This is a genomic window from Devosia sp. P1_H9 (assembly GCF_056405135.1).
Genome location: NZ_JBFUCQ010000005.1, coordinates 222166 through 276516, shown reverse-complemented (window position 1 = coordinate 276516; position 54351 = coordinate 222166). Strand labels below are relative to the sequence as shown.

Sequence of the window (54351 nt, the reverse complement as noted above, 5' to 3'; positions counted from 1 at the left end):
CCAGATGTGGCCGATCTGGAACGGGTCCATGCCGATGAGGATTTCGGTGTAGTGCTCGAGCGCGCCGACCACGGCCTTCTCGCGCCCCGACAGCCCGCTTTCGCCCCAGCCGAAAATGCCCTCGTCGGTCTCGATCTTGACGACGAGCTGGTTACGGATGCCCACCCAGACGGCGTAGGGCTTGATGGCGGTGATCTTCAATTGAGTGCGCTCCTCAGCGGCGGGGTTGTCCCGCTCGATTGGACGAGAAGGGGCACTGATTGATCGGGCGGAGTCAATTGGACGAGCGGATGAACCGGTCGCCTCGCGGTTCCGGGTGTTCAGTAGTCGGGCGGTTCCGGCGTGGCTTCGACCACGCGGGTAGTCCGCAGATGAAAGGCCGTCGCCACGCCGGAACTGTTCGGAGTTTTTGCGGGGACCATGAGGAAGCGTTCGCACGCCGGGTGCTAGCCCGGACGGTGGATGGGTGCCCATAGCCGCGGCCGCCAGAGGACGGCTCCCCCAGCACCGAAATCGCCCCACCGACCGTCCGTACGCGACCGCGCCCGTGTGGGTGACGGGGGCATATTCGCATGGGGCGGAAACGGGGGGATTAGTTCGGACAGATTTCTCTCAGTGCATTGAAAACATTGGCGTTGGCTGTGACCACCCTCACCCAGCTTCGCTACGGCTTCGCCTAGCTGCGCTACCCTCCCCACAAGGGGGAGGGAGGTGCGACAGCCGACACCTCAGTCGTCTCCCTCCCCCTTGTGGGGAGGGACCAAGGGTGGGGGTGGCCAGACGCTCGGGGGCCGGGAGAGAGGTTTGGAGAGATCGCGCGTGCAACGTCCTCCCTCTTGGAACTTCTAAGGCTTAGCCAAGAAGCTAAGCCCAAGAAATTCCATTCTCCCCCGCAAGGGGGGAGATGGGATCGAGTTTGTGGAGGCTATAGCGTCCCCGCCAGATAGCGCTTCAGAGTCTCACGCGTGCCCACCTTCCACAGCGTCGAGAGCGCGTGGGTGAAGGCGGCGACGTAGACCGGGTCGGTAGCGAGGTCCCCGAAGATGTCGGTCATCGACAGCCAGGCCTTGGGGTCGGCTTTCGCCTGTTTGGCAAGTGCAGTGAGCCGGTCCCAGTTGGGGTCGTTCGGCGGGATCGGCTTGCCGCTGTCGGTTTCGCCGTAGCAGTAGCGGGCCCAGAGGGCCGAGACGAGGGCGAGGCCGGTGATGGATTTGCCTTGGGCGAGACGATCGGTGACCGAAGGGAGGATGAATTTGGGCTGGCGATTGCTGCCATCGAGGCAGAGGCGCTGGATGGTGTCGCCGATCTTGGGGTTGGAGAAGCGCCGGTCGATCAGCTTGTAGTAGTCGTTGAGATTGGTGTCAGGGACGGGGGGGACGATGGGGATGATCTCGTCACGCTCGACCTTTTCGAGGAACTCGCGGATCAGCGGCTCTTCCATCGCCTCGTGGACGAAGTGGATGTCCATCAAACCGCCGGGATAGGCGATGGTGGCATGGCCACCGTTGAGGATGCGGATCTTCATCAGCTCGAACGGCGCGACATCCTTGACGAACTGTACGCCGACTTTTTCGAGCGCCGGGCGGCCGAGCGGGAAGTTGTCCTCCAGCACCCATTGCTTGAAGGCTTCGCAGAACACCGGCCAGCGATCCGCAATGCCGAACTCATCGGCGATCAGCCGCTTCTCGCGCTCGCCGGTGGCGGGGGTGATGCGATCGACCATGCCGTTGGGGAAGGCGACGGAGCTTTCGACCCATTGCGCCAATGCGGGGTCGATCAGCCTGGCCAATCCAACGACCGCGTTCTGCGCCACGTGACCGTTGCCGGGGATGTTGTCGCAGCTCATCACCGTGAATGGCGCGACACCAGCTGCGTGGCGGCGCTTCAGGCCGGCGAGGATCAGGCCGAAGACGGTGCGCGGGGTGTCGAAATGCTCGGCGTCGTTGCGGATATCGGGGTGCGTTGGGTCGAAGCGCTGGCTCGCCGGATCGATGTAGTAGCCGCCCTCGGTGATGGTGAGCGAGACGATGCGGATCGCCGGGTCAGCCAGCTTGGCGATGATGGCGCTGGTGTCGCCAGGCTTCAGGAAATCGACCATCGGAGCGGTGATGCGCACGTGGCTTTCGTGCGCTTCCTGCTCGACGACGCTGGTGAGCCAGTCCTGCGCCCCGAGGGTCGAGCGCATCGCCGCATCGGTGTCGCGCACGCCGGCGCCGACCAGGGCCCAGTCGTGGTCGAGGCCGAGGTTGAACAATGCATCGAGGTAGACCGCCTGGTGGGCGCGGTGGAAATTGCCGACGCCGAAATGCAGGATCCCCGCCTTGAGGTCGGATTGCCGGTAGTGCGGAACCGCGGCGAGCTCGGAGATCTCGGGAAGCTGGTCGGCGGCGAGTTCGATCGGCATGGCAACCTCGTCAAGATGAGGCCGCACCCATCACGTGCGGCCCGGACAGTATTCAGCGCAGCGCCAGACCGGAGTGGTCGAAGCGGTAGATGCGTTCGGGGTCGGGGGTGAGCCAGACCGGATCGCCATGCGAGAAGCTGGTGTCACCCTCGGTGCGAACGGTCTGGAGGCCGGCGCCATCCACATGCACGTGGAGGAAGGTATCCGAGCCCAGGTGTTCGGCAACCCCTACATGGCCGGCCCAATCGCCGGAATCCTTGGAAATCCGCAGGTGCTCGGGGCGGATGCCGATCGAGGCGGCGCCGTATTTTTCGGCGGCGGCGCCCTCGAAGAAGTTCATCTTGGGCGAGCCGATGAAGCCGGCGACGAACTTGTTGGCCGGCCGTTTGTAGAGGTCCATCGGCGTGCCGTACTGCTCGACCCGGCCGGCGTTCAGCACCACGATCTTGTCGGCCATGGTCATGGCTTCGACCTGGTCGTGGGTGACGTAGACCATGGTGGTCTTCAGCTGCTGGTGCAGCTCGGTGATCTCGAGCCGCATGTTGACGCGCAGGGCCGCGTCGAGGTTCGAAAGCGGCTCGTCGAACAGGAACGCCTTGGGCTCACGCACGATGGCGCGGCCGATGGCGACGCGCTGGCGCTGGCCGCCGGAGAGGGCGCGGGGCTTGCGGTCGAGGTAGTCGGTGAGGTTGAGAACGCGCGCCGCGTCATCGACTTTGCGGTCGGCGACGGCTTTGTCGATGTTGGCCATCTTGAGCGGGAAGTTGATGTTCTGGCGCACCGTCATGTGCGGGTAGAGCGCATAGGACTGGAACACCATGGCGAGGCCGCGATGCGCCGGACCCTTGTCGGTGACGTCGACGCCATCGAGCTTGATCAGGCCGCCGGTCGTGTCCTCGAGGCCGGCAATCAATCTGAGGAGAGTAGATTTGCCGCACCCCGAGGGCCCGACGAAGACGACGAAGGCGCCGTCTTCAATCTCCAAGGAAACATCGGGGATCACCTGGTGGCCGCCGAAGGTCTTGTTGACGTGTTCGAGAGTGATGGAGCCCATTTGAAATCCCCTATTTCACGGCGCCGAAGGTGAGACCGCGCACCAGCTGCTTCTGGCTGATCCAGCCCAGAACCAGGATCGGCGCGATGGCGAGGGTCGAAGCTGCACTCAGCTTGGCCCAGAACAGCCCCTCGGGGCTCGAGAAGGACGAGATGAAGGCGGTCAGGGGCGCGGCCTTGGACGCCGTCAGGTTGATGGTCCAGAACGCTTCGTTCCAGGCGAGAATGATGTTGAGCAGGAGCGTCGAGGCGATGCCGGGAACGGCCATCGGCACGAGGATATAGACCAGCTCTTTCCAGAGGATGGCGCCATCCATCCTGGCGGCCTCGAGGATGTCGACCGGGATTTCCTTGAAGTAGGTGTAGAGCATCCAGATGACGATCGGCAGGTTGATCAGGGTCAGCACCGTGGTCAGCCCCCAGACCGTGTCGAGCAGGCCGAGATCGCGGAAGATCAGGTACATCGGCACCAGCACGCCGACCGCCGGCATCATCTTGGTCGACAGCATCCACATCAGCACGTCCTTGGTCTTGGGCGTGGGAGTGAAGGCCATGGCCCAGGCGGCGGGGATGGCGATGAGCAGCGCGATCAGCGTGGAGCCGACCGAGATCCAGACCGAGTTGAAGAAGTGCCGGAAGTAGTCCGAGCGCGACTGCACCTCAAAGTAGTTCTCGAGCGTCCAGGTTGGGATGATGGTCGGCGGCGAGGCGATGGCCTCGGCCTCGGTCTTGAAGCTGGTGAGGATGGTCCACAGGATCGGGAAGAACAGGAGGAAGGCCACCAGCCAAGCGAGGGCGGTGAAGGTGAGCTTCCGTTGCATGGTAACTTCGCGTGCCATCTCGAGCTCCTCAAGCGTCCAGGTTCTTGCCGACGGCGCGCATCAGGAAGATGGCGACGATGTTGGCGAGGATGACGGCGATGACGCCGCCGGCGGAGGCGCCGCCCACATCGAAGCTGAGGAGCGCGGTGCGGTAAACGAGGAAGGCGAGGTTGGTCGAGTTGTAGCCGGGCCCGCCATTGGTGGTGACCAGCACTTCGGCGAACACCGCGAGGAGGAAGATGGTCTGGATCAGGATCACCACGGTGATCGCCCGGGCCATGTGCGGCAGGATGATGTGGATGAAGCGCCGGACAGCGTTGGCGCCGTCCATCTCGGCCGCTTCCTTCTGCTCCTCGCTCAGCGATTGCAGCGCGGTGAGGAGGATCAACGTCGCGAAGGGCAGCCACTGCCAGGCGACGATGATGATGATCGAGAACAGCGGGAACTGGGCGAACCAATCGACCGGCTGCTGGCCGAAGGCCCGGGCGATATCGGCGAAGAGGCCGTATTCCGGGTTCATCAGCATGTTCTTCCAGACCAGCGCGGCGACTGGCGGCATGACGAAGAACGGCGAGATGACGAGGATGCGCACGATCCCCTGGCCGAACATCGGCTGATCGAGCAGCAGCGCCAGGAAGATGCCGCCGATGACGGTGATGGCGAGGACGCCGATCACGAGGATCAGGGTGTTGCCGATGGCCTGCAGGAACGCCGGGTCGGTGAGGAAGTAGTAGTAGTTGGTCCAGCCGGCGAAGCTCGTGACCGGGTTCAGCAGATTGTAGTTCTGGAAACTGAACCAGAGCGTGAGCACCAGCGGCACGATCATCCAGACAAGCAGGACGAGGACCGAAGGCGCCATCATGATGCGCGCGAGCGTGCGCGACTGTCGCGTGGCCATTGGCGTTCTCTCCCCTTAACGCCGGTTCAATCTCAGGCCCGGGATGCCCGGGCCGTTGTGGTTCGAATGCTCTTCAACTGGTGTCATTCCCGCGAAGGCGGGAACCTAGTGGGATGCTGCAACACGAGTGGAGGCTGTTACATCCCACCGGGTCCCCGCCTTCGCGGGGATGACGCGGTGCGTGAGGTAGAAAGTGGACCGCCGGCAGCTAGAGGACTGGCCGGCGGCCCCAAGTCGCCTCGGGAGGCTACTTGATGTACCCGCCCTTGGTCATTTCGCGGGTCGTAACGTCCTGGGCCTGCTTCAGCGCATCGTCGACGCTGGACTGGCCGGCGAGCGCCGCCGAGAACAGCTGGCCGACGGTGGTGCCGATGCCCTGGAACTCGGGGATGGCGACGAACTGCACGCCGACATAGGGGACCGGCTTGACGGTCGGCTTGGTCGGATCGGCGGCATTGATCGAGTCGAGCGTCATCTTGGCGAAGGGAGCGGCCGCCTGGTACTCGGGGTTGGCGTAGAGCGAGCTGCGCGTGCCCGGCGGCACGTTGGCCCAGCCTTCCTTGCTGGCAACCAGATCGAGATAGCCCTTCGAGGTTGCCCAGGCGACGAACTTCTGGGCGGCTTCCGCCTTCTGGGTGCCGGCGGGAATGCCGAGCGACCAAGCCCAGAGCCAGTTGCCGCGCTTGCCGAGGCCCTTGTCGGGAGCGAGCGCGAAGCCGACCTTGTCGGCAACGGTCGAGTCCTTGCCGGTAACGAACGAGGCGGCGACGGTGGCGTCGATCCACATGCCGCACTTGCCCTGCTGGAACAGCGCCAGGTTCTCGTTGAAGCCGTTGGACGAAGCGCCCTGCGGGCCATCGGCCTTCATCAGGTCGACGTAGAACTGCAGCGTGTCCTTCCACTCGGGCTGGTCGAACTGCGGCTTCCAGTTCTCATCGAACCAGCGGGCGCCGAAGGAATTCGACATAGCGGTGAGGAAGGCCATGTTCTCGCCCCAGCCGGCCTTGCCGCGGAGGCAGATGCCGTTGATGCCGGCGGCGCGGTCGGTCATCTTGTCGGCGGCTTCCTTGATGAAGTCCCAGGTGGGGGCGTCGGGCATGGTGAGCCCGGCCTTCTCCATCAGGTCCTTGCGATACATGACCATCGAGCTCTCGCCGTAGAACGGCGCGGCATAAAGCTTGCCGTCCAGCGACAGGCCGCCACGGATGGCGGGGAGCAGGTCATCGACGTCGTAGTCGGTGCCGAGATTGTCCAGCGGTACCAGCCAGCCCTGCTTGGCCCAGATCGGAACTTCGTAGGTGCCAATGGTCACAACGTCGTACTGGCCGCCCTTGGTGGCGATGTCGGTGGTGACCTTCTGGCGCAGCGCGTTCTCCTCGAGGGTAACCCACTCGAGCTGGATGTCCGGGTTCTTGGCCGTGAAATCGTCCGTCAGCTTCTGCATGCGGATCATGTCGCCATTGTTCACCGTGGCGATGGTGATGGTTTCGGCGGAAGCCGAGCCGGCAAGCGCAACAAGCATGGCGCCCGCGAGAAGCGGTAGCAGTTTCATCGATATCCTCCCTTTCCGATACGAGCATTTGTATCGGTGATGGGCAAATACTCATACTTCGGTCGATAAAGTCAAGCGGTTGATTTATCCACAGGGCGGCGCGACAGCGCGTCCTGTGAGGGTGCTTTGGCGGTATCGCTATGAATTCAGTGGGTTAGGGTTAGGCCAGCAGGCCTTCAGCCGTGGCTTCGTCTGTAAGCAAACCGTTTACCAACCGGCGGTTGAGCGCGGCGCGGATGCCGGGCAATTTTTGCTTGCCCATGGCGATTGCCACGACCAGCGACGACTCTCGCGAGGGCAGGGGGGCGCTGGCCACCCGGTCATTGGTCAGCCCATCGATCAGCTTGCCGTTGGTGTCAAAGGCCCAGCCCAGGATCTCGGCGATGGCGCCGGCCTTCTGCAACGCCTTCAGCTCCGGCTCGGAGATGAAGCCATCGAGATAGAGCGGCGCGTCCGGGCCGAGGTCGCCCAGCCCGAGAAAGGTCACGTCGGCCTGAGCGGCCAATGACAGGGTATCGCGGACCATGGGCTGGCTATGCAGCGCCTCGCGCTCCGCCGCCGACGAGGCGATGACCGGCAGCGGCATGGGGAAGCTGCGGGCCTTCACCGCGTCGGCCATGGAGAAGATGACGTTGTAGAAGGCGGCGGAGCCGTCGGGCGCGATGTTGCCGGTGAGCGAGACGATCTTGTGCTGCGGCGCCTCGATGGGCGACAGCTGGTCGATCGCGGCCTTCAGCGTGCGCCCGGTGCCCAGTCCGAGGACGATCGGCTTGTCACCCTTAAGCCGGCGCTCGATCTCGGCGGCGGCCGCCTGGGCGAGGCCGAGCACGGTGGAGGTGGAACCGGGATCGGAGGGGACGACTTCGACGAGATCCAGCGCGTAGCGGGTGCGGAGCTTTTCGGCGAGCTCCATGCAGCGGCCGATCGGGTGATCGAGGCGGACCTTGATCAGGCCTTCCGAGATCGACAGCGAAACGAGGCGCTGGGCGGTCTGGCGCGACACACCGAGCTTTTTGGCGATCTCTTCCTGGTTGTTGCCGGCAACGTAGTAGAGCCAGCCGGCGCGGGCAGCGTCGTCGAGCCGGTTGCCCGAAGTGTCCTGTCGTGGCGCCATGGCCGGAAAATCCTGTCCGAAACGGGCGGATACTCACGCAATGGGCTTTTGCCCGCAAGGGGATTGTTCGGCTTTAGCGGCGCACTGCGACGAAAGGCGAAAGCTTGATGCCGGCGGCGTCGAGGATCGGCTTGCCCCCCGGGGCGAAGAGGATCAGGCCGTCGATGGGGGCGAGGACATCGTCCGGTCCGAGATGCAGGAGCACGCGGCGGGCGGCACGGCTGTTGAGGCCATAGATCGCCCCGCGATCGAACCTGCCATCGCGCAGCGCCGCTTCGCCGACCGCTGCAGCATTGGCCAGCGCTGTGGGGTCGACGCGCCCGAGATAGACTGCGTCGGTGGGCAGCTTGTGAGTCACGGCGAACCAGCTGAGCTCGCGCCAGTTGGTGCCCTCGTTCTCCACCGGGATGGCGCGGACACGCTGGTAGTGCGGCGCGAGCGCCTCCCAGGCGGGCGAGGTGAGCATGGTGCGCCAGGTTGTGCCGGTGCGATCGGGCCCGACTTTGAGCGCCCGGATACCCAGTTGCAGGTCAGTCAGTTGCAGCGCCAGCGCCAGGCAGGTGACGATCAGCGCTGGAGTGCTGCGCAGCTGGCGCGACAGCAGGGTCAGGAGCGCGAAGACCAGCAGGTAGCCGAGCGGCCAGAACATGCGGCCAGAACTGCGAAAGGTGGTGAGGAACTTTTCGAGCTGCGCCGGCAGCGGCAACTCGAACAGCTCGATGCTGCCGAAGGCGACGCGGTGGCTCAGCGAGAAGATCGCGAGGCCGACCGCGACCAACACCAGCGGCAGGAAGCGCGGCCCGAACAGCGGCGCGAGATTGGCGGGTCGGAAGGTGACGGCGACCACGGCGATGAGGGCGAAAATGCCGAGCCCGACATAGTTCACGCCCTCCCATTCGAAGCGGTTGATGGGCACGCCGGGGACGATGAACTGGAAGAAGGCGGGGTTGAGCGGGCCGAGCAGGTTCATGCGGAAGAGGCCGAAACCGTAACTCTCCATCGAGCCGACGGTGAAGATGCCGGCGGCCCAGAGCACGACGGCGATGCCGAGGCCGGCGAACAACAGCTCGGCAACGGTGGCCAGCGGACGCAACTCGCCGCGCCACAGCCGTGCCGCGAGCGAGGCGCCCCAGATGGCGAAGACCATCACCAGCAGGTAGCCGTGAATGGCCGACACGGTCGCCAGCAGCAGCGGCCAGGCCCAGAGCGGCATGGGCCGGCGGAGGTAAAGCCAGACGGCGGCGAGGATGGTCCAGTGGCCGGCCAGCGCCATATGCACGTCGAGCCGCATCAGAAAGGCCGGCTGGAACACGCAGAACATCGCGGCGATCAATGCCATCGGCCGGCTGAGCTTCAGCTGATGGGCGATCAACACGGCGAACAGCGACTGCAGGACGAAGCAGAGCAGCTCCCAATAGCCCCAGTACTGGGAGCGCACAGGTAGCCAGTTGGCGATCAGCTTGAACGGGAAGGCAAAGAGCGGCAGGGAATCGGACAGTCCGACGCTGTTGGCGAGCTCGAGCCCATTGAGCGGACTGGCGCCGGGTGGCCAGCCCCAAGGCGCCATGGAGAACCACCACCAGCCGAGCGTGTGCATGGCGCGATCACGCTCATCGAGCCAGAGGATGTTGGTGGGATCGAGCGGGGCGATGCCGCGCACGATGACGAACGCGATGATGCCGATGAGGATGGCGGGGACGATGGCCGGCGTTTCGAGGCTCGCAGCGACGTTCGCCGGGCGCAGGCGCGCTGGCTCGTGAAGCTCTGCTGCCCCCGTTGCGCTCATTCGGTTCCCGGCAATCCACCTAGCCTGGCGCGCAGCCGCCATCCACTCTCAGTACCGCGCCGGTGGTGAAGGAAGCGTTTTGGCGCGTCCATCGTCACTTGGCGATATAGCGCTCTTTTCTTTTTCGCCCGATCCGCCTAGAGGTGTCGGGCGAGTGAAGGGAAGCCTGATGCCGAAGACGGATATTGCCCGGCGGGTCTACAATCATACCTGGAAGCTCGATCCGATCGTGCGCAGCCTGCTCGATACGGACTTCTATAAGCTATTGATGCTGCAGATGATCTGGGGGCTTTACCCCAAGGTCGACGCGACTTTCTCGCTGATTAACCGCAAGACCTCGGTCCGCCTCGCCGACGATATCGACGAGGGCGAGCTGCGGGCGCAGCTCGACCATGCGCGGACGCTCCGCTTCGGCAAGAAGGAGATGATCTGGCTGGCGGGTAACAGTTTTTATGGCTCCAAGCAGATTTTCTCGCCGGAGTTCCTGCGCTGGCTGGCCGGGTTCCGGCTGCCGGACTACCACCTCGAAAAGCGCGATGGGCAGTACGAGCTCACCTTCCACGGCAAGTGGGTAGAGACCACGATGTGGGAGATCCCGGCGCTGGCGATCATCAACGAGCTGCGCAGCCGATCGGCGCTGAAGGCTTACGGGCCGTTCGCGCTCGACGTGGTCTATGCGCGAGCCAAGGCCAAGATGTGGGAGAAGGTGGAGCGGCTAAAGAAGCTGCCGGAGCTTCGCATCTCGGATTTCGGCACCCGGCGTCGGCATTCGTTCCTGTGGCAGCGCTGGTGCGTCGAGGCGCTGAAGGAAGGGCTGGGGCTCGAGGTGTTCACCGGCACCTCGAACGTGCTGCTGGCGATGGACAACGATCTCGAAGCGCTGGGCACCAATGCGCATGAGCTGCCGATGGTGCTGGCGGCGATCGCGCCGAACGAGCAGGCGCTGAAAGAGGCGCCGTACCAGGTGCTGCAGGACTGGGAGAGCTATTACGGCGGCAATCTCAAGATCGTCCTGCCCGATGCATTCGGCACCGACGCGTTCCTCCGCGATGCGCCCGACTGGGTGGCCGACTGGACCGGCTTCCGGCCGGACAGCGCTCCCGCGATCGAGGGCGGCGAGAAGATCATCGAGTGGTGGAAGGCGCGCGGGCGCGACCCTCGCGACAAGCTGCTGATCTTCTCCGATGGGCTCGATGTCGACATGATCGAAGAGGCCTATCGTCACTTCCATGGACGGGTGCGCATGGCCTTTGGCTGGGGCACCAACCTCACCAACGATTTCTCAGGTTGCTCGCCGTGGCCTAATCCGCAGCTTGAGCCGATCTCGCTGGTGTGCAAGGTCAGCGAGGCCGATGGCCATCCAGCCGTGAAGCTCTCGGACAATCCCGAGAAGGCCACCGGCGACGCGGCGGAGATTCGCCGCTACATCAGGATCTTCGGCGACAAGGGCCGGGTCTCCCACAAAGTTACCGTCTAGCCGACGAACTATTTTCTGAGGTCTCATGCGTTATTCCGCCTGCATCGAGTGGCTGTTCGCCACCGAAGAGCCTGACGTTGCCAACCGGGTCCGTGCGGCCAAGGCCGCGGGGCTCGACGCCGTCGAGTTCTGGCGTTTCTCCAACAAGGATTGCGACGCCATCAAGCAGGCGCTCGACGAAACCGGACTGACGCTGGCGGGGATTCTGTGCGAACCGATCGCGCCGCTGACCAATCCGGAATCGCACCAGTGGTTCCTCGAGGGGGTGCGCACCTCGCTAGCGGCGGCGCTGCAACTTGGGGCCAGGGTGATCATTGCGCAGGCCGGCGATAACCAGCCGGGCGTGGCGCGCGCGGCGCAGCATGCGGCGATCGTCAAGGTGCTCAAGGAAGCGGCGAAGCTGCTCGAAGGTTCGGGCGTGGTGCTGGCGCTGGAGCCGCTCAACGACCGGGTGGACCATCCGGGCTACTACCTCACCTCGACCGAGGAGGGGCTCGATATCGTCGACGAGGTGGCGCGGCCCGAGATCAAGCTGCTCTACGATATCTACCACGCGGCGGTGATGGGCGAAGAGATCGAAGTGCTCGCCGGCCGGCTCGACCGGGTGGTGCATGTGCACCTCGCCGATACGCCGGGCCGCGGCGAGCCGGGCAGCGGCCGCATGGATTATGCCGAGCGGCTCGAGTGGTTGGTGGCGCAGGGGTATGACGGGCTGATCGGGCTCGAGTACAAGCCGAGCGGGCCGACTGTGGAGACACTGAAGTTTCGCGAGCTGGCGTAGCGGCGGGAGATGAACGGAACGGAGACAGCGGGCTCAGCCTGAGTTAAGCTCGCGCGTGGCAGCGTCGAGGCCGATCCAGGAGGAGGTCCAGATGCGCTCTCCCACTCGACTCCATCTTGTCCGCAGCCTTGCATTTTGCGCCGGCGCGCTTGTCGCCGGCACCTCTCTTGCCGCTCCCAAGGACGACGCAGCAAAGTCCGATTGCCTGCAAAAGGCGCTGGTACAGTTCAACATCGACGATGCGGGTTGTGCGATCTACCCACTCACATCGGTCCTCTATGGCGAGTGCAAGGTTCGCGTGATGCGCGCCTACCAGACGGCGATGGCCAACTGCGTGCTCGACACGCCGTCATTAAGCACCCGGCCGCAACTGCGAAACCCCGGCAGGCTGACCATCAAGCAGTAGCCAGTCAGTCCCCGGCTTCGCCCCTTAGCCAATAGCCGGCGGCGCGGATGTAGTCGTTGTTGAAGCCGCGGGCGACGAGGTGGTGGCGGAGCGACTTGGCCATCTGGGCCTCGCCGGCGACGAAGGCGAAGCCTTCGCCCGCGGGGAAGCCGATCTCGGCGACTGCGGGCAGGATCAGGTTTTCGGCGCCGGCCTCGCGGCCATTGCGGTGGATCCAGTGGATCTGGACCGGTGAACTGGTTTCGAAGCGCTGTTCGTCGGCGGCTTCCGGGACCTCGATGATGGCGATCGCCGGCTTATCCGCCTGCAGTTCCTCGATGCGGCGGCCGATTGCGGGGAGCGCCGTTTCGTCGCCGGCGATGAAGTACAGTCGAAGGTTTCGGGGACGCGGATGGTGCCGCGCGGGCCGCCGATCATCAATTGGTCGCCGGGTTTCGCCTGCGCGGCCCACTCGGAGGCGGGGCCGTCGCCGTGCAGCACGAAATCGAGGTCGAGGGTCAGGGCCACCGGATCGAAGTAGCGCGGGGTGTAATCGCGGAGGAACGGCTTCGACACCTCGTCAGGCCAGGCGAGCCCGTCGGGATGGCGCTCAGGGCGCGGCAGCGGCTTGCCGTCCGAGGGCAGGAACACCTTGACGTGGTCGGCGTGACCCGGGGACTGGAAACCTTCCAGTTCGGGTCCGGTGAGCCGGATACGGCGCATGTGCGGAGTGATGTCGACGACCGAGGCGACGTCGAGGATGCGGATGCGGGTTTCGAGCCGGATGCGCTTGAGCGATCTATTTATGACGTCCATAGTCAAGATTTAGCTGGGCTAGGCTGCAGCGGTCAAGTTAACTCGGTGCAAGGTGGGATTGTTCGATTGAATCAAACAATCCCTTGCGCAGTCGGTGCGCTATTCGAGGGAATGCCGGTCGCCTATTTCTAGTGCCGAAGCGACCGGCAAGGGCCGGCACAAAGACAGCGATCGGCAGGGGCCGACGCATGGAGGTTAGCGATGATCACCCAGATCAAGGGCCTGCACCACGTTACGTCGATGGCGCGCGATGCGGCCGAGAACAACCACTTCTTCTCCAAGACGCTCGGCCTGCGCCGGGTGAAGCAGACCGTCAACTTCGACGCGCCCGACGTCTATCACCTCTACTACGGTGATGAGGTCGGCACGCCCGGCACGGTCATGACGCACTTCCCGTTCCCGCACATTGCTCGCGGCCGGCCTGGCGTCGGCGAAGTCGGCACCACGGTCTTCTCAGTGCCCGAGGGCTCGCTCGGCTACTGGCAGGAGCGGCTGGCACAGGACCGCGTCGGTGACCTCGCGCTCTCCGAGAGCTTTGGCGAGAAGCGCCTGAGCTTCCGGGCTCCGGAAGGCGATGCGTTGGCGCTGGTCGAGAACGCGGCCGATACCCGGCTGCCGTGGACCGGCAACGGCGTAGACGCCGAGCACGCGATCCGGGGCTTCCATTCGGCTTCGATGCGGCTCCGCGACGGCGGCGCCACGGAGGAGCTGCTGAAGTTCATGGGCTACCAGAACGCCGAGAGTTCGGGGAACATCCACCGACTGATCCGGCCGGATGGCAACCCGGCCAACACCGTCGATATCGAGGTGCTGCCCGATGCCAACCGGGCCGATCTCGGCGCGGGTTCGGTGCATCACATCGCGTTCGCTGTGGAGAACCGGGCGGCGCAGCTCGAAGTCCGGAAGGCCCTGCTCGACACGGGCTACCGGGTGACGCCGGTGATCGACCGGGACTATTTCTGGGCGATCTATTTCCGGACGCCGGGCGGCGTGTTGTTCGAGATCGCGACGAACGAGCCCGGGTTCGATCGGGACGAGGACACTGCGCACCTCGGCGAGTCGCTGAAGCTGCCGACGCAGCATGAACACCTGAGGAGCCAGCTGGAGCAGACGCTGCAGCCGCTCGAGGACAAGGAACTGGCATGATGGCCGAAGTACTCGACAGTTACGTCAACGTGGATATCCCCGGCGCATCCCAGGATGCGCCGGCCTTCTACCTGTTGCACGGCACCGGCGGCGACGAGCATCAGTTCACCGACCTCGCCGCGGAGCTGAAGCCCGGGGCGCGGCGGATCGGTGTGCGGGGCGACGTCTCCGAAGGCGGGGCGCTGCGCTACTTCAAGCGCGTTGGCGAGGGCCGCTATGATATGGCGGACCTAGCCCGGGCGACCAAGAAGCTCGCGGGCTTCGTCGGGGCGAGCAAGGGCAGGGCCAAAGAGGTGCTGGGGCTTGGCTACTCGAACGGGGCGAACATCCTTGCCTCGGTGTTGTTCGAGGCGCCGCAGCAGTTCGACGTGGCGGTGCTGATGCATCCGCTGATCCCCTTCACGCCCAAGCCGCAGCCGGGGTTGAAGGGCAAGCGGATCATCATCACCGCGGGCCGCCGCGATCCGATCGCGCCGGTGCATTCGGCGGAGCTGCTCTCGACCTATTTCAAGGAGCAGGGCGCCGAGGTGACGCTGTTCTGGCACGAAGGCGGGCACGAAATCCGCCGCGAGGAACTGCTCGCGGTGCGGGACTTCCTCGCCGAGTAAGTACGAAGGCCGCCTCTCGGGGCGGCCTTTTCATGTCAGCCAACGAACGCCACCGGCACGCCGGGCTTCACCATTTTGGCGAGTTCATTCGCGTCCCAGTTGGTCAGGCGCACGCAGCCATGCGAGGCGGTCTTATCGATCAGCGACGGCTCGGGGGTACCGTGGATGCCGAAGGTCGGTTCGCTCAGGTCGATCCACATCGAGCCGACCGGGCCATTGGGACCGGGCGGGATGGTGAGCACTTCGGTGTTCTTGCCCTGCTGGAAATTGACCTTGGGGTTGTAGGTGTATTCGGGCATGGGGGCGACGCCTTCGACCACATGGGTGCCGGTGGGCGACGGGTTTTCCTCGGAACCGATGGTGGCCGGATAGGCAGCGATCAGCCGATCGCCCTCGCCATAGGCGCGCACTTGGCGCAGCGACTTGTCGGCCTCGATGCGCAGCACCTCGCCCTTGAGGTCCGGGCCGTATGCTGCGACCTGGATCGTTTCGCCGGTGGTGAAGCCGGCACCGGGGTTGAGCGCTTTCAGCAGGTCCACATCCATGTGGAAGCGCTCGCCCAGCTCTTCCGCGATAGAGGTGTAGCCGAGGAACTTGCGCTTGGCCTGTTCGGCGTAGTCCTTGGGGATCGGCTCGCCGATGGCGTTGAGGTCGTCGGCGATGATCTTGTATTCGCCGATCACCGGGTCGCCGGTTTCGAGCGCTGTGAGCATGTCGGAATCCAGCGCGCCGTCGGGAGGCAGGCCGCGCATCAGTTCGAAGGCGAACACGGCCTTGCGCACATTGTCGCCGTCGAAGCCGTCGATGACCCCCGGCGAGGCGCCGGCGCGATCGAGCAGCACCTGTAGGCGGATGATGGCGGGATCGGGCTGGCGCTCGACTTTGGCGTCTCCTTCAGCCGGCGGAGCGTATTGCACCGGGATGGTCGAGAGGTCGGCGGCGTTCACTGCCTCAGCGGTGAGCGGTACAGCCGGCAGCGTCGCCACCTCCTGCGCGTTGGCAAGAACGGTGGCGAGGACGAAAGCGAGGGTAGCGAGCGCGAGGCGCATGGTTTCCAGTTCCTTTGGGGAAAAGGAAACAACGCCGGCGGCTCACGGGTTGCCTCAATCTGTCGTGCGCAGCATCGGCATGGTTAGCATTTGGCTAAAATGCCGCGGATCAGGCTTGCAGGTCGGCCCATTCCGGATGGCGGCGGAACTGGGCGACGACATAGGAGCAGACCGGCACGATCTTGCTGCCGGTGGCGCGAGCATCGGCGATGCCGCGTTCGACCAGCTTCAGCGCAAGGCCGAGGTTGCGGTGCTGTGGCGGCACGCCCGTGTGGTCGACGATGATGGTCTTGGCATCGCGGCGCTGGTAGGTCATTTCAGCTTCGCTGCCGTCGGGGAGATAGACCACGTAGCGGCCGCGGCCGTCGGCCTCTTCGTGCTCGACGGGAAGTTCGTCAGACATCGCAAAACCTTTCACAGTCGGAACGGCGTCAGCTTTGGCGCCGGGCATGATGCACATATGGGGTGGAAGCGGGCAGGCGGAAGGGGCGGCGGGCGCGGGTCAGATCTGCGTCATCGGCTCACCAAGTTCGGGAAACAGCCGTCGCTCGTTGAGGAACGGGTGAATGGCGAGGGCGGCGGCCATGTCTCTCAGGGCCAGGGCGCGCTTGCCCAGTTGCAGGTACATCAGCGAGCGCCCGGAAAGGGCGCCGAAATGGCGGGGCTCGAGGGCCAGCACCTTCTCGCAATCGGCGATCGAGGCATCAAAGTTGCCGATCGCGTAATACATGGTGGCGCGCTGGTTCCAACCCTCGGCGTAGTCGGGGTAATCGGCAATCAGCTTGTCGAGCAGGCGGATCGCTCCCGGCACGTCGCCCATGTTGCGGGCGGTCAGCGCCTCGCGCATGCGGCCGGCGAGGATCGGGTCGGATGGGGTGGTCCAGTAGATCCAGATCTTCTGGTCGATGGCGTGTGCGGTCTCGGCGTCGGGGGCGACGCGCAACTGGGCGAACAGCTTGTCGAGGGCCAGACGGTCCGCCGCGTCGTCGGCCAGGGCCGGGCTCAGCGCCAACAGCAACAGCAGCCCCAGGAGGAGGCGCGGAAGGATCGAGGCGAGACGAACCAGGTTGCGCATGGCTCCAATATTCGACCCCGGGCCGCGGCGGCGCAAGTGATCAGTTGGTGATCGGCGCCGGCTAGTGCCCCGCCTCGGGCTTCTGCCAGCGGGCCTGGAGCGAGCGGCCGAAATTGCCGAGAAATGGCGTTGCGGCGAGGAGGATCGCTCGCCAGTAGTGGAGCAAGAGGAACAGCACCACGAGGATCAGCGCACCAACGATGATCACCAGTTCGAGCCTGAGGCCCATCGACTTGAGCCAGGCCGAGAGCAGCATGCCGGGGAGGATATGCGCGGCGGCCCAGACGAAGGCGGAGGTGACGTTGATGATCGAGAAGCGCCGATAGTCCATGCCGAACATGCCGGCGATGCCGGGCACCACGGCCTTCACCCCTGGGATGAAGCGGCCGATGAACACCGACTTGCCGCCGTGCTTGGCGAAGAACGCCTCGCCGCGGGCGATCAGCGGCAGGTGGTTGCGGAACGGCCAGATGGTCTTGATCCGGTCCTTCAGCCAGAAGCCCACGGTGTAGGAGATGGCGTCGCCGACCACCGCGCCGACCACCGCCGCGAGATAGATCTCCCAGAACGGGAGCTTGCCGTCAGCGATCAGGCCGCCGGCGAGCAGCAATACCGGCGTCGACGGGATGAACAGCCCGAGGATGAATACGGCCTCTGTGGCAGCGATCAGGAAGATGAACCAGAGACTGAGCCAGAAATTGCCCGAGATGGCCTCGAGCAGCATTTCCAGCCAGCCGGTGAGTGCGTTGAAAACCTCAAGCATCGGCCAAGCCTAGCGGGCCGAAATGAGGATTGCGTGACAGGAGCGACGGATCTTCGTTTGTTGCGCTTTCGAACCGGAAAGGTCTGCAACTTTTCCTGCACGCGCTCCTTAGTGGCCGGTCTCGGGCTTCTGCCAGCGCGCCTGCAGCGAGCGACCGAACTCGCCCATGAACGGGGCCAAGGACAGGAGGATACGCTTCCAGAAGTGGACGATGAGGAAGAGGACGGTGAGCACGATGGCGCCGACGATGATGACCAGCTCGAGGCTCAGTCCAATCGACTTCAGCCAGCCGGTGAGCAGCACGCCGGGCAGGATGTGCACGGCGGCCCAGACGAAAGCCGAGACGACATTGATGACCGAGAAGTGGCGGTACGACATGCCCATCATGCCGGCGACGCCGGGGATCACGGCTTTCACGCCGGTGATGAAGCGGCCGATGAAGATGGCCTTGCCGCCGTGGCGGGCGAAGAACACCTCGCCCTGCTCGATGAGCTTGAGGTGGTTCTTGAACGGCCAAACCGTCCGGATGCGGTCCTTCAGCGCCCAGCCGACGGTGTAGGAGATGGCGTCGCCGATGATCGCGCCGAGCACGGCTGCGAAGTAGATCGGCCAGAACGGCAGGCTGCCCTGAGCGATAAGGCCACCGGTCAGTAGCAGGATCGGAAGCGAGGGCACCAGCAGGCCGACGATGAAGACCGCTTCACCGATGCAGACCAGGAAGATGAAAAGCAGCGAGAGCCAGAAATTGTCGGAAATGCCTTGCAGGAACAGTTCGAGCCAAGTCGAAATTGAATGGAAGAACTCGATCATAGGCTACGGCTGCTCCCCTGTGCCCCCTAGGCGCGAGGCATGGCCTCGTGCTGTAACGTGTCACGATTGGCATGGCACCGCCAGTCGGTAGTGGCGCGCCCATTGCGGCTATTTGACGAGACGTGCATGAACTGTGCGTGAACGCGCTATGGTCGCGTCGACGCTGCACTCAGCCGTGGGGGCGATGAGGCAGCGGGCTGAACGGAGTTGTCGATGTCGCTGCCTATCCACCACATGATCTCCGGCGGACCGCAGCCGGTGGCGCCTTTCAGCCATGCGGTCGAGGCCGACGGCTTCGTGTTTGTCACCGGTCAGATGCCGACCGACCCCAACGCGCCGGACGCACCCCTGCCGGAGGGCATCGAGGCACAGACGCGGCGCGTGATCGAGAACCTGAAACTGATCCTCGCCGGCCTGGGCCTGGGGCTCGAGCACGTCACCATGGCGCGCATTTACCTCACCGAGTTTCATCGCGACTACGCGGAGCTCAATACGTTGTGGCCGAGCTTCTTCGAGGCCGGGAAGTTGCCGGCGCGGACCACGGTGGGTGTGACGGCGCTGGCGGTGGGCTCGCTCGTGGAGATCGACCTGATCGCTCGACGGCCCTGACTCACCTTCTCCCACAAGGGGGAGAAGCGCCAAGCCGATGGATCCCCGGTCTAGCTCGTCACCTTCGCCGTCCGTCCATAGACCAGCAGCATGACGATGATCACCAGGCCGTAGATGATCTGGCGGCCGGCTTCGGGCATCTGCATGATCGACAGCACCGAGTTCAGCAGCACGATCAGGATTACCCCGACCACGGTGCCGATGAAGCGGCCGCGGCCGCCGAGGATGTGGGTGCCGCCGATCACCACCGCAGCGATGGCCGGTAGCAGGTAGGCGTTGCCCATGCCCTGGTAGGCCTTGGCTGAGTAACCGGCGAGCAGCACGCCGGCCAGCGCCGCGCACAGCCCGGAGATGACGAAGGCGCCGACGATGACCCAGCGGGTGCGGATGCCGCTGAGGTAGGACGCGGCCTCGCGGTTGCCGGTGGCATAGATGGATTTGCCGAAGGCGGTGCGGCTGAGGATGGCAGCGATGACGACGGACACCGCGGCCCAGACGAAGATGGCGACGGGGATGCCGAGGATCTTGTCGGCGGCGAGGTAGCGCATCAGCGGGGTGGATTCGGTGACCGGCGAGAAGCCGCCGGTATGGGCGACCATCAGGCCGCGCATCACCGAGTCGACGCCGAGGGTAAAGATCATCGAGGGGATGCGGAGGTAGGCGACGCCGAAGCCGTTGAAGAGGCCGACCAACAGCCCGATGGCGAGGCCGGTGGGGATGGCGGCGGGGCCGCCGACGGTGGTCGCCATCATGGCGGCGGCGGTCATGGTCCAGGGCACGCTGAGATCGATGTGGCCGAGCAGGATCACCATCATCATCCCGGCGGCGACGATGCCGAGGAAGGCGCCGGTCTGCAGCTGGGTGAGCAGGTAATTGGGGCTCAGCAGCGGCATCGAGCCGAGCGTCGCCATGGTGTAGATCGAGCCGAGCGCCAGGATCACCAGCACGAAGCCGGCGGAGATGGCGATCGGCAGATCGTCGGGTTTCAGGCGGGGCAGGGTGAGGTCGTTGGCCATGGGTCCGGTCCTACCTGAACAGTTCGAGGCGGTTCTTCACCCGCAGCGTGCGGATGGCGCCGAGGCTGACGGCGGCAAGCAGCACGACGCCCTCGACCAGCGGTTGCAGCAGTGGGTCGATGGAGAGAATGCGGAAGTAGAACGAGATGGCGCGGAGGATCAGCGCGCCGACCAGCGCCCCGATCACCGTGCCGACGCCGCCGAGCAGCGAGATGCCGCCCAGCACCACGGCGGCGATGGAGTTGAGCGTGTAGGCGCCGGCCTGCGGGATATCGGCGCTGCCTGAGCCGGTCTGGATGGCGAGGTAGAGCCCGGCGCAACCGGCGAAGAAGCCGGCCAGCGTGAAGGCCCAGAGCTTGGCGCGGTTGATCGGCAGGCCCGACATGTAGGCGGCGCCTTCGGACGAGCCGATGGCGTAGAGCGCGCGACCCGTGACGGTGCGGCGGAACGGGATCCACACGGCGGCCGCGATCACGACGAGGATGATCAGCGGCACCGGGAACCAGGCGATGGGCTGGAACCAGGCGGCGTCGCCGTCGTCGAACAGGTGGTAGGTCTCGGCGAGGTCGCGCAGTGAGTTGGTGGCGGCCCAGTTGAGATCGAGGTCAACCTCGCCGCCCGGCTCAGGACGGATCAGCAGGGCGAGGCCGATGGCGACGGCGCCGGTGGCGAGCGTCGCGATGATCGGTTGCAGGCGGCCGTAGACGATGACTAGGCCGTTGACGAGGCCGAAACCGGTGCCTGCGGCGACGGAGACGACGCAGCCGAGGATGATCTGCCATGGTTCGCCGCGGACCAGTTCGCTGGCGATGCAACTGGTGAGGGTCATCACCGCGCCGACCGAGAGGTCGAGGCCGCCGAGGATCACGGTCATCGCCTGCGCCATGGCGACGAAGGCGAGCGCCACGGATTCATTGGTGTTGGCGATGAAGACGTTGGTGGAAAAGCCGCGCGGGTGGATGAAGTTGTAGGTGATGTAGAGCGCGGCGAGCAGCAGCAGGGCGCCGTAGAAGCCGCGGTTCTGGCGGATCGACATGGCGAGCGCCGAGGCGCGCGGCGGGGTGGTGGCGGTGACGGCACTCATGCGGGCACCGCCTCTCGGGCCGGCGCGTCGACCGGCCTGGTGATGTTGAGCGCGGCGGCGACGAGGGCTTCCTCGGTGATGGCGTCGCCTGAGAACTCGGTGACGATGCGGCCGTCGTACATTACCGCGACGCGATCGCAGCAGCCGATTAGCTCAGCATAATCAGTGGAGTAAAAGAGGATCGCGGTGTCCTTGTCGGCGAGCTCGCGCATCAGCCGGTAGAGCTCCTGCTTGGTGCCGACGTCGATGCCGCGGGTCGGGTCGTTGAGCAGCATCACCTCGGGATCGGTCATCAGCCACTTGGCGATGACCACTTTTTGCTGGTTGCCGCCTGACAGGCTGGCGACCGGGTCGTCCGGTTTGTTGAGCTTGATCTGCAGCTGGGCGATGGCATCGGCCACGGCTTGCCGCGACTTTGCCCTGTCGATGAACGGACCCCGACGAACCTTGTCGAAGCTGGCGACGAGGAGGTTGTCGGCGATCGACATAGGGAGCATCAGGCCCTCGGTCTTCCGATCCTCGGGCACCAGCGCGATGCGGCTGCGGCCGCTCTTGGCGTCGGCGGGGGAGGCGGGGATGCCGCCCTCGCCACCGACCGTGACCTTACCCTCGACGCCGCGGAGCACGCCGAACAGGGCCAGCAACAGCTCTTTCTGGCCCTGGCCATCGAGGCCGCCGAGCCCGACGATCTCGCCCTTGCCGACCGACAGCGAGACGCCATTGAGGCGGTTCTCCCACTTGAGGTTGGTGACGGCGAGGTGTGGCTTGCGGGCGAGGGCGGGGGGCTTGGTCGGGAACTGATGGGTGATGTCGCGGCCGATCATCAGCTTGACGATCTCGTCCTGGCTGCGAGCGCCCTTGTCGAAGGTCTCGATGTGGCGGCCGTTGCGGAACACCGAGAGGGTGTCGCAGAGCGCCTCGACCTCGTGCATACGGTGCGAGATGAACAGCATGCCGCTGCCTTCGGCCTTCAGCTCGGCGAGCACGTTGTAGACGGTTTCGACGTCTCGGCTGGTGAGCGCGGAGGTCGCCTCGTCGAGGATCAGCAGCCTGGGGCTTTTGCCGAGCGCCTTGGCGATTTCGACCATCTGTCGTCGGCTCAGCGACAGGTCGCGGATCAGCGCGCGGGGGTCGACGTCCTCGCAGTGGATGCGGGCGAGCAGCATTTCGGCGCGATCGCGCTGGGCGCGCTTGTCGATGAGGCCGAAGCGGCGCGGCGGATCGGAAATCGAGATGTTGTCGGCAACCGACAGGTCGGGCATCAGCGACAGTTCCTGGAATACGCAGACGATCCCGGCTTTCGCCGCCTCGGAGGGGCGCGAGAAGCGGTGCTGCGTGCCGGCGACGGTGAGCGTGCCGCTATCGGGCTGCACCACGCCGGCCATGATCTTGATCAGGGTGGATTTGCCGGCGCCGTTCTCGCCCAGGATGGCGTGGATGGAGCCTTGCCGGCACGAAAAGTCGACCCCCTCGAGCGCTCGTGCGCCCGAGAAAAACTTGGAAACGCCGGTCAGTTCGGCGAATGGCCGCGCGGGCTTGCCGTCCAGCATCGTAGATCCTCAGCCGTCAAATGAATGGGGAGAAACGGTGCCGGGCGATGGGGCCCGGCACCGCTTTGACGTGCGGAGGTCTACTGCACGTTCTCCTCGGTCTGGGCCATGATGGCCGGGCCCGAGATGTTCACCCCGCAGGGCGGGAATTCGTTCACGGTGAAGAAGTTGTCCGGCAGGTCGGTCCAGAAATTGGTGCCGTCCTTCAGCGCGGTGTAGTCGACCGAAGGCAGCGGCACCGAGATGAGCTGCGGCATGACGTTGCCCTCGAGCGCCGAGATCGCTGCCTTCATCGAGATGGCGACGAGACCCGGGGACTGGCCGATCGAGAGGCCAACGAGGCCCTCGGCCGAGTGCGCGGCGACGAGCTTGCGGAAGCCGTTCTCGGCCTCGCCGCCCACTGGCACGAACGGGTGCTTGGCATCGAGCAGCGCCTGCACGGTACCGGTCGAGCCGCCCTGGGTGATCACGGCGTCGAAGGTGCCATGCACGGCGAGCGCGTCGGCGGTCACCTTCTGCGCGGTTCCGTCATCCCAGTTGCCGACCACCTGGACGATCTCCCAAGGGCCGGGGGTGCCGTCGAACACCTCGTGGATGCCGATCGAGCGATCACGGTCCACCGAGTTGCCGGCGAGGCCGCGGACTTCGAGGATCTTGCCCGAGGTCTTGCCCTTGGCAGCCAGTTCCTTGACCACGAAGTTGGCCCAGTCGCGGCCCATCTGCAGCTGGTCTTCGTTGACCATCATGACGGCGTCGGTATCGAGGATGTTGTCGAACGGCACGATGACGACGTTCTCGCGGTCGGCGAGGCGGATGACGCGGTCAAAACCCTCCGGCGACACCGCGATGGTGACGATGGCGTCGAAGCCCTGGTTGATGAAGTCCTCGATGGCGCCGAGCTGGGCCGGCGCGTCGGTGCCGGTCGAGACGACCTTGAACTCCTTGATCTTGTCCTTGATCGCCGGGTCTTCGGCGAAGGCCTTGGCGGTCTTGATCATCTGAATGCGCCAGGTGTTGCCGACATAGCCGTTGACCACGGCGATGCGGTATGGGCCGGGCTTGGCTTCCCACTGAAAGTACTTGGTCTCGGCGTTCCACGGCGCGAAGCAGGTAGGGTCGGCGCCGGGGCCGGAGACGACGTTCGGTCCGGCGAAGCTGAGGCTGGTCGAGACGAGAAGGCCGGCGAGAGCGGCCGAAGCGATGCGTAGTGCGTTCATAGGTTTCTCCTCCCAGAGAACAATCTGAAACAACTAGGCAGTCGAGTCGGTGGTCAAACGGTGGCCGAGCGTTCTCGTGTCCGTCCACCATATCGTCGGGCGAGATAGCCCGATCCGGCGCGCCTCCCTTGGCGTCGCCAAATCCTTCGGTTGGTCGCGCGTTCGAACCGGAAAAGCGCGAGCGACTTTTCCTGAACACGCTCCGTGTCTACTCCTTGAACAGGGCCAACCCGGCTTCGAGGTGCTGGCTCATGCGGTACTGATAGGCGAAGCGGTTGCGGGTCTCGAGGGCGTCGGCAATGCCGCCGTGCTCGTCGAAACTGACGCCGTGGGTCTTCATCCGGTTGACGCCGCTCTCCATGATTTTCAGCATCACCGGCTTCATGATCCGGTAGATCTCGGTGACCTGCTTGTTGCCGAGGATGCCGACCAGGGTCGAATGGAAGCGGAAATCGTGCTGCGCGGCGGCGTGAATCTGATCTTCCTCGCGCATCGCGTCGTTGATGGTGCGGAGCTCGACGATGTCCTCGGAAGTGGCGCGATCGAACAGCTGGTCAACCGAGCCGACCTCGATCAGCTGGCGGAAGCCTTGCGTGTCGAGGAAGGTCTGGCGGCTGAGCTCCAGCGTGTTGAACGAATAGAGTTCGAACACCGCGTCCATGCGCCGATCGATGATGACAGCGCCGACCTTGGGGCGTACGTCGACCACGCCATAGGCCTTGAGGATGCGCATCGCCTCGCGCACCGTCGTGCGGCTCGAGCTGAACATCTCGCCCAGCTCGCGCTCCGATGGCAGCGGGTCGCCGACCCCGAGGTTGCGGGCGTCGATCAGCGCCTTGATCTGCCCGACCAGGGTCTCGACAGCCGAGTCATAGAGGTGCACGGCGCCGTGCTTTTTGCGCGCGCTCCCCTGCTTCAGCCGAACGACATTGCTCCTGGCCGACATGACCGGATTGCCCCGACACCAAATGTGAATAGTTCCCTCAGTCCTACATTTGTAGGACCAGCGGGACGTTAGTTTCAGTGTTTTTGCCTGTCAATAGCTCTGCAATGGATGCTTGGAGTAGATTGTGACGGCAACTGGTATGACAAATACTATTTGGAATTGATCTGCGGGAGACTGCGGCAGGGATGTGCGGAGCGGAAAAACATTGAATGCTAACATGTTAGCGGAGGGCGTTGTGGGGACCGCCTTGGGTGGCCGCACGCGATCCGATTAGAGTGCGAATTTGCTGGTCGAGGCTGTGAAGAAGTTATGGCAGCGGACCAGGGTCGAGGCCTTACCTTGCATCGAGGCTGTGGCCACCCCCACCCTTGATCCCTCCCCACAAGGGGGAGGGAGACGCAAGAACTGAGGCGGTGCAGCTATCGCCTCCCTCCCCCTTGTGGAGAGGGAAAGAGGGTGGGGGTAGCACACGCTCCGGCGGGCACGGGCCGTCTGTCGCGGCGATCCGCTAAGCCGGTGCGTAGGTCAGTGCCACTACGCCGTCGGGCAGCGGCAGCGCCTCGAGCAGGCGCAGCTTCTTCTGCGCGCCGGGGCCGAATACCAGTTGACCGCCGCCGAGAAGGATCGGGTTGAGGAACAAATGCAGCTCGTCGATCAGGCCGCGCTCGAGGCAGCTGCGGACGAGGACCGGGCTGCCGAAGCTGACGATGTCGCCGCCGGGCTGCTGCTTCAGCGCGTTCAGTTCCATGGGATCGCGCAGTAGCAGCGACTTCTCCCAGTTGGCCTCGGCTTCGGGCAGGGTGGTCGAGACGACGATCTTGGTCGAGCGGGCGAGCCAGTCGGCGTGCTCGCGTTCGCCCGGCGTCGCGTCGGGGTTGCCGGGGACGGTCGGCCAGTAGCCCTGCATGCCCTTGTAGGTCTTGGGGCCGAAGACGACGGCATCGGCATTGGTGGTAAGCTGTTTTGCCCGGGCCGCGATCACGTCGTTGTAGGTGACCCAGTAGAAGCCGCCGTCGGCATCGGAGGCATAGCCGTCCAGCGATACGTGGAGATGCATCTTGAGCTTGCGCATGGGCGCCCCTCGTTGGTTAAGGTTTGGCTTAACTAACGTGCGGGAGCAGGGAACGTCAATGATTAAGTTGCGGCTTAAGTGATGTAGCAGAGGTCGGTGACGACGACGGCTGGGAGAGGCAAAGCTGCCACGGTCATGTCACATCCACCGCTGTCATTCCCGCGAAGGCGGGAACCAGTGGGATGCGGCAGCGCCAGTAGAGGCCGATAGATCGCATTAGGTTCCCGCCTTCGCGGAATGACGCCGGTGAGGGGAGGGCGCCCAGAAGCACAAAGGGCGTCGGCCTTGCGACCGACGCCCTCGAAACTTCAGTGCGAAGACCTTAGGCCGCGTAGGCCTTGGTCGTCTGCTGCTGCTCGCCCAGGCCGTCGATGCCGAGCTTCATGGTCTGGCCCGGCTTCAGCCAGATCGGCTCGGGCTTCTGGCCCATGCCGACGCCCGGCGGGGTGCCGGTGGTGATCACGTCACCGGGTTGCAGGCTCATGAACTGGCTGAGATAGGCGACGACATGGGCGACGCCGAAGATCATCGTCTTGGTCGAGCCGTCCTGGTAGCGGTGGCCGTCGACGTCGAGCCACATGCCGAGGTTCTGCACGTCCTTGACTTCGTCCTTGGTGACCAGCCACGGGCCGATAGGGCCGAAAGTGTCGGCCGACTTGCCCTTGGTCCACTGGCCGCCGCGCTCGGTCTGGAAGTGGCGCTCGCTCAGGTCGTTCACGACGCAGTAGCCGGCGACGTAGTCCAGCGCGTCCTTCTCTTCGATGTAGCGGGCTTCCTTGCCGATGATGACGCCGAGCTCGACTTCCCAGTCGGGCTTCAGGGTGTTCTTGGGCAGGATCACGTCGTCGTTCGGCCCGATGATGGCGCTGGTCGCCTTCATGAAGATGATCGGCTCGGCCGGGATGGCGGCGCCGGTTTCGGCGGCGTGGTCGGCATAGTTGAGGCCGATGCAGATGAACTTGCCGACGCTGCCGACGCAGGGGCCGATGCGCGAGCCCTTGTCGAGCACGGGAAGGCTGTCGTGGTCGGCGGCCTTGACCTTGGCGAGGCCCTCGGCGCCGATGGCGGCGCCGGCGATATCGGAAACCACGGAAGACAGGTCGCGATAGGTGCCGTCGGTGTGCAGGATCGCGGGCTTTTCGGCGCCCTTGGGGCCGACGCGCAGAAGTTTCATGGAGTGCTCCTCAAATTTGGTGCGAAGGGATAGGGCGCTGGTCGCGCTGAGTCGAGGGCGACGATGGTCGAATCCGTTCGGCGGGCTCAGCCGGCCGGAATCTCTAGGGTGAATAGCCGCGGGCGGCCGTTGGCGGGGTGGTCGGAGAGGACCAGCAGCTCGGCGATGGCACTGCCATCAGCGCGTAGCGTGTAGTCGGCAAGCAGCAGTGCCTCGACCTTGTCGCGGTCGATCGGTTCGAGCGTGCCGAGCCTCGTCACAGCATCGCGCTTGCGGTTGAACAGGTTGACGGTGAAGCCTTCGGCCGCATCGGAGGACGGGCCGCCGAGAATGAGGAAGCGGCCATCCGGGAGCGTAGCGAGATCGCGGATACCGACGCCGCGCCCCAGCGGCACGCGGATGACTTTCGCGGCGAGGTCGGCGCCCGCCGTGAACAATGCGGCGGCACGCACGCTGAGCAGCAGGGCGTCGCCGTCGATGGTCGGGGTGCGGAAGCCGAAATAGAGGCGGCGGCGCCAGGCGGCGAGGCCCTCGATGTTGATGCCGTCGCGCTTGTTGGGCGACTTGAGGAAATAGGGCGCGAAGGTCTTTCGCCCGCGCAACAGCTCGTTGAGGCGGTAACTCAGTTCGGGGTGCCGGCCATCGCGGCCGACCCGCGCGACGAGGTGGGCGGAGCGGCGGTAGTCGGCGCGCTTCTTGCCCTGCGGGGTGACCCAGTCATGGATGCTGTGGGAGCCGGTGACGTAGTAGTGCGGGCCGAGCCAGACGACGCCTTCGCCGTCGAGGATGTAGCGGTCGGGGCCGGGGTAGCCGTCATCCGGCGCGGCGCCGACGGCCTCGAGCTTGATGCGATCGGCGGGGAGCAGCGGCACCACGGTGCCGGGCTCGAGCGTGGCCGCATCGAGATCGAGCCAGGCGAATTGCGCGAACAGTCCCTCGTTGTCGATGACGAGGCATTTGCGCCGCCGCCGGCCAAGCGGCGTGGCGCTGGCGATGCCGCTGAGATCGGTGGCGACCGTAGTCTCCGCGCTCAGGAAGTCGCCGATCAGGGCGAGCTCCCGGGTGGGGATAAACGGCTGATCACCGTCCCGCGTCATATGGCTTACTCCGGGCGGACGATGCCCTTCTTCAACAACACATTGCCGTAGAGGCGGCGCTCGCCGGTCTGGATGACGGCATAGGCGCCGTGGACGCGCTCGTAGAAGGCGAAGCGCTCGAGGAGACTCAGCTTCATCTCCGGCTCGTGCTTCCTGATCAGCTTGTCGAAATCCTTGTGGGTCTGCTCGCGCTTCTTGGCGTCGCCGACCATTTCCATGCCGAAGGCCTGTTCGTCGACGAAGGTATCGAGCGGCATCACCGAGAGCACCGCATCGAGCACGTCGTTGGCGCTGATGCCATCGAGGCGCACCAGTTGCGGGCCGGCGCTGTCGCCGGGGTAGTTGGCGTCGACGATGGCGATCTCATCACCGTGGCCCATGGCGCGCAGGATGTAGAGCAGGTCGGGGCCGAGGATCGGCGAAATGCCCTTGAGCATGGTGTTTCCTTTTGTTGCCGTTCAGCCGAACGGGAAGGCGGAGTAGGCGGGGTCGTCGCGGAGCATTTCGCCGTCGGCGAACAGTTCGGCGTGATCGGCGGCGAAGGCGATGAGCTCGGCCATCACCGAGTCGATATGGGCGCGCATGGCGGCGGAGGCGGTCGTGGCGTTGCTGGCGATGATGCCGTCGAGGATCCTCTGGTGCTCGGTCAGCGTCACGCTCAGGCGGCGCGGGGTGAGGATCAGGCGGCGGGCGCGGTCGAGATTGGCGCGGGTGTTCTCGATGACGCCCTTCACCTTGGTGAAGCGCATGTCGCCGAAGATGATGTCGTGGAACTCGAGGTCGCGCTCGTGAAAGCCGTTCTGGTCGTCGATCTCCACCGCGGCGCGCTGGTAGCTCATGTTGCGCTGCAGCGTGTCGATCAGCTCCGGGCTGTGGTTGCCGGTGACGACGCGGACCGCTTCGGCCTCGAGCGCTTTGCGGATCAGCATGTATTCGAGCACGTCGGCGATGCGGACCAGTGACACGGTGCTGCCGCGCTGCGGCAGGATGTCGACCAGACCCTCGGCCTGCAGCCGGGCCAGCGCTTCGGAAACCGGGAAGCGGGAGACACCGAGCCGCTCGCAGATGGCGCCCTTGTCGATCACTTCGCCGGGCTTCAGGTCCAGCTGGACGATGGCCTGGCGCAGCGTGTCGGTGACGAACACGGTGACGTTGCCGCGTGTCGGTGTCGCGGGCGTAGACAGAAATGAGTAGGGACTTGCGTCAGTCTTCATGCTAACATGTTAGTTGGACTGCCGGAGCATTTCAATTGCACCTGCTTGTCGCCTGACAGGTTTTCCGCCGCAAGCGGGCAGCGTCGGGCGTACAACAGTTTCGACAGTTCCCGCCCGTATCCAGGATCAGAAGAGCCGCTCCCGATGTCCGATGTCATGTCCCGCCCCGCCGCCGCCAAGACGCTGCTGCTCAACGCCCAAGACAATGTCGCGGTGGCGCTGAGCAATCTCGATGTCGGCACCGATACGCCGCAGGGCGTGCGCACCACCAAGCGCGTGCCCAAGGGGCACAAGTTCACCGTGCGGCAGGTTGCAGCGGGCGAGCCGATCGTCAAGTTCGGGCAGATCATCGGCTTTGCCAAGGACGCGATCCCGCCGGGCGAGTGGGTGCATGAGCACAATGTGACGATCGGCGAGGAGCACGGCGCGTTCCAGCGCGACTACGCGTTCGGCGAGGGCATCGTGCCGGTGGATTTCGTGCCGGAGGCGCAGCGGGCGACGTTCCAGGGCTTCCGCCGCTCCAATGGCACGGTGGGGACGCGCAACTATATCGGCATCCTCACCTCGGTGAACTGCTCGACCACGGTCGCCGGGTTCATCGCGCGCGAGGTCGAGCGCTCGGGCATTCTCGAGCAGTATCCCAATGTCGACGGCATCGTGGCGCTGAAGCAGGCCAATGGCTGCGTCATCGACTATCGCGGGGTGATCTTCGATATCCTCAAGAAGACCACGTGGGGCTATGCCACCAACCCGAACATGGGTGGGGTGATCATGGTGGGGCTCGGCTGCGAGGGCTTCCAGATCCCGCGCCTCAAGGAAGCCTATGGGGTCACCGAGAATGAAACGTTCCGTACCATGACCATCCAGGAAGTGGGCGGCACGCGGAAGACGGTGGAAGCCGGCGTCGAGGCGGTGAAGGCCATGCTGCCGATCGTCAACAAGGCGAAGCGCGAGACGGTGCCGGCCTCGGAACTGATGCTGGCGCTGCAGTGCGGCGGCTCGGACGGCTATTCGGGCATCACTGCCAACCCGGCGCTGGGCGTCGCGGCGGACATCCTGGTGCGGCACGGCGGCACGGCGATTCTCTCGGAGACGCCGGAGGTTTACGGCGCGGAGCACCTCCTCACCCGGCGTGCGAAGAACCGCGAGGTCGGCGAGAAGCTCATCGATATCATCCACTGGTGGGAAGATTACGCCGAACGCAACAACATGGAGATGAACAACAATCCGTCTCCGGGAAACAAACTTGGCGGACTTACCACTATTCTGGAGAAATCTCTGGGTGCAACTGCAAAAGGCGGTACAACTCCGCTCAATGCAGTGTATCACTATGCCGATCCGGTGACCGAAAAGGGGTTCGTGTTCATGGATACGCCCGGATACGATCCGGTTTCGGCGACGGGACAGGTTGCTGGTGGTGCAAATATACTATGCTTCACCACCGGCCGCGGCTCGGCCTATGGCTGCAAGCCGACGCCGTCGATCAAGATCGCCACCAACTCGGACATCTATCACAAGATGATCGATGACATGGACATCAACGGCGGCGAAGTGGTCGAGGGCGGCTCGCTGGAAGAAAAGGGGCAGGAGATCTTCGACAAGATCCTCGCGGTCGCTTCGGGCGAGAAGAGCAAATCGGAACTCCTGGGGTATGGCGACAACGAGTTCGTCCCCTGGCAGATTGGCGCGACGTTCTGATGCGGCGCGCCGTCCATGTGGTGATCACTGGACGGGTGCAGGGAGTGGGCTTTCGCGCTTTTGTCGAGCGCGAGGCCGAGGTGCTGAAGCTTAATGGCTGGGTTCGCAACCGGCGCGACGGCACGGTCGAGGCGGTGTTCGCTGGCGACGAAGGCGGGATCCAGCACATCCTGATGGAACTCAACGCCGGCCCGCCTGCAGCGGCGGTGACCGATGTACGGACGGGCCCTTACGAGGGCCCCATACCGGATGGGTTCAGTTCGCTGCCGACGGCGTAACCGCCGGCTGGGGCCGCGGCCTACTCGCCGACCGACCGAATGACCCGCGCAGGATTTCCGCCGACCAGGGTGTTCTGAGGAACGTCCCTGGTGACGACCGAACCTGCAGCGACCACCGAGTTCTCACCTACCGTCACCCCGCCGATGATGGTTGCTCCGGCCGCGATCCAGACGTTGCGCTCGATCACGATCGGCTTGGCGATCACGGCGGCACGCCGTTGGGAGGGCTCGATGGGATGGCCCGAGGTGATGAGGCTGACATTGGGCCCGATCATGACGTCGTCGCCAATGTCGATGCCGCCCAGGTCGTACATGGTGCAGTTCTGGTTGATGAAGACGTTGCGCCCGACCCGGATGTTGTCGCCGCCGGTGGCGTAGAACGGCGGGATCAGCGAGAAGCTGTCGTCCACCTGGTGGCCGATCAGCTCGCTGAACAGGGCCCGGATCGCGTCTGCATCGTCGTAGGCCAGGCGGTTGATGGCCGGGGTGATCGCCATCGCCCGCTTGACGCTGGCGACCATCGCCGCTGATTCCGGCGTCCGCCTCGGAATGATCTTGGTGCGATCGTCGATGGCCATCCGTTTTCCCCGGGGGTGCGGTGAGGTTTGCGCGAGAGCGGGCGCCGAGATTTGCTGAGTCGAGGCACAGGGCGGAAGGGTCTGAATCTGCCCGATCCCGAGATTCAGCCAGAGACACGAAGCGCGGCTGGATTTGACTTTGCGACAAGACCGCCTACATACGACCCATGTCTTGCTTTGCGACCATCATTGTTATGGCACCGCACCGGGAAACCCCGGTCGCAGGCATTTAGCCCCATGATCCGCGCCTAAGCGCCGCCGGGTCTGGGGCATCCCGAGACCCACACGGACATTTCCGTTCGGGCTCGCCAACAAGGCGCCAATCCAAAAACACCAGCGTGAACCGTCGCGGCAGGACTGCAGACGTTCGCGCATCGAAAGGAATACCCAAGATGCAATCCTTGCGTCGCTACGACCTACAACCGCGCATCGTCCTCAGCGAGGATGACCACCGCAAACTCATCGCCCTGGCGCTCGCCGGCAGCGGACATGGTTCCGATGCCGCCGACGACCTGCTGTATGAAATCGAACGCGCTCGCGTCGTCCCCACCCCCAAGCTCGGCTCGAGCGTGGTGCGGATGGGTTCGAGGGTGACCTATCGGCCGGACAATGGCTCGGAGCGTACCGTGCAGTTGGTCTATCCGGCCGACGCCGACATCGCCCAGGGCAAGATTTCCGTGCTGACGCCGGTCGGCACTGCGCTGATCGGGCTCGATATCGGGCAGTCGATCACCTGGGAGGCGCGGGACGGCAACAAGCATGTGCTGACCGTGCTGGCGGTCGAACAACAGGCGTGATTCGTGAGCGGGGGCCGGCTTGTTGCCTCCGCGCCACTTAATTCTCTCGCAACATCAGGTGGTTGGGCTGTCACAATTGTGCGGCCCAACTGTCATGGCGCTAGCATCGGTCATGGTTAATGAAATGTTGCGGCCGAACTGGCCGCCCCGCACTTCGGAGGCTCCAATGGCCCAGCAACGTGCCCACCAGCCCATCGCGATGACCGGCATGCGCTCGACCACCGGTCAGGCCCTGGCGATCCGCTACGACCTGCAATCGAACACCATCGCCTTTGTCGAGGACGACTGGTTCGCCGACGCCGTGCGCACGACCAGCGTGCCGCCCCGCGCGGTGGTGCGCCAGCGACTCGGTAACACAGTCGTCCGGCTGGTGCCGCGGCGGCAGTGATCGCCTTCCCCCCTTGTGGGAGAAGGATCGCACGTCGCTTCGCTCCGATCGGGCAACACCAACGTGTTGCGGACCCCTCATCCGGCGCTACGCGCCACCTTCTCCCACAAGGGGAGAAGGCAGGCCGGTGGGTGTGGCAGCTAAGGCCGCGTTGCGCCGTTCACTGCCAGGTAGATGCTGTGCAGGCTCTGCGTGGCGCAGATGAACAGGCGGTTGCGGCGGGGGCCGCCGAATTCGACGTTGGCGACGCCGTCCGGCGTCAGGAGCTTGCCGAGCAGCACGCCCGATGAGTTGAAGCAGTGGACGCCGTCGCCGGCGGAGGTCCAGACATTGCCGCGGTCGTCGAGGCGGAAGCCGTCGGGCAGGCCGGTGTCGGTGACGCAGAAGACGCGGCTGTTGCTGACGGTGTTGTCGGCGTTGACGTCGAACACCCGGATATGACGCGGCAGGTCAGCGCCGTGGCTATAGGCGCTGTCGGCAACGTAGAGCAGCTTCTCGTCGGGCGAGAAGGCGATGCCGTTGGGGCGGATGAAATCGTCGATGGCGACCTTCAGTTCCCCGGTCGCGGGGTCGAGGCAGAAGACGTAGCAGCCGTCCTGCTCGAACTCGCCCTTGTAGCCCTCGTAGTCCGAGAGGATGCCGTAGCCCGGGTCGGTGAACCAGATCGTGCCGTCGGACTTCACCACCACGTCGTTGGGGGCGTTGAGCTTCTTGCCGCGATAGCTGTCGGCGAGGACGGTGATGGTGCCGTCAAGCTCGGTGCGCACCACGTTGCGGCCGCCATGCGAGCAGGAGACCAGCCGGCCTTCGCGGTCGCGGGTGTTGCCGTTGATGTAGTTGGAGTTGTGGCGGAACACCGAGGCGCCGCCATCTGGGGTCCAGCGCATCAGGCGGTTGTTGGGGATGTCGGACCAGACCAGTTGGTTGGCATCGCCGAACCAGCACGGGCCTTCGGCCCAGCGGCAATCGGAATAGAGCGTTTCGAGCTTGGCGCTGCCCTGGATCAGGTGCCCGAATTCCTTCTCGTGATGCTGATAGATGCCGGCCATTTGGTCCCCCTCGCTTAACTTCGCGGCGCATCCAATCGGAAGTTTTGGAGCCCGGCAAGGCTACTTGCGTTCATTGCAGGCGAGGCGCAGAGCTTTCCGCCTCAAGGAGAATTCCGATGCCTATCACTGACGCGCTCAACACCCGCCTCAAGGACACATCGCTGCTCCGCGCGGCCGCCTTCATCGGCGGACGCTGGCTCGAGACGGCTGAAAACGCCACGACATTCGAGGTGACCAATCCATCGACCGGCGAAGTGCTGGCGGTGCTGCCAAACTGTGGCGTGGCCGAGGCCAAGCTGGCGATCCACGCTGCAGATGGAGCGCAGGTGGCCTGGGCGAAGAAGACCGGCAAGGCGCGCGCTGCGGTGCTGCGGAAGCTGCACGATTTGATGGTCGAGAATGCCGATGATCTCGCGGCGGTCATGACCGCGGAGCAGGGCAAGCCCGTACTGGAAGCGAAGGGCGAGGTGCTGTATGGCGCAGCCTATGTTGAGTGGTTCGGCGAGGAGGCGAAGCGGGTCTACGGCGACACCATTCCCGGGCACCAGGAAGACAAGCGGATCATCGTGATCAAGCAGCCGGTGGGGGTCGTCGCGACGATCACGCCGTGGAACTTCCCCAACGCCATGCTGGCGCGGAAGGTGGCGCCGGCGCTGGCGGCGGGGTGCGCCGTTGTATCGAAGCCGGCGGCCGAGACGCCACTATCGGCGATCGCGATGGCCGTGCTGGCGGAGCGGGCAGGGCTGCCGGCAGGGCTGTTTAACCTGTTGCCGTCGACGCACTCGTCGGATCTCGGCAAGGAGTTCTGCTCGAACGAAGTGGTGAAGAAGCTGAGCTTCACCGGCTCGACCGAGGTCGGCCGTATCCTGATGCGGCAGGGGGCGGACCAGATCAAGCGGCTGAGCCTCGAGCTTGGCGGCAATGCGCCGTTCATTGTGTTCGACGACGCCGATCTCGATGCGGCGGTCGATGGGGCGATGATCTCGAAATACCGTAATAATGGGCAGACCTGCGTCTGCGCCAACCGCATTTACGTGCAGGCGGATGTCTACGACGCGTTCGCGGCGAAGCTCACCGCGGCGGTGGAGAAGCTGCGGGTCGGCGACGGGTTTGGCGAGGGGATCACCACCGGGCCGCTGATCGACGAGAAGGCGGTGGAGAAGGTGGAGCGGCACCTGACCGACGCGCTGCGCAAGGGCGGCCGCGTGCTGACCGGCGGCAAGCGCAAGGAGGGCCTGTTCTTCGAGCCGACGGTGCTGGCCGGCGCAACGGCCGAGATGGTGCTGGCGCGCGAGGAGACATTCGGGCCGCTGGCGCCGCTGTTCAAGTTCGAGACGGTCGAGGAGGTGATCCGGATGGCGAACGCGACGGAGTTCGGGCTCGCGTCGTATTTCTATGCGCGCGACTTGAGCCGGGTGTTCGAGGTGGCGGAGGCGCTCGACTACGGCATGGTCGGCATCAATACCGGGCTGATCTCCACCGAGGTCGCACCATTCGGTGGGGTGAAGCAATCCGGGCACGGGCGCGAGGGGAGCAAGTACGGGATCGAGGACTATCTCGATATCAAGTATTTGTGCTTGAGCGTTTGAGGTCGATGGGCTGGTGGCTGTTGACCCCCACCGGCCTCAGAGCCTGATCAACCCCGCCGCCGTCGGCTGGAACCCGCACGCTGCGTAGAACGCCTCCAAGTGCGGCTCGTAGTCTACATGCAGCCAGTGTGCGCCCCGCTGACGCGCCGCCTCGGCCACTTGCCGCACCAGTTCTTTGGCGATCCCCCGCCGCTGGAACTCCGGGTCGACCGTGGTATCGAGCAGGAAAGCATGCACCCCGCCATCCCAGGCGACGTTGACGTAGCCGACCATGCGGGTGCCGGAATAGGCGCAGGCATGAGTGAGGCTGCGGGTGAGGATGAAGGCGAGGTCGCCGCTCCAGCCATCGCCCCAGGCAGCGCGCCACAGCGGGGCCAGCTCCTCTTCGCTTGGGAACGGATCGAGCCGGTAGGCGATGTCAGTGTCCGGCATGCGGCGTGCTTCCGGCGAGGCCTTCGATGATCGGGCAGTCGGGCCGGTGATCGCCGTCGCAGGCGTCGGCGAGGGTGGCGAGGGTGTGGCGCATCTCGCCGAGCAGTTTGATCTTCTGGTCGAGTTCAGCGATGTGGCTCTGGGTCAGGGCTTTCACGTCGGCGCTCGACCGCTGGGTATCGCCCCAGAGGCGCAACAGGTCGCGAATCTCGTCCATCGAGAAGCCGAGGTCGCGGGCGCGGCGGATGAAGCCGAGGCGGTGGATGTCATGGTGGCCGTAATCGCGATAGTTGGAGGAACGACGGTCCGCGCCGGGGATTAGTCCAATGGACTCGTAGTGACGGATCATCTTGGCGGATACGCCGGTCAGCCGGGAGGCCTCGCCGATCTGCATGGGAACACCTATCTGAACAATGTGCTTGACCTTACCATGATGGGAAGGTGCAGAACAGACCCTATGACGATAGGAGTCGCGTATGGATACCCACGCTGAACACAACCATTCACACGCCGGGGCAGGGGGCGCGGTGACCCGCGACCCGGTTTGCGGCATGACCGTCGACATGGCGAAGACGCCGCACCGCACCGTGCATGAGGGCCGGGAGATCGGCTTCTGTAGCGGCGGCTGCAAGGCGAAGTTCGAGGCGGAGCCGGCGAGGTATCTGAAGGCGATTGATCCGGTCTGCGGCATGCAGGTGGACCGGGCTACTGCGAAGCACATGCTGAAGCACGAGGGCTCGCGGTATTACTTCTGCTGCGAGGGCTGCCAGAAGAGCTTTGAGGCTGATCCCGATAAGTACTTGAATGCCAAGCCGTTTGAGTTGCCGGGTGCAGTGCCTGCGGCCGCCCCCTTCACCGCGCAAGGCGCGGTCCCCCTCCCTCGCCACGCGGGGGAGGAGCACGGCAGCCATCGGGGCCATGACGACGATGCCCACCACGGCCACTCGCATGGCGCGCCGCCGGTCGATCCGTCGACGGTCGCCGCGGGGACCAAGTGGACCTGTCCGATGCATCCGGAGATCGTCAGGGATGGGCCGGGGGATTGCCCGATCTGCGGCATGGCGCTGGAGCCGATGGTGGCTTCGCTCGATGATGGGCCGAACCCGGAGTTGGTGGATTTCACCCGCCGGCTGTGGGTGAGTGCTGGGCTGTCGATCCCGATCCTCATCATCGCCATGGGCGGCATGATCGGGCTGCCGGTGCGCGAGTGGCTCGGCGAGCCGCTGGCGACCTGGATCGAGATGGCGCTGGCGACGCCGGTGGTGCTGTGGGCGGCCTGGCCGTTCTTCCGGCGCTTCTGGAATTCGCTGAAGAACCGCTCGCCCAATATGTGGACGCTGATCGGGCTCGGGGTCGGAGCGGCCTACCTGTTCTCGGTGGTCGCGGTGCTGTTCCCGCAGATCTTCCCGATGAGCATGACGCACATGAACGGCGTGCCGCCGGTGTATTTCGAGGCGGCGGCGGTGATCGTGGCGCTGGTGTTCGTCGGGCAGGTGCTGGAGCTGCGGGCACGCGATGCCACCGGCAAGGCGATCCGCGCGCTGCTGAACCTTGCGCCGAAGACGGCGCGCAAGGTGGTCGGCGGCAAGGACATCGAGGTGCCGATCGAGGAAGTGCGGACCGACGACTGGCTGCGGGTGCGGCCGGGTGAGGCGGTGCCGGTCGATGGCGAAGTGCTCGAAGGGCAATCGTTCGTCGATGAATCGATGCTGACCGGCGAGCCGGTGCCGGTGGAGAAGCTCAAGGGCGAGCCGGTGACCGGCGGCACGCTCAACGGCGAAGGCAGCTTCGTGATGCAGGCGACGCGGGTGGGCAGCGAGACGCGGCTCAGCCAGATCGTCGAGCTGGTGGGCAAGGCGCAGCGCAGCCGCGCGCCGATCCAAGCGCTGGCCGACAGGGTGGCGAACTGGTTCGTGCCGCTGGTGGTGGTGATCGCCGTTGCCGCGTTCGCCGCGTGGATGATCTGGGGGCCGGGCCTAGCCGAGGCGATTGTCGCGGCGATCTCAGTGCTGATCATCGCGTGTCCGTGTGCGCTGGGGCTCGCGACGCCGATCTCGATCATGGTGGCGACCGGGCGCGGCGCGCATGCGGGCGTGCTGGTGAAGGACGCCAAGGCGCTCGAGGGTTTTGCCCGGATCGATACGCTGATCGTCGACAAGACTGGCACGCTCACCGAAGGCAAGCCGACGCTCGACCTGGTGATCCCGGTGAAGGGCGTGGACGAGGGTTTTGTGCTCGCGGTCGCAGCGGCGCTCGAGAAGCACTCGGAGCATCCGATCGGCACGGCCGTGGTGAAGGGGGCCGAGGCGCGTGGGGCGCGGGTCTACGAGGCCGAGGGGTTCCAGTCGCTGACTGGGCGCGGCATCAAGGGCAATGTCGGCGGCAAGCCGGCGCTGCTCGGGAACGCCAAGCTGTTTAGGGAGCAGGGGATCGCCGTCGACGAGAAGCTCGTGACACTGCTCGAGCAGCAGGCGGCGTCGGGGAAGACCGCCATCCTCGTTGCGCATGATGGGGCGGCGATCGGCGTGGTCACGGTGTCGGACCCGATCAAGGCCGGTGCGAAGGAAGCGATCACGGCGCTGCGCGCCGATGGCGTGGCGGTGGTGATGGCGACCGGCGATGCCAGGGGCACGGCCGAAGCGGTGGGGCGTGAGCTGGGCCTCAGCGACGTGCAGGCGGGCATGGCGCCCGAGGACAAGCACACGCTGATCGAAGACCTGAAGGCCAAGGGCAAGTCGGTGGCGTTCGCAGGCGACGGCGTCAACGATGCGCCGGCGCTCGCGGCGGCCGATGTCGGCGTGGCCATGGGCACCGGGGCGGATGTGGCGATCGAAAGCGCCGGCATCACGCTGCTGAAGGGTGAGCTCGCCGGGATCGTCAAGGCGCGGAAGCTGTCGAAGGCGACGCTCGGCAATATCAAGCTGAACCTGCTGTTCGCGTTTGGTTACAACGCGCTGGGGATCCCGATTGCGGCGGGCGTACTCTATCCGCTGACCGGCTGGCTGCTGTCGCCGATGATCGCCGCGGCGGCCATGGCGCTGAGCTCGGTGAGCGTTATCGCCAATGCACTGCGGCTGAATGGGGTGAAGTTGTAGGGGAGACCCCGACGCGGCAGCGGAGTGCCTTCTCCCCTTGCGGGAGAAGGTGCCCGAAGGGCGGATGAGGGGTCGCTCGCCACGCCCTCTATCGCTCGTCGCTTCGCTCCGATCGCGCTACACTTCGTTGCGCGGACCCCTCATCCGGCGCTTCGCGCCACCTTCTCCCGCAAGGGGAGAAGGCAGGAAGGTGCCCGTTCCTCACATCGGCGCCGAAACAGTGACGCTCGGGTCGTACCGGTAGGTGGCCCGGGAGTCGGTCGTCTTGCCGGCAGCGGTCGAGGTGCCGAGGATGATGGCTGGAAGTTTGGTCGCCGGGTCGGTGTAGAGGGTGGATGAACTCTCCACGCCGGCCATGGCGAAACTGTATTTGAAGGCGAGGTAGTCCTTGCCCTCGAGGTTCTGCGTGCCGAGGCACTCGGCGTCCCCGACCTGGTCGAGCATGCCGGCAGCGCCTTCGAGGCCGGTTGTCATCTGGGCGGCCATGGTGTCGGGCATCTGCGTCCAGCTCTCGCCTACCCGCATCCACCCCTTGCCGTTCAGCACGGTCATTTCCTGGGTTGCGCCTCCGATGGAGGTCGTCGCGTGGATGGCCGATGGCGGTACCACTTCTGCCGTCATTGTAGTGCCGTCGCTTGTGAGTTCCATCACGTAGGGACCGCCCGCCAGCGAGCCGGCGAGGACGGCCTTGAGGTCGGCGAGGCAATCGGCCTGGGCGGGGGCGGTGAGTGAGATAGCGGTGAGTGCGGCAAGGGTGGCGATGCGCATGGGGGGCTCTCCGTGGGAAAGCCCGAGCGTGCTCGGGTGAAACTGAAGCGGCGATGAACACCCAAGAGAGCATCCAACGTCGCATTGACCACTGACATGTCAGAGAACTAGAAAGCGCCAACGTTGCTCCGGGGCGCACATGGCCAATCTCGACAAGTATCTCACCATCGAAGACCTGATGAAGGCCGCGAAGCGTCGCGTGCCCAAGATGTTCTTCGATTATGCGGACTCCGGGTCGTGGACCGAGAGCACCTATCGCGAGAACAGCACCGACTTCGAGAAGATCAAGCTGCGCCAGCGCGTAGCGGTCAATCTCGAGAACCGGAACCTTGCGACCACGATGATGGGCCAGCCGGTGTCGATGCCGGTGGCCATCGCGCCGGTGGGTTCGACCGGCATGCAGTCGGCGGACGGCGAGATCAAGGCGGCGCGGGCGGCTGAGAAGTTCGGCATCCCGTTCACGCTCTCGACCATGGCGATCTGCTCGATCGAGGACGTGGCCGAGAACACCACCAAGCCGTTCTGGTTTCAGCTCTATGTGATGCGCGACAAGGCCTTCATCGAGCGGCTCATCGATCGCGCCAAGGCGGCGAAGTGCCCGGTGCTGGTGCTGACGATGGACCTGCAGATCCTCGGACAGCGGCACAAGGATATCCGCAACGGGCTGAAGGCGCCGCCGCCGATCACACCGAAATTCCTGTTCGAGATCGCCACCAAGCCCGCCTGGGCCTTGGGCATGCTCGGCACCAACCGCCGCACCTTCCGCAATATCGCCGGCCATGTGACGGAGGCGGTAAACCTCGCCTCGCTGTCGACCTGGACCGCGACCCAGTTCGACCTAACGCTGAACTGGAAGGACATCGGCTGGATCAAGAAGCGCTTTGGCGGCCCGGTGATCGTCAAGGGAATCCTCGATGCCGAGGATGCGCGGCTGGCGGTGGAGAATGGCGCCGACGGCATCATCGTCTCCAACCATGGCGGCCGGCAGCTCGATAGCGCCCCTTCGACCATCCGTGTGCTGCCCGAGATCGTCGACGCGGTGGGCGACAAGACCGAGGTGCTGATGGACTCGGGCATCCGCTCGGGCCAGGACGTGCTGAAGGCGCTGGCGCTCGGCGCCAAGGGCACCTTCGTCGGCCGCGCCATGGCGTTCGGGCTTGGTGCAGGCGGCGAGGCGGGTGTCACCCGGGCGCTGCAGATCATCAACAAGGAGATGGACGTCACCATGGCCCTGATGGGCGAGCGCGACGTCAAGAATGTGGGGCTCCACAACATCTACTCGAACGACCTGCTGAAGCGGCAGGGGTACTAACCGGTGTGAACGCCGGCAGCTGAAGGCCGCCAGCGTTCTGGTTCAGCGAGCTTCAGCGCGCCGCGTCTTCGATGACCTTGGCGACATCTTCGGCCTTCGAGACGAGACCCGAGTGGCTGGCGGCCAGCTCGGTGACCGTCGCCTTGATGCGACCGGCGAAGAAGCGCTGCGCATCAGCCGGGATCATCAGGTCCTCGGTGGTCACGACGTAGAAATCCGGCTTGTCGTGCCAGGCCGCGACTTCCGCCACGGCGTCGAAGTTGGCGGGGTTGGAGGGCAGCTGATCGGCCGCCATGGCTTCGGCTTCGGCCTGCGGCACGTCACCAGCGAAGTACTTCGGGAAGGTGGCGGGGTCGAGGATCAGGCCGCCCTGGGCGTTGGGCCGGATCGTCTTGACGCCCTCGCTGGGCTGGCCGCCGGCGAGCAGCGCATTCAGCGTCTCGCCCTTGTCCGGCGCAAAGGCCGACACATAGACCAGCGACTTGACCTTCTCGTCATTGCCGGCCTCGCCGATCACAACGCCGCCCCAGGAGTGGCCGACCAGCACGGTGGGACCGTCCTGGGAGTCGATAGCGGCCTTGGTGGCGGCAACGTCGTCGGCCAGCGAGGTCAGCGGGTTGGCGACCTGGGTGACGTGATAGCCTTTGGCCGAGAGGATAGCGGCGACTTTGTCCCAGCTGGATTCATCAGCGAAGGCGCCGTGGACGAGCACGATATTCTTGGCAGCGTCCTGGGCGAGAGCGGGGGCAGCGGTGCCGATCGCGGCGGTGGTGAGCAGCAGGGCTGAGAGTACGGACTTCATTTTCATCTCCAATTTTGCAGGCGAGGTTGGACGATCGGCAAAGTCGATTTGCCGCTAGAGCGTGACTAGCTGGTGGAACCGGATCTTGCGTTTCGGCCGAGGATTGTTGAAGTTCCTCGCCAAGTGATGGTGATGAGATAGGGGATGCCTCGATGAACGGCCATGATCGCGCCTCCGAACCTCATGCCCTGGAATCCGAAGCCGCTTTTCCGATGATGGCGTCGCGGGTGGACCTGCTGTCGCAGGTGCTCACCCTGATCCGGCTGCGCGGCGAACTGATCTTCTCGGCGGACCTCGCAGCCCCCTGGGCGCTGCGGTTCGATCCGGGCTCGGCGTATTTCCATGTCGTGTCGGATGGCGAGATGCGGTTCGAGGCCAGCGACGGCAAGGTGGTCCATGCAGTGGCGGGCGACCTGCTGGTGCTGCCGCAGGGGCGGGGACACCTTATCGGTACGCCGGGAGCGGAGCCGGTGGCGGCTAGCGAGGTGCTGAAGGGGCAGCTGCGCGGCGACAACCTCGCCATCCGCCATGGCGGGGATGGGCCCCTGACCCGGCTCGTCACCGGCGCGTTCCGCTTCGAGGGGGACAACATGCCCTCGATGCTGGCGGTGCTGCCGTCGGTGATCCACATCCCAAGCGCGGTGCGCACCGAGGACGCCGGATGGCTGGAGGGCATCGCACAGTATCTTCTCGCCGAAGCCAGGACGCCGCACCCGGGAGCCTCGCTGATGATCTCGCGGCTGATCGACGTGCTGGTCATTCGCGCGATGCGCATCTGGGTCCGCACGGCGCCGCCCGAGAACAGGGGGTGGTTAGGTGCTTTGGCCGACGCGCGGATCAGCCGCGCCCTCAGCGCCATCCACGATGCCCCGTTTCGCCGCTGGACGGTGGCAGAGCTCGCCGGGATTGCCGGCATGTCGCGTTCGAGCTTCGCCGACCGCTTTGCTTCGCTGATCGGCGCGGCGCCGCTGCATTACCAGACGCGCTGGCGGCTACTGCTGGCGAACGAGATGCTGAAGCGGATCGATACGCGCGTCAGCGACGTGGCCCGGCGCATCGGCTACGACTCCGATGCTGCCTTCAGCCGTGCCTTCAAGGCGCAGTTTGGCTTTCCACCGGCACGGGTGAGGCAAGTCGGCTGAGTGAGGCTTAGGTGCCCCAGCTCTCGCCCGAGCCATTATCAGGACGCCAGGTCAGTTGCTGGTAGACCTTCTTCGACACCGTCTGCATCTGCGCCTCCGGCAGGTCGCCGACTACGGTACAGGTGATCTTGTCGTTGGCCCAGTAGAACGCATCGAGGTTCGCGCGGGTGGTGAATTCCTTTTCGGTGCGGCGGTCGGGCAGGGCGGCGGTGATGTAGACGGTCACCCGCTCCTTGGCGGCATTCTCGTACATCAACTGCGCGGCCGGCCCGACGGTCTCTTCGTCATAGCCGGGCAGCAGGCGGCCGCCGACCAGGGTGAAGCCATCGGGCGTCAGGTCGGGCGGGTTGATCGGGCGTTCGACCCGATTGGAGAGCCACGAGACGAGGTGAGCCTTGTCTGTGCCGGCGACCTCCACGGCGTGGCGGTTCTCCTTGACGAACAGCGCATGCGCGGCGACCGCCGAAGCAATCAGCTCCTGCCGATCCGGCGGCCTGAAGAAATCGCGCCCGGCCCAGCCGAGAGCGCCACCGAGCGCCAGGGTGATCACCGCGGCTGCAGCGAATTGGGACCAGCGGCCACTGCGGTTGTTGGCAGACGAACGGGCGATCCTGTGCGGATCGAGCCGCGACGGCACGGTTTCGTCGGCGGCGCCGCCGAACAGCGCCGACAGCGCCTCGTTCTGGCGCTGCCAGGTGGCGATTTCGGCGGCCTTGCCCGGATGGGCAGCCAGCCAGGCCTCCACCTCAGCGCGGCGTTCGAGCGTCAGCCTGCTGTCGACGTAAGCATGCAGGTCCGTTTCGGAGATGGGAACGAGGTTCGTCATTTGACCGACCTCAATCTGGGTTCGTCACCGCTGCCGGTCAACGTGCGAAGCGCCGCACGGGCGCGGCCGAGGCGGGACATCAGCGTACCGGCGGGAATGCCGAGGATGCCGGCGGCGTCATGGTAGCTCATGCCTTCGAGTACCACGAGCAATAGCGCTTCGCGCTGGTCGTCGGGCAGCCGGTCGATGGCGCGAGACATTTCGGCGAGGGCGATACGGCCTGGCTGCGGCGGGGCAACCGAAGGCTCGGAAACAAGGCTGTCGATGGGAACGTGGTCTCCACGGCGGCGCTCGAAGCGGAGGTCGTTGCGCCACAGGTTGATGAGAATGCGGAACAGCCACGCCTGCAGCGGCCCGGTGGGCGAGAACAGGTTGCGCTTGCGGATAGCGCGTTCGAGACAATCCTGGACGAGATCGTCGGCGCGATCGGCGTTGCGCGTCAGCGAGCGGGCGTAACGCCGCAACGCCGGAACCGTCGCCTCGATCTCATCCAGGAAGTCCATTGGCTACTGCTTACTCTTCGTATGCAGTGTGCCAGACTTCGCCGACCATATCGCCGGTGGTGTCGCCAGGCTTCTCGTCCTTGACCCAGAAGTACAGCGGCTTGCCCTTGTAGGCCCACATCTTGGTGCCGTCGGTGCGGTCGACGATGGTGAAGTCGCCGTCAGCGGCGGCCCCGGCATCGGCAAACAGCGGCGGCCAGTTCTCGGCGCACTTGTCGTAGCAGTTGGAGACGCCGGCAGTGTCCTTGTCGAAGGTGTAGAGCGTCATGTCGTTGGCACCGACGAGCACTTCCTTGCCGCCGATCTCCATGGACTTGATGGCGCCGCCGACATAGTCCTCGGCGAAGGCTGCGGCCGAGAACAGGGCAAGCGTGGCTACGCCCAGTGCGATTGCGAGTTTCATGATGTCCCTCCGTTGGGTGCGAGGCACGGTCGATCGACCGGCCCTCGAGCTGACAACACCGCGACGGGGAGTTTATTCCCAATATGGCGCAGAATCTTCCGAGAAAGTGATAGGGCAACCGGTTGATGGCGCTCGCAAACCGGGTGGACAGCCGCGCCGGTGCCTGTTCAGTTAGGAGCAAGGCCGGAACAAGCGCCGGCCAGGAGGCCAATGGGAGGACTACGCATGAAGAGACGTGACTTCTTCAAGTCGGCGACCGCGGTGACCGCGGGTGCTGCGGTAACCACGCTTGCCGCGCCGGCACTGGCACAAAGCAATCCGAAGGTGAGCTGGCGGCTGGCGTCGTCCTTTCCCAAGGGTCTCGACACCATCTATGGCGGCGGCGAGACGCTGGCGAGGTATGTGAGCGAGGCCACCGACGGCAATTTCACCATCGATGTTTTCGCCGCGGGCGAGATCGTGCCGCCCTTCGAGGTGGTGGATGCCGTTTCGGCGGGGACGGTCGAAGTTGCCCACACTGTCGGCTACTATTTCTCCGGCAAGGACGTGGCCTGGGCGGCGCTGGCGGCAATCCCGTTCTCGCTCAACGCGCGCGGCATGAGCGCCTGGTACTACTACGGCGGCGGGCTCGAGCTCTCGAATGAGTTCTTTGCCAACTACAACATTGTCGGCTTCCCGTGCGGCAACACCGCGGCCCAGATGGGCGGCTGGTTCCGCAAGGAAATCAACAGCGTCGCGGACCTCCAGGGCCTGAAGATGCGCGTCGGCTTCGCCGGCACGGTTCTCACCAAGCTCGGCGTCATCCCGACGCCGATGCCGGGCGGCGAAATCTACAATGCGCTGGAAAAGGGCACCATCGACGCCGCCGAATGGGTGGGGCCGTATGACGACGAGAAGCTCGGCTTCAACAAGGTCGCGCCTTACTACTACTATCCCGGTTGGTGGGAAGGCGGGCCGACCGTCCATGCGCTGATCAACAAGGCCAAGTTCGAGGAACTGCCGCCGGCCTACCAGTCGCTGCTGAAGACCGCGGCGCAGGCGACCAGCAACGACATGCTTGCCAAGTACGACTACGTGAACCCCACGGCGCTGAAGAAGCTGGTGGCGGCGGGGGCTCAGCTCCGTCCGTTCAGCCCTGAGATCATGGAAGCCAGCTTCAAGGCGGCCAACGAGACCTATGCGGAGCTGGAAGTGTCGAGCCCGGCGTTCAAGAAGATCTGGGACTCGATCAAGGGGTTCCGCAAGGATTACTACCTGTGGAACCAGGTGGCCGAGCTGAACTACGACGCGTTCCTACAGGCGCAGCAGCGCGCCGGGACGCTGGAAGGTTCTGGATTGTAGGCCGCCGGGACTCCTCTCCCGCTTGCGGGGGGACGCCGTCAGGCGGTGGAGGGCCCGGTTCGCCGGGCCCTTTTTCTTTGTCGAATACTCGTCGCCATCGCGGGAATGACCCGGTGGGTGGGCAAGACTGAGCCTAGTTGAAACTCGGCGGCGGTGGGGCCTGGTAGGTTGGGGCTGGGGCGCCGAACGAGGGTGGCGGCTGCGCCTCGAAGCCGGACGCCGGAGCAGCGCCCCCGCCTGTGGGCAACACGATCTTCACCGTGTCGAGATCGACCTCGGGCGCCTTGTCGAGGAAGAACGTCACCAGTTCCGGGAAGGCGATGAGGATGGCGACGAGGATCACCTGCAGCACGAGCCAGGGGATGGCGCCGAGGTAGATGTCGCGCGTCTTCACCTGCTCGCGGGGCACGATGCCGCGTAGGTAGAACAGCGCGAAGCCGAAGGGCGGGTGCATGAAGCTCGTCTGCATGTTGGCGCAGATCATCACGCCGAACCATACCAGGTCGATGCCCAGCGACTGCGCCACCGGCGCGAGAAGCGGGATGACGATGAACGCGATCTCGAAGAAGTCGAGGAAGAACGCCAGCACGAAGATGAAGATGTTGACGAAGATCAGGAAGCCCACCACGCCACCCGGCAGGTGAGAGAGCAGGTGCTCGATCCAGTGCCCACCGCCGACGCCTTGGAAGACGAGACTGAAGACGCGGGCGCCCAAGAGGATGAACACCACCATGGCGGTGAGCCGCATGGTCGAGTTCATGCCCTCCCACATCAGGCCCCAGCTCAGGCGGCGGTTGAACCAGGCGAGGAGAATGGCACCGACGACGCCCATGGCGCCGGCTTCGGTGGGGGTGACGAGGCCGAGGACGATGGTGCCCAGGACGACGAAGATCAGCGCCAGGCTCGGCACCATGCCGCGCAGCACCTTGTTGGCCAGCGCCCAGCCACGCAGCGTGCGGGCCTCCGGCGGCAGGGCGGGGACATCCTGCGGGCGGATGATGGAGAGGATGAACACCCAGGCCATGAACAGCAGGACCTGCACGATCGAGGCGCCGGTGGCGCCGATATACATTTCGCCCGGCGATTTCTGCAGCTGATCGGCGAGGACGATCAGCACCAGCGAGGGCGGGATCAACTGGGTGATGGTTCCGGAAGCAGCGATGACGCCGGTGGCGTGGCGCACGTTGTAGCCGTAGCGCATCATGACCGGCAGCGAGATCAGCCCCATGGCGATGACAGAGGCAGCGACCGTGCCGGTGATGGCGCCGAGGATGGCGCCGACAATGATAACCGCGTAGCTCAGGCCGCCCCTCACGCCGCCGAACAGCTGCCCGAAGCCATCGAGCAGGTCTTCGGCGAGACCGGACTTCTCGAGGATCACGCCCATGAAGGTGAAGAACGGGATCGCCAGCAGCAGGTCGTTCGAGATGACGCCGTAGAGCTGGTAGGTGAGGTTGCCGAGGAAGTTCGGCGCGATCAGCCCCAGCTCGATGGCAACGAGGCCCGAGAACAGGCCGATCGCCGCCAGCGAGAAGGCGGCCGGATAACCGATGATGAGAAACACGACGAGCCCGCCGAACATGATCGGCGCCATGTTTTCGCGGATCAGGTCGATCATTGCAGCGGCTTTTCGTAGGCGAACTCGCGGACGTAGTTCGTGGTGAGTGCCGCGATGCACTTGATGATCTCGGCGATGCCCTGCAGCATCAACACGCTGAAGCCCAGGGGCAGCATCAGCCGCACCGGCCAGCGCGGCAGGCCGCCGGCAGCGTTGGACATGATGTTCTGGGTCCAGGCCTGCAGGAACCAGGGCCAGGTGAAGTAGATCAACAGGATGCAGAGCGGCATCAGAAAGAACAGCCCGCCCAAGAGGTCAATCCAGGTGCGGGCGCGCTCGGAAATCGCGCCGTAGAGCAGGTCGACACGCACGTGTTCGTTGAGCTTCAGCGTCCAGGCGCCGCCCAGCATCACCATGCCGCCGAACATGTACCAGACAGCCTCGCTGAGGACGTTCGAGTACTGGGTGTAGAACGACACCAGGCCGCCGAAAACGCCGCCGCCATAGCTGCGTTCCAGCCAGATCATGCCGCTGATCGAATAGCGGAAGATGGCGTTGAACGCCGACACCAGCGCCGAAAACAGCACCAGCCAGATGGCCGCGAGGCCCACGCGTCGGCTCAATTCGTCGATGATGCGCGTGAAGCGCAAAGCCAGCGCCATTAGCGGCTGTTCCCCCGGGGCCGTTGGTAGTCTGTCGGCCCGCTCTGCTGGCGAAGTCCGATGGTCAAGGCAACATGCGTCGGTGGGGCGCGTCAACCGCGCGCCAACGGATTGTTGTGAAACCGTACATTTGACAATAAAAATTGTCTATTGTAGCAAGGCACATGGACAACACCGCGCCGGCATTGATCGAGGATGTCGAGAAGGCCCGGCAGGGGCTAACGCCATTGCGGCTGCGGATGCTGGCGCTGCTGCGCGAGCCGGGGTCGGCCGCGACGCTGGCGGCGGCGCTGGAGTTGCCGCGCCAGAAGGTCGGCTATCACCTGCATGCGCTGGAGAAGGCTGGGCTGGTGGCGTCGGCGGGCGAGCGGCAGCGGCGTGGGTTCACCGAGCGGCTGTTCGTCGCCGGGGCGGGGGCGTTCGTCGTCGACCCGTCGATCTTCGGCGTGCCGCCGACAAGCGCCGAGAAACAGGATCGCTTTGCTGCCGAGCATCTGGTGGCGCGGTCGGCGGAGACGGTGCGCGAGGTGACGCGGATGCAGGCAGCGGCTGCCGCCGAGGGCACGCGGCTCCTCACCTTCACCATCGAGGCGGATATCGGCTTTGCCGCGCCACAGGACATCGAGGCGTTCGCCGAGCGGCTGGGCGCGATGGTGGCGGGATTGGCCGAGGAATTCGCGCCGAAGGGCGAGGGTCGGCGCTATCGGCTGCTAATCGGCGGGCATCCGGCGATCAAGGGCAAGAGCCCCGCGAAGATCAACTGAGGGAGGTGCAGGTGGCTGACAAGCAGGATCGCGTCATCGTCGAGATGACCATCGCGGCGCCGGTCGAGACGGTGTGGGAAGCGCTGCGCGATCCCGACCAGATGCTCAACTGGTTCGGCTGGGACACCGATACGCTGCGCGACGAGATCCAGTTCATCTTCCTCGATCATGCCGAGGCAGATGAGGCCAACAAGGTGCTGGCGTTCGGGGAGTACGAGGGCAGCGCCGACCGGATCGAGTTGCGGTCGGCGCCAGGCGGCACCGTGCTGAGGGTGGTCCGCAGCAGCGCCGTGACGGGGGACTGGACCGCCGTGTACGAGGACACCTGGGAAGGCTGGACCACCTTCTTCCAGCAGTTGCGGCACTATCTCGAGCGGCATCCGGGCGCGAAGCGGCGGACGCTGTTCCTCTCCGGCAAACCGCAAGCGCCGGGCCCGCTGCCGATCGCGGCGCTTGGGCTCGGGAAGCTGGCAACGGCACCGGGCGGGAGCGCCGCGGCCTTCGAGCTACCACTCGGCGAGAGGGTCAGCGGCACCGCCTGGCACCACTCGAAGCATCAAGTCGGGATGACCGTCGTGGATTGGGGCGACGGGTTGATGGTGATCACCGACCAACCGGCGCCGAACGGCGGTCCCAATGGTGGCGGCACGGCGGTGCTCACCACTTTCGGGCTTTCGGACGAGGCGTTCGCGGCGCTGGAGCAACGGTGGAAAGCGTGGTGGGAACCGCGCTTTCCAAAGCCGTGATCAGCCATCGGCCGGCGTGGACCCGATGGCCCAGGTGATGCCGTAGGGGTCCTTGAGCTGGCCGTAGATATCGCCCCAGAACTGCTTTTCGAGCGGCATGGTGACGGTGCAGCCGGCGGCGACGGCGCGATCCCACCAGAACTGGGCATCATCGACGTTGAGGTTCAGGTTGAAGCCCTGCGGCGTAACGAATGGCACGCCGAACTCGGGGAACGAGTCGCTCATGTAAAGCAGGCTGCCATTGATGGTCATCGAGCAGTGCATGTAGCGCTCGCCGTCGTCGGCGAGCATAGGGACGACATCGGTAGCAGCGAAGGCCGTCTTGTAGAACTCCGCCGCCGCGACGGCGTCGGACGGACTGATATAGGGCACGAGGCCCTGAAGCGGCTGTGCAGTTTGTTCTGCCATCTGTTCCTCCTCTTGGTCGGCGGGAGGCAATCTGGCACCCAATCGCGACAAAAGAAAAACCGCCGGCGCGAGGCCGGCGGATTCAATGCTTGGCGATGCGATCAGCCCTCGAGCCAGGCGACCTGTTCGGGCGTCAGCTTGATGTCGAAGGCGTTCATGCTGTCGTCGAGTTCACCCAGTTTGCGCGGACCGATCAGCGGGATGGACGGAAAGTCCTGCGCCAGCACATAGGCCAGGGCCACGTGGATCGGGCTCTTGCCGAGCTTGCCGGCCAGTTCGATCGCCCGGTCACGGCGCACGAAGTTCTGCTCGTTGTACCAGACGCGGACCATCTCCTCGTTGTCGCGCTTGTCGCGGCCGGCGAGGTCGGTGAAGAAGCCGCGGGCCTGGCTCGACCAGGAGAAGTTGGGGATCTGGCGGCCTTTCAGCCACTGCTTCCACTCGGCGGTCGACGAGGTGACGCAGCCGGCCCAGATCGGGTCGAGCATCTCGGCGAGAGCGAAGTTGTTGGAAAGCGCACCCGGCCGCTGCTTGCCGTGCTTGTCGGCATACGCGATCGCCTCGTCGAAGCGCTCCTTGGTCCAGTTCGAACCACCGAACGGCCCGCGGATGCGGCCCTTCTTCACCTCGGCATCCATGGCGTCGACGAACTCCCCGACGGGCACGTCGAGGTTGTCGCGGTGCATGAAATACACATCGACATAGTCGGTCTGCAGGCGATCCAGCGACTGGGTGAGCTGCTTCGAAATCACGTCGGGGTAGACCAGCGGGCTGTGGGCACCCTTGCCGATGACGACGGCCTCTTCGCGCACGCCGCGCGACTTCTGCCACTCGCCGAACAGCTTCTCGGTGTAGCCGCCTGCGTAGATGTAGGCGGTGTCGAAAATGTTGCCGCCCTTTTCCCAGAACGCATCGAGCAGGATCGCGCCCGAGGCGAAGGTGCGGAAGTCCTCGAAGCCGAGGGCGGCGGCCGAGGCCGGCTTCTTGAGGCCCGGAATGGTGCGCTTGGGGATCACGGCCCCATGCGAAACCGGCCGGCCAGCGAGCGTGGTGATGCGCTTGGAGGACTTTTCGGCGGAGTACTCGATGCCGGCATCCGACCGCCACTTGTCGAGCACGCGCGCGTTGCCGAGGCTGTCGGCCCAGGTCATGCCGGGGGAGGTGAGTTCCTGCCGGCCGGCAATGATGGCTTCGGCGGCGGCATCGGCCTCGAACGAGTAGAGGTGGCGCTGCTTGCCAACGCTGACCGTCTCGCGGGTGCCGTCCTTCTTGATGATGTCGATCTTGCCGTCGCCGCCGGTGCGGTCGCCATTGGCGAACCAGAAGCTCGGCACTTCGATGGTGCCCTCGGTGCCGTGGATGCGGGCGACGTTCTCGAGGTTGGCCATCACGGCGCAGCTGACCTGCGCGGTGATGCCGTTCTCGAACAGGAGCACGGCAGCGGCGGTGTTATCCGTGCCTTCGGCGTTGAGCGTCGCGGCGCCCACGACCTTCACCGGATCGAGGAAGGGCTTGCCTGCAGCCGCACCAGCGACGAAGCGGGCGAACGAGACCGGGTAACCGCCGACGTCGAGGATGCCGCCGCCGGCCAGTTCGGAGGCGAACAGCCGGTGCTCGGGCATAAAGCGGGGCATCTGGAAGCCGAAGCTTGCGGTGATGAAACGGACTTCGCCGATGGCGCCCGAGTTGACCAGGTCCCAGATCTTCTGGGTCTGCGGGTGCAGGCGGTACATGAAGGCTTCGGCAACCAAGGTGCCGGCCTTCTTGTGGGCGTGGATCACCGCATCGATCTCGAAGGCGCTGAGCGCCATCGGCTTTTCGATCAGCGCGTGCTTGCCCGCCTCGGCCGCCTTGATCGCCCACTCGGCATGGCCGGTGTGCGGCACGGCGATATAGACCGCGTCGACATTGGGGTCTTTGAGGATCGCGTCATAGCCATCGAGGATGCGGGCCTCGGGGAAATCTTCCTTAAGGCTCGCCTTGCCTGGGTTGCGGGTGGCGATGGCCTCGAGCTTGCCCAGCTTGCTGTCCAGCACGCCGCGGCGGAAGTCCTTGGCGATCGCGCCAGGGCCGATGATCCCCCAGCGGATTGGGGCTGTAATGGTCATAATACTCTCCTCAAGAAATCGGGCCCCAACGGCGGCGATTCCCGCCGCCGGGGCAATTGGCCGTTGGTCGTTATTTCACCGCGCCCAGCATGCCTTCGACGAAGCGGCGCTGGAGCAGGAAGAAGATGATGAGGGTGGGAAGCGTGGCGAGGATCGTGCCGAACAGGATCATGCCGAAGTCGGGCGTATAGGCCGAGGTCAGCGCCGAGATGACGAGCGTTGCCGTCTTCTGCTCGGGCTTGTTGAGCACGATCAGCGGCCAGAGGTAGTTGTTCCAGTTGGCCATGAACACGATGATGATCGCCGCGGCGTAGGTCGAGCGCATCGTGGGCAGGTAGATGTAGAGGAAGATCTGCCACTCGTTGAGCCCGTCGACCCGCGCTGCGTCGCGCAGCTCGCCGGGGAACGCCTTTGTCGCCTGGCGGAAATAGAAGATGATGAAGATCGAGGCGATGCCGGGCAGGACGACCGCCGCGACCGTGCCGACGAGCTTGAACGACGAGATCATCACGAACAGCGGCACCATCAGCGCCGCGAACGGGATCGAGAGCAGCAGCAGCATGAAGCCGAAGATGCGCTCGCGGAAGCGCGAGCGGAACATCTCGAAGCCGTAGCCGGCCAGCGAGGAGATCGCGAGCGTCAGCACGGTGCCGACGAGCGCGATGAAGGCCGAGTTCCAGAACACCCGCGGCGCATCGACGGTGGCAAAGAAACTGGCGGCGTTGACCAGAAGCTGGTCGCCGAACGTCGCCTTGCCGATGCCGATATCGACCGAGCGGTTGGTCGCGCCCACGACCATCCAGAAGAACGGGAAGATCGAGACGAAGGCCGCGAGGCCGAGCAACAGGTAGGTGGCCGTGCGCCCGATGAGATGTGGGAGGTTGAACCAGCGCGTGCGGCGCTCGATCCGGGATGTGGCGAGGGGAAGAGCTTGATCGGTCATTTGCTGCGGTCCCGTGCAACGATGAACTGCAGGAAGCTCAGGACAGCGACGAGCAGCACGATGACCCAGGAGACGGTGGCGGAGTAGCCGAAGCTGGGCATGAACTTGAAGGTCAGGTTGTAGATGTAGAGCGACAGCGTCAGCGTCGCATCGGACGGGCCACCGACGGTGATGTTGTTGACCTCGTCGAACAGCTGCAGCGTGCCGATGGTGGAAACGATGGTGGTAAAGAGGATCACCGGCTTCAGCATGGGCACGGTGATGTACCGGAAGCGATGCCAGGCCGAGGCGCCGTCGATCCGCGCCGCCTCGTAGATCGAGCGGTCGACGTTCTGCAGCGCCGCCAGGTAGAACACCATGTTGTAGCCGGTCCAGCGCCAGGTGATGGCGATGATGATCAGGACCTTGGCCCAGAACGGATCCTGCAGCCAATGGATCGGCTCCTGGATGATCCAGACCGCCATCAGCATTTTGTTGACGATGCCGTCGGTGGCGAACATCGACTTGAACAGGGTCGAGTAGGCAATGAGCGAGGTCACGCAGGGCAGGAAGATCGCCGTGCGGAAGAAGCCGCGGAAGCGGAGCTTCGGATCGTTGAGCGCGACTGCCGCGAGCAGCGCCAGCACGATCATGATCGGCACCTG

56 protein-coding genes and 2 pseudogenes (2 of these 58 cut by a window edge) are annotated in these 54351 nt (G+C 65.1%); 18 read left to right on the top strand and 40 right to left on the bottom strand.

Going from position 1 to position 54351, the window contains the following annotated elements:
• The 8 genes from AC1DYL_RS12055 to AC1DYL_RS12020 form a co-directional block, all read right to left on the bottom strand.
• Positions 1-201: the 5' end (the start) of a mandelate racemase/muconate lactonizing enzyme family protein gene (locus AC1DYL_RS12055; RefSeq protein WP_477173298.1), read on the bottom strand. It extends 948 nt beyond the left edge of the window; 201 of the gene's 1149 nt are visible here — the first part of the coding sequence; its start codon is at positions 199-201; the stop codon falls past the left edge of the window.
• A gap of 724 nt (positions 202-925) precedes the next feature.
• Positions 926-2404 (bottom strand): mannitol dehydrogenase family protein, encoded by a 1479-nt coding sequence (locus tag AC1DYL_RS12050; protein ID WP_477173297.1) that lies wholly within the window; start codon positions 2402-2404, stop codon positions 926-928.
• 52 nt (positions 2405-2456) lie between these two features.
• Positions 2457-3458, bottom strand: a complete 1002-nt coding sequence (locus AC1DYL_RS12045) for an ABC transporter ATP-binding protein (RefSeq protein ID WP_477173296.1) — start codon at positions 3456-3458, stop codon at positions 2457-2459.
• A 10-nt stretch (positions 3459-3468) separates the two neighbouring features.
• A complete protein-coding gene (locus AC1DYL_RS12040) occupies positions 3469-4296 on the bottom strand; it encodes a carbohydrate ABC transporter permease (RefSeq protein ID WP_477149999.1) in 828 nt (275 codons plus the stop codon).
• 10 nt (positions 4297-4306) lie between these two features.
• Positions 4307-5176, bottom strand: coding sequence for a carbohydrate ABC transporter permease (locus AC1DYL_RS12035; RefSeq protein WP_477173295.1), 870 nt, complete (start codon positions 5174-5176; stop codon positions 4307-4309).
• Positions 5177-5423: 247 nt separating this feature from the next.
• The gene (locus AC1DYL_RS12030; RefSeq protein WP_477149997.1) at positions 5424-6728 is read right to left on the bottom strand and encodes an ABC transporter substrate-binding protein; all 1305 of its coding nucleotides are present in this window, start codon (positions 6726-6728) and stop codon (positions 5424-5426) included.
• Positions 6729-6888: 160 nt separating this feature from the next.
• On the bottom strand, positions 6889-7842 hold the full coding sequence (locus AC1DYL_RS12025) for a sugar-binding transcriptional regulator (protein WP_477173294.1): 954 nt from the start codon (positions 7840-7842) through the stop codon (positions 6889-6891).
• A gap of 73 nt (positions 7843-7915) precedes the next feature.
• The gene (locus tag AC1DYL_RS12020) at positions 7916-9628 is read right to left on the bottom strand and encodes a DUF6311 domain-containing protein (protein ID WP_477173293.1); all 1713 of its coding nucleotides are present in this window, start codon (positions 9626-9628) and stop codon (positions 7916-7918) included.
• 169 nt (positions 9629-9797) lie between these two features.
• Here AC1DYL_RS12020 and pncB point away from each other — a divergent pair, with 169 nt between their 5' ends.
• The 3 genes from pncB to AC1DYL_RS12005 all read left to right on the top strand — a co-directional run bounded on the left by pncB (position 9798) and on the right by AC1DYL_RS12005 (position 12292).
• Positions 9798-11105, top strand: coding sequence for a nicotinate phosphoribosyltransferase (gene pncB / locus AC1DYL_RS12015; protein ID WP_477173292.1), 1308 nt, complete (start codon positions 9798-9800; stop codon positions 11103-11105).
• Positions 11106-11130: 25 nt separating this feature from the next.
• Positions 11131-11886: a hydroxypyruvate isomerase family protein gene (locus AC1DYL_RS12010; protein WP_477173291.1), complete on the top strand. Its 756-nt coding sequence runs from the start codon at positions 11131-11133 to the stop codon at positions 11884-11886.
• A gap of 91 nt (positions 11887-11977) precedes the next feature.
• Positions 11978-12292: a hypothetical protein gene (locus AC1DYL_RS12005; protein ID WP_477173290.1), complete on the top strand. Its 315-nt coding sequence runs from the start codon at positions 11978-11980 to the stop codon at positions 12290-12292.
• A 4-nt stretch (positions 12293-12296) separates the two neighbouring features.
• On the opposite strand, the gene AC1DYL_RS12000 is transcribed toward AC1DYL_RS12005, so the two are convergent.
• Both AC1DYL_RS12000 and AC1DYL_RS11995 read right to left on the bottom strand, forming a co-directional pair.
• On the bottom strand, positions 12297-12743 hold the full coding sequence (locus AC1DYL_RS12000; RefSeq protein ID WP_477173289.1) for a siderophore-interacting protein: 447 nt from the start codon (positions 12741-12743) through the stop codon (positions 12297-12299).
• Positions 12744-12745: 2 nt separating this feature from the next.
• Positions 12746-12994, bottom strand: a pseudogene (locus AC1DYL_RS11995) (siderophore-interacting protein); the annotation flags it as partial.
• Between the two features lie 294 nt (positions 12995-13288).
• Here AC1DYL_RS11995 and AC1DYL_RS11990 point away from each other — a divergent pair.
• A complete protein-coding gene (locus AC1DYL_RS11990) occupies positions 13289-14233 on the top strand; it encodes a VOC family protein (protein WP_477173288.1) in 945 nt (314 codons plus the stop codon).
• Entirely contained in the window at positions 14233-14841 is a 609-nt protein-coding gene (locus AC1DYL_RS11985; RefSeq protein ID WP_477173287.1) for an alpha/beta hydrolase, read from the top strand. The genes AC1DYL_RS11990 and AC1DYL_RS11985 overlap by 1 nt, the downstream gene beginning before the upstream one ends.
• A 35-nt stretch (positions 14842-14876) precedes the next feature.
• Here AC1DYL_RS11985 and AC1DYL_RS11980 read toward each other — a convergent pair whose 3' ends face one another.
• The 5 genes from AC1DYL_RS11980 to AC1DYL_RS11960 all read right to left on the bottom strand — a co-directional run bounded on the left by AC1DYL_RS11980 (position 14877) and on the right by AC1DYL_RS11960 (position 18538).
• Positions 14877-15890 carry a L,D-transpeptidase family protein gene (locus AC1DYL_RS11980; protein WP_477173286.1) on the bottom strand — a complete coding sequence of 338 codons (1014 nt, stop codon included), beginning with the start codon at positions 15888-15890 and terminating at the stop codon, positions 14877-14879.
• A 109-nt stretch (positions 15891-15999) separates the two neighbouring features.
• Positions 16000-16293 carry a GNAT family N-acetyltransferase gene (locus AC1DYL_RS11975; protein WP_477149987.1) on the bottom strand — a complete coding sequence of 98 codons (294 nt, stop codon included), beginning with the start codon at positions 16291-16293 and terminating at the stop codon, positions 16000-16002.
• Positions 16294-16392: 99 nt separating this feature from the next.
• Positions 16393-16965 (bottom strand): tetratricopeptide repeat protein, encoded by a 573-nt coding sequence (locus tag AC1DYL_RS11970; RefSeq protein WP_477173285.1) that lies wholly within the window; start codon positions 16963-16965, stop codon positions 16393-16395.
• Between the two features lie 61 nt (positions 16966-17026).
• Entirely contained in the window at positions 17027-17728 is a 702-nt protein-coding gene (locus AC1DYL_RS11965) for a DedA family protein (RefSeq protein ID WP_477173284.1), read from the bottom strand.
• Between the two features lie 108 nt (positions 17729-17836).
• Positions 17837-18538: a DedA family protein gene (locus AC1DYL_RS11960; RefSeq protein ID WP_477149984.1), complete on the bottom strand. Its 702-nt coding sequence runs from the start codon at positions 18536-18538 to the stop codon at positions 17837-17839.
• 213 nt (positions 18539-18751) lie between these two features.
• Here AC1DYL_RS11960 and AC1DYL_RS11955 point away from each other — a divergent pair, with 213 nt between their 5' ends.
• A complete protein-coding gene (locus tag AC1DYL_RS11955) occupies positions 18752-19147 on the top strand; it encodes a RidA family protein (RefSeq protein WP_477173283.1) in 396 nt (131 codons plus the stop codon).
• 50 nt (positions 19148-19197) lie between these two features.
• Here the strand turns inward: AC1DYL_RS11955 and AC1DYL_RS11950 are convergent, their stop codons facing one another.
• The 10 genes from AC1DYL_RS11950 to AC1DYL_RS11905 all read right to left on the bottom strand — a co-directional run bounded on the left by AC1DYL_RS11950 (position 19198) and on the right by AC1DYL_RS11905 (position 29517).
• Positions 19198-20163 carry an ABC transporter permease gene (locus AC1DYL_RS11950; RefSeq protein ID WP_477173282.1) on the bottom strand — a complete coding sequence of 322 codons (966 nt, stop codon included), beginning with the start codon at positions 20161-20163 and terminating at the stop codon, positions 19198-19200.
• Between the two features lie 10 nt (positions 20164-20173).
• Positions 20174-21247: an ABC transporter permease gene (locus tag AC1DYL_RS11945; protein WP_477173281.1), complete on the bottom strand. Its 1074-nt coding sequence runs from the start codon at positions 21245-21247 to the stop codon at positions 20174-20176.
• Positions 21244-22797: a sugar ABC transporter ATP-binding protein gene (locus tag AC1DYL_RS11940; RefSeq protein ID WP_477173280.1), complete on the bottom strand. Its 1554-nt coding sequence runs from the start codon at positions 22795-22797 to the stop codon at positions 21244-21246. The genes AC1DYL_RS11945 and AC1DYL_RS11940 overlap by 4 nt, the downstream gene beginning before the upstream one ends.
• 80 nt (positions 22798-22877) lie before the next feature.
• Complete coding sequence (locus AC1DYL_RS11935) at positions 22878-24014, bottom strand: sugar ABC transporter substrate-binding protein (protein ID WP_477173279.1); 1137 nt, start codon at positions 24012-24014, stop codon at positions 22878-22880.
• A 208-nt stretch (positions 24015-24222) separates the two neighbouring features.
• The gene (locus tag AC1DYL_RS11930) at positions 24223-24960 is read right to left on the bottom strand and encodes a FadR/GntR family transcriptional regulator (RefSeq protein WP_477173278.1); all 738 of its coding nucleotides are present in this window, start codon (positions 24958-24960) and stop codon (positions 24223-24225) included.
• Between the two features lie 508 nt (positions 24961-25468).
• On the bottom strand, positions 25469-26032 hold the full coding sequence (locus AC1DYL_RS11925) for a dihydrofolate reductase family protein (protein WP_477173277.1): 564 nt from the start codon (positions 26030-26032) through the stop codon (positions 25469-25471).
• 322 nt (positions 26033-26354) lie between these two features.
• Complete coding sequence (locus tag AC1DYL_RS11920; protein ID WP_477173276.1) at positions 26355-27206, bottom strand: fumarylacetoacetate hydrolase family protein; 852 nt, start codon at positions 27204-27206, stop codon at positions 26355-26357.
• 86 nt (positions 27207-27292) lie between these two features.
• Entirely contained in the window at positions 27293-28303 is a 1011-nt protein-coding gene (locus AC1DYL_RS11915; protein WP_477173275.1) for a DUF3616 domain-containing protein, read from the bottom strand.
• Between the two features lie 5 nt (positions 28304-28308).
• Positions 28309-28740, bottom strand: coding sequence for an RbsD/FucU family protein (locus AC1DYL_RS11910; RefSeq protein ID WP_477173274.1), 432 nt, complete (start codon positions 28738-28740; stop codon positions 28309-28311).
• 21 nt (positions 28741-28761) lie between these two features.
• The gene (locus AC1DYL_RS11905) at positions 28762-29517 is read right to left on the bottom strand and encodes a GntR family transcriptional regulator (RefSeq protein WP_477173273.1); all 756 of its coding nucleotides are present in this window, start codon (positions 29515-29517) and stop codon (positions 28762-28764) included.
• A gap of 144 nt (positions 29518-29661) precedes the next feature.
• On the opposite strand from AC1DYL_RS11905, the gene AC1DYL_RS11900 reads away from it, so the two are divergent.
• Both AC1DYL_RS11900 and AC1DYL_RS11895 read left to right on the top strand, forming a co-directional pair.
• The gene (locus AC1DYL_RS11900; protein ID WP_477149972.1) at positions 29662-31215 is read left to right on the top strand and encodes a UxaA family hydrolase; all 1554 of its coding nucleotides are present in this window, start codon (positions 29662-29664) and stop codon (positions 31213-31215) included.
• Positions 31215-31493: an acylphosphatase gene (locus tag AC1DYL_RS11895; RefSeq protein WP_477173272.1), complete on the top strand. Its 279-nt coding sequence runs from the start codon at positions 31215-31217 to the stop codon at positions 31491-31493. The genes AC1DYL_RS11900 and AC1DYL_RS11895 overlap by 1 nt, the downstream gene beginning before the upstream one ends.
• Before the next feature lie 20 nt (positions 31494-31513).
• Here the strand turns inward: AC1DYL_RS11895 and AC1DYL_RS11890 are convergent, their stop codons facing one another.
• On the bottom strand, positions 31514-32071 hold the full coding sequence (locus tag AC1DYL_RS11890; protein WP_477173271.1) for a sugar O-acetyltransferase: 558 nt from the start codon (positions 32069-32071) through the stop codon (positions 31514-31516).
• Positions 32072-32463: 392 nt separating this feature from the next.
• Between AC1DYL_RS11890 and rnk the strand changes: the two genes are divergently transcribed.
• The gene (rnk, locus tag AC1DYL_RS11885; protein ID WP_477173270.1) at positions 32464-32868 is read left to right on the top strand and encodes a nucleoside diphosphate kinase regulator; all 405 of its coding nucleotides are present in this window, start codon (positions 32464-32466) and stop codon (positions 32866-32868) included.
• 166 nt (positions 32869-33034) lie between these two features.
• Positions 33035-33256 (top strand): hypothetical protein, encoded by a 222-nt coding sequence (locus tag AC1DYL_RS11880; protein ID WP_477173269.1) that lies wholly within the window; start codon positions 33035-33037, stop codon positions 33254-33256.
• Positions 33257-33396: 140 nt separating this feature from the next.
• On the opposite strand, the gene AC1DYL_RS11875 is transcribed toward AC1DYL_RS11880, so the two are convergent.
• Positions 33397-34305 (bottom strand): SMP-30/gluconolactonase/LRE family protein, encoded by a 909-nt coding sequence (locus AC1DYL_RS11875; RefSeq protein WP_477173268.1) that lies wholly within the window; start codon positions 34303-34305, stop codon positions 33397-33399.
• Between the two features lie 116 nt (positions 34306-34421).
• On the opposite strand from AC1DYL_RS11875, the gene AC1DYL_RS11870 reads away from it, so the two are divergent.
• The gene (locus AC1DYL_RS11870; protein WP_477173267.1) at positions 34422-35894 is read left to right on the top strand and encodes an NAD-dependent succinate-semialdehyde dehydrogenase; all 1473 of its coding nucleotides are present in this window, start codon (positions 34422-34424) and stop codon (positions 35892-35894) included.
• 36 nt (positions 35895-35930) lie between these two features.
• Here AC1DYL_RS11870 and AC1DYL_RS11865 read toward each other — a convergent pair whose 3' ends face one another.
• Positions 35931-36326: a GNAT family N-acetyltransferase gene (locus AC1DYL_RS11865; RefSeq protein WP_477173266.1), complete on the bottom strand. Its 396-nt coding sequence runs from the start codon at positions 36324-36326 to the stop codon at positions 35931-35933.
• Positions 36313-36720 carry a Cu(I)-responsive transcriptional regulator gene (gene cueR, locus AC1DYL_RS11860; RefSeq protein ID WP_477158937.1) on the bottom strand — a complete coding sequence of 136 codons (408 nt, stop codon included), beginning with the start codon at positions 36718-36720 and terminating at the stop codon, positions 36313-36315. The genes AC1DYL_RS11865 and cueR overlap by 14 nt, the downstream gene beginning before the upstream one ends.
• Positions 36721-36802: 82 nt before the next feature.
• Between cueR and AC1DYL_RS11855 the strand changes: the two are divergent.
• Positions 36803-36982 (top strand): annotated as a pseudogene (locus AC1DYL_RS11855) (YHS domain-containing protein); the annotation flags it as partial.
• Positions 36983-36988: 6 nt separating this feature from the next.
• Positions 36989-39421, top strand: a complete 2433-nt coding sequence (locus tag AC1DYL_RS11850) for a heavy metal translocating P-type ATPase (protein ID WP_477173365.1) — start codon at positions 36989-36991, stop codon at positions 39419-39421.
• Between the two features lie 201 nt (positions 39422-39622).
• Here AC1DYL_RS11850 and AC1DYL_RS11845 read toward each other — a convergent pair whose 3' ends face one another.
• A complete protein-coding gene (locus AC1DYL_RS11845) occupies positions 39623-40189 on the bottom strand; it encodes a hypothetical protein (RefSeq protein WP_477173265.1) in 567 nt (188 codons plus the stop codon).
• Between the two features lie 139 nt (positions 40190-40328).
• Between AC1DYL_RS11845 and AC1DYL_RS11840 the strand changes: the two genes are divergently transcribed.
• The gene (locus AC1DYL_RS11840) at positions 40329-41501 is read left to right on the top strand and encodes an alpha-hydroxy acid oxidase (RefSeq protein WP_477173264.1); all 1173 of its coding nucleotides are present in this window, start codon (positions 40329-40331) and stop codon (positions 41499-41501) included.
• 52 nt (positions 41502-41553) lie between these two features.
• Here AC1DYL_RS11840 and AC1DYL_RS11835 read toward each other — a convergent pair whose 3' ends face one another.
• Positions 41554-42303 carry an alpha/beta fold hydrolase gene (locus AC1DYL_RS11835; RefSeq protein ID WP_477173263.1) on the bottom strand — a complete coding sequence of 250 codons (750 nt, stop codon included), beginning with the start codon at positions 42301-42303 and terminating at the stop codon, positions 41554-41556.
• A 152-nt stretch (positions 42304-42455) separates the two neighbouring features.
• Here AC1DYL_RS11835 and AC1DYL_RS11830 point away from each other — a divergent pair, with 152 nt between their 5' ends.
• On the top strand, positions 42456-43445 hold the full coding sequence (locus AC1DYL_RS11830) for an AraC family transcriptional regulator (protein ID WP_477173262.1): 990 nt from the start codon (positions 42456-42458) through the stop codon (positions 43443-43445).
• Positions 43446-43452: 7 nt separating this feature from the next.
• Here AC1DYL_RS11830 and AC1DYL_RS11825 read toward each other — a convergent pair whose 3' ends face one another.
• The 3 genes from AC1DYL_RS11825 to AC1DYL_RS11815 are packed head-to-tail and all read right to left on the bottom strand — an operon-like array spanning position 43453 to position 45177.
• A complete protein-coding gene (locus AC1DYL_RS11825; protein ID WP_477157162.1) occupies positions 43453-44271 on the bottom strand; it encodes an anti-sigma factor family protein in 819 nt (272 codons plus the stop codon).
• Entirely contained in the window at positions 44268-44774 is a 507-nt protein-coding gene (locus AC1DYL_RS11820) for a sigma-70 family RNA polymerase sigma factor (protein ID WP_477149957.1), read from the bottom strand. The genes AC1DYL_RS11825 and AC1DYL_RS11820 overlap by 4 nt, the downstream gene beginning before the upstream one ends.
• A 10-nt stretch (positions 44775-44784) precedes the next feature.
• Positions 44785-45177: a COG4315 family predicted lipoprotein gene (locus AC1DYL_RS11815; RefSeq protein ID WP_477173261.1), complete on the bottom strand. Its 393-nt coding sequence runs from the start codon at positions 45175-45177 to the stop codon at positions 44785-44787.
• Positions 45178-45402: 225 nt separating this feature from the next.
• Here AC1DYL_RS11815 and AC1DYL_RS11810 point away from each other — a divergent pair, with 225 nt between their 5' ends.
• Positions 45403-46518, top strand: a complete 1116-nt coding sequence (locus AC1DYL_RS11810; protein WP_477173260.1) for a TRAP transporter substrate-binding protein — start codon at positions 45403-45405, stop codon at positions 46516-46518.
• 133 nt (positions 46519-46651) lie between these two features.
• Here AC1DYL_RS11810 and AC1DYL_RS11805 read toward each other — a convergent pair whose 3' ends face one another.
• Both AC1DYL_RS11805 and AC1DYL_RS11800 read right to left on the bottom strand, forming a co-directional pair.
• A complete protein-coding gene (locus AC1DYL_RS11805) occupies positions 46652-48136 on the bottom strand; it encodes a TRAP transporter large permease (protein ID WP_477173259.1) in 1485 nt (494 codons plus the stop codon).
• Positions 48133-48738 carry a TRAP transporter small permease subunit gene (locus AC1DYL_RS11800; protein ID WP_477149953.1) on the bottom strand — a complete coding sequence of 202 codons (606 nt, stop codon included), beginning with the start codon at positions 48736-48738 and terminating at the stop codon, positions 48133-48135. The genes AC1DYL_RS11805 and AC1DYL_RS11800 overlap by 4 nt, the downstream gene beginning before the upstream one ends.
• A gap of 164 nt (positions 48739-48902) precedes the next feature.
• On the opposite strand from AC1DYL_RS11800, the gene AC1DYL_RS11795 reads away from it, so the two are divergent.
• Positions 48903-49502, top strand: a complete 600-nt coding sequence (locus AC1DYL_RS11795; RefSeq protein WP_477173258.1) for a helix-turn-helix domain-containing protein — start codon at positions 48903-48905, stop codon at positions 49500-49502.
• 11 nt (positions 49503-49513) lie between these two features.
• A complete protein-coding gene (locus tag AC1DYL_RS11790; RefSeq protein WP_477173257.1) occupies positions 49514-50248 on the top strand; it encodes an SRPBCC family protein in 735 nt (244 codons plus the stop codon).
• On the opposite strand, the gene AC1DYL_RS11785 is transcribed toward AC1DYL_RS11790, so the two are convergent.
• From AC1DYL_RS11785 to AC1DYL_RS11770, 4 genes are all read right to left on the bottom strand, one after another.
• Positions 50249-50656, bottom strand: a complete 408-nt coding sequence (locus AC1DYL_RS11785; RefSeq protein WP_477173256.1) for a VOC family protein — start codon at positions 50654-50656, stop codon at positions 50249-50251.
• Positions 50657-50757: 101 nt separating this feature from the next.
• A complete protein-coding gene (locus AC1DYL_RS11780) occupies positions 50758-52764 on the bottom strand; it encodes an aldo/keto reductase (RefSeq protein WP_477173255.1) in 2007 nt (668 codons plus the stop codon).
• A gap of 70 nt (positions 52765-52834) precedes the next feature.
• Complete coding sequence (locus AC1DYL_RS11775; RefSeq protein ID WP_477149948.1) at positions 52835-53707, bottom strand: carbohydrate ABC transporter permease; 873 nt, start codon at positions 53705-53707, stop codon at positions 52835-52837.
• Positions 53704-54351, bottom strand: the 3' portion of a protein-coding gene (locus tag AC1DYL_RS11770) for a carbohydrate ABC transporter permease (protein WP_477149947.1). It continues 237 nt past the right edge of the window; the window shows 648 of its 885 coding nt (coding positions 238-885); its start codon lies beyond the right edge, outside the window — the gene reads right to left on this strand; its stop codon occupies positions 53704-53706. Before AC1DYL_RS11770 ends, AC1DYL_RS11775 begins: the two co-directional genes overlap by 4 nt.

Coding starts and splice junctions, on each gene's coding strand:
- AC1DYL_RS11785 (WP_477173256.1), bottom strand. CDS start 50,656: ATGGCAGAACAAACTGCACAGCCGCTTCAGGGCCTCGTGCCCTATATC.
- AC1DYL_RS11810 (WP_477173260.1), top strand. CDS start 45,403: ATGAAGAGACGTGACTTCTTCAAGTCGGCGACCGCGGTGACCGCGGGT.
- AC1DYL_RS11780 (WP_477173255.1), bottom strand. CDS start 52,764: ATGACCATTACAGCCCCAATCCGCTGGGGGATCATCGGCCCTGGCGCG.
- AC1DYL_RS12040 (WP_477149999.1), bottom strand. CDS start 4,296: ATGGCACGCGAAGTTACCATGCAACGGAAGCTCACCTTCACCGCCCTC.
- AC1DYL_RS12050 (WP_477173297.1), bottom strand. CDS start 2,404: ATGCCGATCGAACTCGCCGCCGACCAGCTTCCCGAGATCTCCGAGCTC.
- AC1DYL_RS12030 (WP_477149997.1), bottom strand. CDS start 6,728: ATGAAACTGCTACCGCTTCTCGCGGGCGCCATGCTTGTTGCGCTTGCC.
- AC1DYL_RS11835 (WP_477173263.1), bottom strand. CDS start 42,303: ATGAAGTCCGTACTCTCAGCCCTGCTGCTCACCACCGCCGCGATCGGC.
- AC1DYL_RS11990 (WP_477173288.1), top strand. CDS start 13,289: ATGATCACCCAGATCAAGGGCCTGCACCACGTTACGTCGATGGCGCGC.
- AC1DYL_RS12045 (WP_477173296.1), bottom strand. CDS start 3,458: ATGGGCTCCATCACTCTCGAACACGTCAACAAGACCTTCGGCGGCCAC.
- AC1DYL_RS11925 (WP_477173277.1), bottom strand. CDS start 26,032: ATGCGCAAGCTCAAGATGCATCTCCACGTATCGCTGGACGGCTATGCC.
- AC1DYL_RS11940 (WP_477173280.1), bottom strand. CDS start 22,797: ATGCTGGACGGCAAGCCCGCGCGGCCATTCGCCGAACTGACCGGCGTT.
- AC1DYL_RS11880 (WP_477173269.1), top strand. CDS start 33,035: ATGGCCCAGCAACGTGCCCACCAGCCCATCGCGATGACCGGCATGCGC.
- AC1DYL_RS11950 (WP_477173282.1), bottom strand. CDS start 20,163: ATGGCCAACGACCTCACCCTGCCCCGCCTGAAACCCGACGATCTGCCG.
- AC1DYL_RS11965 (WP_477173284.1), bottom strand. CDS start 17,728: ATGCTTGAGGTTTTCAACGCACTCACCGGCTGGCTGGAAATGCTGCTC.
- AC1DYL_RS12010 (WP_477173291.1), top strand. CDS start 11,131: ATGCGTTATTCCGCCTGCATCGAGTGGCTGTTCGCCACCGAAGAGCCT.
- AC1DYL_RS11875 (WP_477173268.1), bottom strand. CDS start 34,305: ATGGCCGGCATCTATCAGCATCACGAGAAGGAATTCGGGCACCTGATC.
- AC1DYL_RS11795 (WP_477173258.1), top strand. CDS start 48,903: ATGGACAACACCGCGCCGGCATTGATCGAGGATGTCGAGAAGGCCCGG.
- AC1DYL_RS11865 (WP_477173266.1), bottom strand. CDS start 36,326: ATGCCGGACACTGACATCGCCTACCGGCTCGATCCGTTCCCAAGCGAA.
- AC1DYL_RS11970 (WP_477173285.1), bottom strand. CDS start 16,965: ATGCGCAACCTGGTTCGTCTCGCCTCGATCCTTCCGCGCCTCCTCCTG.
- AC1DYL_RS11955 (WP_477173283.1), top strand. CDS start 18,752: ATGTCGCTGCCTATCCACCACATGATCTCCGGCGGACCGCAGCCGGTG.
- AC1DYL_RS11930 (WP_477173278.1), bottom strand. CDS start 24,960: ATGTCGGCCAGGAGCAATGTCGTTCGGCTGAAGCAGGGGAGCGCGCGC.
- AC1DYL_RS11820 (WP_477149957.1), bottom strand. CDS start 44,774: ATGGACTTCCTGGATGAGATCGAGGCGACGGTTCCGGCGTTGCGGCGT.
- AC1DYL_RS11805 (WP_477173259.1), bottom strand. CDS start 48,136: ATGATCGACCTGATCCGCGAAAACATGGCGCCGATCATGTTCGGCGGG.
- AC1DYL_RS12025 (WP_477173294.1), bottom strand. CDS start 7,842: ATGGCGCCACGACAGGACACTTCGGGCAACCGGCTCGACGACGCTGCC.
- AC1DYL_RS11775 (WP_477149948.1), bottom strand. CDS start 53,707: ATGACCGATCAAGCTCTTCCCCTCGCCACATCCCGGATCGAGCGCCGC.
- pncB (WP_477173292.1), top strand. CDS start 9,798: ATGCCGAAGACGGATATTGCCCGGCGGGTCTACAATCATACCTGGAAG.
- AC1DYL_RS11945 (WP_477173281.1), bottom strand. CDS start 21,247: ATGAGTGCCGTCACCGCCACCACCCCGCCGCGCGCCTCGGCGCTCGCC.
- AC1DYL_RS11935 (WP_477173279.1), bottom strand. CDS start 24,014: ATGAACGCACTACGCATCGCTTCGGCCGCTCTCGCCGGCCTTCTCGTC.
- rnk (WP_477173270.1), top strand. CDS start 32,464: ATGCAATCCTTGCGTCGCTACGACCTACAACCGCGCATCGTCCTCAGC.
- AC1DYL_RS11890 (WP_477173271.1), bottom strand. CDS start 32,071: ATGGCCATCGACGATCGCACCAAGATCATTCCGAGGCGGACGCCGGAA.
- AC1DYL_RS11900 (WP_477149972.1), top strand. CDS start 29,662: ATGTCCGATGTCATGTCCCGCCCCGCCGCCGCCAAGACGCTGCTGCTC.
- AC1DYL_RS11815 (WP_477173261.1), bottom strand. CDS start 45,177: ATGAAACTCGCAATCGCACTGGGCGTAGCCACGCTTGCCCTGTTCTCG.
- AC1DYL_RS11920 (WP_477173276.1), bottom strand. CDS start 27,206: ATGAAACTTCTGCGCGTCGGCCCCAAGGGCGCCGAAAAGCCCGCGATC.
- AC1DYL_RS11960 (WP_477149984.1), bottom strand. CDS start 18,538: ATGATCGAGTTCTTCCATTCAATTTCGACTTGGCTCGAACTGTTCCTG.
- AC1DYL_RS11975 (WP_477149987.1), bottom strand. CDS start 16,293: ATGTCTGACGAACTTCCCGTCGAGCACGAAGAGGCCGACGGCCGCGGC.
- AC1DYL_RS11905 (WP_477173273.1), bottom strand. CDS start 29,517: ATGAAGACTGACGCAAGTCCCTACTCATTTCTGTCTACGCCCGCGACA.
- AC1DYL_RS11915 (WP_477173275.1), bottom strand. CDS start 28,303: ATGACGCGGGACGGTGATCAGCCGTTTATCCCCACCCGGGAGCTCGCC.
- AC1DYL_RS11840 (WP_477173264.1), top strand. CDS start 40,329: ATGGCCAATCTCGACAAGTATCTCACCATCGAAGACCTGATGAAGGCC.
- AC1DYL_RS12020 (WP_477173293.1), bottom strand. CDS start 9,628: ATGAGCGCAACGGGGGCAGCAGAGCTTCACGAGCCAGCGCGCCTGCGC.
- AC1DYL_RS12035 (WP_477173295.1), bottom strand. CDS start 5,176: ATGGCCACGCGACAGTCGCGCACGCTCGCGCGCATCATGATGGCGCCT.
- AC1DYL_RS11870 (WP_477173267.1), top strand. CDS start 34,422: ATGCCTATCACTGACGCGCTCAACACCCGCCTCAAGGACACATCGCTG.
- AC1DYL_RS11830 (WP_477173262.1), top strand. CDS start 42,456: ATGAACGGCCATGATCGCGCCTCCGAACCTCATGCCCTGGAATCCGAA.
- AC1DYL_RS11800 (WP_477149953.1), bottom strand. CDS start 48,738: ATGGCGCTGGCTTTGCGCTTCACGCGCATCATCGACGAATTGAGCCGA.
- AC1DYL_RS12005 (WP_477173290.1), top strand. CDS start 11,978: ATGCGCTCTCCCACTCGACTCCATCTTGTCCGCAGCCTTGCATTTTGC.
- AC1DYL_RS11910 (WP_477173274.1), bottom strand. CDS start 28,740: ATGCTCAAGGGCATTTCGCCGATCCTCGGCCCCGACCTGCTCTACATC.
- AC1DYL_RS11895 (WP_477173272.1), top strand. CDS start 31,215: ATGCGGCGCGCCGTCCATGTGGTGATCACTGGACGGGTGCAGGGAGTG.
- AC1DYL_RS11845 (WP_477173265.1), bottom strand. CDS start 40,189: ATGCGCATCGCCACCCTTGCCGCACTCACCGCTATCTCACTCACCGCC.
- cueR (WP_477158937.1), bottom strand. CDS start 36,720: ATGCAGATCGGCGAGGCCTCCCGGCTGACCGGCGTATCCGCCAAGATG.
- AC1DYL_RS11980 (WP_477173286.1), bottom strand. CDS start 15,890: ATGCGCCTCGCGCTCGCTACCCTCGCTTTCGTCCTCGCCACCGTTCTT.
- AC1DYL_RS11985 (WP_477173287.1), top strand. CDS start 14,233: ATGGCCGAAGTACTCGACAGTTACGTCAACGTGGATATCCCCGGCGCA.
- AC1DYL_RS11825 (WP_477157162.1), bottom strand. CDS start 44,271: ATGACGAACCTCGTTCCCATCTCCGAAACGGACCTGCATGCTTACGTC.